Consider the following 56,978-nt stretch of genomic DNA (forward strand, 5'->3'; position numbering starts at 1 on the left):
CAGTAGCTCGGCCTCGTCCTCCGGGTCGAATTCCACGGCATCTTGGCGCAAGCTGCTGACGGCCAGTTTGATCCCTGCCAGCGGCGTGCGCAGGTCGTGCGAGACCGCACGCAGGATCGAGGTGCGCATCTGGTTGCCTTCGGATAGCCGCAGGATGTCGCGGCGGCTGGCCCGGAGCTGGTCCCGTTGAAGGAGGGCCATGAGGTGGGCGCCGAAGGCAGTGAGCAGGTGCCGTTCCTGCTGGCTGAGGGGGCGGCCGGAGAGCGCCAGGGCATGCGATGGGTCAAGTTGCTCGACGTTCTCATTGCCGTTCAGGTCTTCATCGACTCTGCCGGTGCTGGCCACCAGCTGCCATGCCCGGGTTTTGCCTTGGCGTTCATCCCGCGCATACAACGCGGCACCGCTGCTTTGGAAGTGTTCGCGGATCCGGTCCAAAAATTCGCCGATGGTGTAGTGGACGGCAAGGGTGCTGCGGCTCAGCTCCGCCAGAGCCGCAGCTTCGGCCCCGGCTGCGGCTGCCGCCCGGCTGCGTTTTGCCGAGAGCCCAACGACGAGCGAAACCGCGATCGCGACGGCCAGGAAGATCAGCAGGGCCAGAACATTCTCAGGATCGCTGATGCCCATGGTGCCGATGGGGTGCAGAGCGGAAAAATTCACGATCGCACTGCTGAGCACTGCCGCCGCCACGGCCGGCCAGAGCCCGCCGACCAGCGCTACGGCGATGGTCCCGGTCAGCTGCACGAGCATATCGGTGGCGAAGTGGCTGTGCGGCCAGAGACTAAGTCCCGCCTGGAGGATGAACGGCAGCAGCAACGCCATAGCGGCGCCGGCCATCATCCGGCCTCTGCCCAGCGATGACGGGCCCGTCCTGACGGAACTGGCCGCACCTTTGCGTCCGTGACCGACCAGATGAACGTCGACGTCCCCTGCAAGGCGCAGAAGGCGCTGGCCGACGCTGCGGCGCAACCGCAGCTTCCGTCCGGGGGCGCCGACGACGATCTGTGTTGCATCGGTCCTGCGCGCGAAAGCAACGAGCGCCTGGGCAGGATCATCGCCTCCGATCGAGTGGTACGTTCCCCCCAGCCCCAACACAAGAACACGCTGGGCGTCCAGTTCCCCCGGTGATTCCCGGGAGCTTACCGAGGAGCGCACATGCACGGCGTGCAACTCGGCGCCAAGCTTGCCGGCGAGCATTCGGAACGCCCGTCGCACGAGCAACTGCCCTCCCGGCCCGCCGGAAAGGCCGACGACGATCCGCTCCCGAGTGTTCCAGACCGCCTCGATCCCCTTGCGCGCCCGGTAATCACTCAGGCCCTCCTCCACGCGGTCCGCCAGCCACAGCAGGGCCAGCTCCCGCAATGCCGTCAGGTTCCCCAAGCGGAAATATCCCGCCAGGGCCGCATCCACGTTTTCCGCCGGAACCACCTTGCCTGCTGCCACCCGTTCAAGGAGCAGTCCGGGATCCACATCCACAAGTTCAATCTGTCCGGCACCACGGACAAAGGCGTCCGGCACCGTCTCGTCAGGCCGGACGCCGGTAATGGCTTCAACCACGTCACCCAACGACTCCAGTCGCGCAATCTCAAGGGTCGCCATGACATTGATGCCTGCGTCGAGCAGGCCATCGACGTCCTCCCATACCAGCCTGCGCCCACCGTTCACTCCGTGGGCCTGAGCCAGGTCATCCACAAGCACCGTTTCCGGAGCACGGGACAAAACGGCCTGCAGGTCCAGCTCCTGAACGCCCTCCGGGCCGGCATCCGAAACTGCTTCCATGTCCGCGAACAGGGCAGCCGTTTCCGGCCGGCCCCGGTGCAGGGCCGCGCCGATGACCACATCGGCGCCATCTCCGGTCAGCCGCAGCCCTTCGGTCAGCATCGCGTAAGTGGTCCCGGCGCCCGGCGCCGCGCCAAGAAAAATCCGCAGTATTCCTCTGCCCATAAAGACCATTCTCACCGCCTCTGCAAGCCGAGGCCCTCCCCGCCCCGCTCACCTGCCCCGCCCAGCTACCCGGACATTTTGATGATTTCTTAACGCCGTCGGCTGCTGTTTTTCGCTCTCTGGCCGCCTCTGCCGGAGTAGTGTGATCAATCGCGTCAGGAACCGTATAAGAGAGAAGACGACTGTGGGTGCGTCTACCCAGTACTTCATTCCGGAGAGCGTGCCCCGCCCTACCGGCCGTCAAAAGCCGTCCCATGGCGTGGCCCGTTGGCTTACCGCCCACGTTGTTCAACCCGTCGGACCGGCAAGCCCGGGAACCAATGACATTCAGCAGCCCTGGTGGAAGGTCATGTGCCTGACGGGTGTGGACTACTTCTCCACCCTGTCATACCTGCCGGCCATCGCGGCGCTGGCCGCCGGCGCCTTCTCGCCGCTCGCGACACTGCTGATCGTCATTCTGACCTTGGGCGGAATGCTGCCCATGTACCGCCGGGTGGCGCAGACCAGCCCGCATGGCCAGGGGTCGGTGGCCATGCTGGAGCATCTGCTGCCCTTCTGGCGTGGGAAAGTTTTTGTCCTCATCCTTTTGGGCTTCGTGGCAACCTCCTGGATCATCACGATCACGCTCTCCTCGGCGGACGCCACGGTACATCTGCTGGAGAACCCGCACACTCCCGCGTTCCTCCACGGCCACGCCGTACCGGTGACCATCGTGCTGCTGCTCATCCTCGGCGGAGTCTTCCTGCTCGGCTTCACCGAGGCGGTCGCAGTCGCGGTCCCGCTGGTGGCAATCTTCCTCGTCCTCAATGCAGTCGTCATCGGCACCAGTCTGCTCGACATCCTAAGCAGGCCAGGCATCGTCGCGGACTGGACAGATCTCCTCACCACCACGTCGGGGGGCTTAGGCGGGATGGTTCTTCCGGCACTGCTGGCCTTTCCGCTGCTTGTCTTAGGGCTCTCCGGTTTTGAAACCGGCGTCAGCATGATGCCTCTCGTCGCAGCGCAAGGCCGGACTCCCAAGGAGCGGCTCGCGTGCCGGATCCGCAATACCCGCAAGCTGCTCACCGCCGCGGCCGTGATCATGAGCGTGTATTTGCTGGGCAGCAGTTTCGTCACGACCTTGCTGATCCCTGCCGATGCCTTCGCCGAGGGCGGCGAGGCCAACGGTCGTGCGCTGGCCTACCTTGCGCACGAGCGCTTCGGCGAAGGATTCGGCACCGCCTACGACCTGGCCAGCATCCTCATCCTGTGGTTCGCCGGCGCCTCGGCCATGGCCGGGCTGATCAACATCGTGCCCCGCTACCTGCCCTCGTACGGTATGGCTCCGGAATGGAGCCGCGCTGTCCGCCCGGTGGTCCTGGTCTACACCGGCGTAAGTATCATGATCACCATCGCGTTCAGGGCCGATGTCAACGCCCAGGCCGGGGCCTATGCCACCGGCATCCTGGCCATGATGGTCTCTGCCTCGGTGGCCGTCGCAATTGCCACGTACCGGAATCGGCGCCGGTCCGCTGCCGCCGCGTTCACCGGGCTGACGCTGGTGCTGGTCTACGCCCTGACAGCCAACATCCTCGCAAAACCCGAAGGGTTGGCAATTTCGCTCTTGTTCATCGCCGGCATCGTGGTCATCTCCCTGGTTTCCCGGGTCTCCCGAACCACCGAGCTGCGCGCAGACCGCATAGTGTTCGACGACGAAGCCCGCCGCTTCATCCGCGAGTCCCTGGAATTCGATGGACGGCTGGACCTGATTGCGCACAAACCCCCGGCCACCGGTGTCGCGGAATACTCCAGCAAGGAAGTCCTTCAACGCGGCATAAACCCAGTCCCCGGCAGCGCCGACGTCATCTTCCTCGAAGTAGAAATCAAAGCCCCCTCCGGCTTCAGCGACACCCTCCACGTCCACGGAGTTGAGATCGGCGGGTACAGGATTCTGCGCGCTCAGAGCCCCGCCGCGCCCAACGCGCTGGCCGCCGTCCTGCTGGCACTACGCGATGCGACCGGTGTCATGCCGCAGGCCTACTTTGAATGGTCCGAGGGCAATCCGCTGACCCATCTGATGCGCTACCTGCTCCTCGGCCAAGGTGACACTGCCCCCGTGGTCCGGGAAATCATCCGCCAGAACGAACCCGACCCGCAGCGCCGTCCCCGGATTCACGTTGGCTGAACCGCGACGTCCCTTGCCCGAGAAGGCATCCTCCGCCCGTCGCGTCGGCGCAGCCTTCCGCCGGACCAGCGACCTACGAAAGTTTCAGGCTCCCACGGGTGCCGTCCTCCTGCAACGAGTACGCCCGCGGCATCCGTCCCAGGTGATAGTCCTTGGCTTTATCGCAGCGATCTTGGCCGGCACGGCCATTCTGATGCTGCCGATGTCGAAGCAGGGCCCTGGCGGTGCCACCTTCCTGGAGGCGCTGTTCACGGCGACGTCCTCGGTGTGCGTGACCGGGCTGATCATCGTTGATACTTCCGTCTACTGGAGCCCATTCGGGCAAGCGGTGATCATGGTCCTCATCCAGCTCGGCGGGTTCGGCGTAATGTCCTTCGGAGCTCTGCTGGGTGTGCTGATGGCAGGACGGCTTGGACTTCGCTCCCGCATCTCCGCGGCCGCCGAAACCAAAAGCACCGGGTTTGGCGACGTGCGGCGCGTGCTGTTCGGCGTCCTGAGGATCAGCCTCATTACCGAAGCCGTGCTGGCGTTGGTCCTTGCGGCACGCTTCATGACCGGATACGGACACTCTGCCGGGGAAGCCCTCTGGCTGGGAGTCTTCCACTCCGTTTCCTCCTTCAACAACGCCGGCTTCGCCCTGTTCTCAGACAACCTGATGGGCTTCGTCGCGGACCCATGGATCTGCCTGCCGATCGCCAGCGCGGTGATCATCGGCGGGCTTGGCTTCCCGGTGCTGTTCGAGCTCGGCCGGCACTACCGGCGTCCGATCCACTGGTCCATGAACACCAAACTCGTGCTGGCCGGCACGGCCGTGCTGCTGGGGGCAGGTACCGTCTTCATCACCGCGGTGGAGTGGACCAACCGGGCGACGCTCGGCTCGCTGGACCCCGCCGCACGGGTGCTGGCCGGGTTCTTCCAGTCCGTCATCACCCGCACCGCTGGATTCAACAGTATCGAGATTGGCCAGATGAACCCGGTGTCTTGGCTAGGCATGGACATACTGATGTTCATCGGCGGCGGCCCTGCAGGCACCGCCGGTGGCCTGAAGATCACTACTTTCGCAGTGCTCTACTTCATCCTCTACACAGAAATCCGCGGCGGCGCCGCCGTAAACATCTTCGGCAAGCGACTGTCCCGTTCTGTACACCGCCAAGCCATGACCGTTGTGCTGCTGGCCATCGCCTTGGTAGTCACAGCCACCATGGCCCTGATGTTCCTCTCCGACGCGGGCATGGAAAAACTGCTCTTCGAAGCTATCTCCGCCTTCGCCACCGTCGGCCTTTCCACCGGCATCACTGCCTCGCTGCCACCTGCCGGACAGTCGATTTTGATCATCCTCATGTTCGTCGGCCGTCTGGGACCGGTCACGCTGGCCTCCGCGCTGGCGCTTCGCGCGCGACCGATCCTGTACGAGTTCCCGAAAGAAAGGCCGCTCATTGGCTAGAATCCCCTTCCCCTCACGCTCCTTCGACCGGATCGCCGAGGCGGGGTCCGTCGTTGTTATCGGCCTCGGCCGTTTTGGCGGAGCATTGGCGCTGGAGCTCGAGTCCCTGGGCACCCAGGTCCTGGGCATCGACGCCGACGAAGAGACCGTTCAGTCCTTCAACGGGCTGCTGACCCACGTAGTCCGTGCCGACTCCACCAAAGACGAGGTGCTGCGACAGCTCTCTGTACACGAGTTCGACCGCGCTGTGGTGGGCATCGGAACAGACGTGGAAGCTAGCATTCTCACCACCTCGCGGCTCCTCAAGTTCGCCAGGCCCGCGATTTGGGCCAAAGCCATCAGTGAGCCGCACGCCGAGATCCTCGAACAGTTGGGCGTGCACCACGTGATCCGGCCCGAGCACGACATGGGCCGCCGGGTGGCGCACTTGGTCCGCGGGGCAATGCTGGACTACGTCGAATTCGAAGATAACTTCGTCATGATCCGAACCATCCCGCCCGGGCTAGCCCAGGACCGTCCGCTGGGCCTGCTGCAGCTGCGGTCAAAGTTCGACATCACAGTAGTCGCTGTCAAGCGCAAGGGTGGGCAGTGGGAGCACACCACCCAACAAACTGTGCTCTACGACGACGATCAAATAATAGTCCAAGGGACAAAAGACAAGGCTGAGGCCTTCAGCACCTTGGTTTGATCAGCGCTCAGGGCAGTACAGAGCTTCATTCCAGAAGCGGGGATACGAGCGGTTCAGCATTAAAGGGGTGGCCGAGGCCGCCGGCGTTAACAAGACGACGATCTACCGGTGGTGGAAGTCCAAGGCAGAACTCCTGGGCGCCGCCTTCATTGATGCCCCCGATGCTGACGCTCGCCGTCCCTGAAACCGGGACCCTCCGAGTCGACCTGCAGGTTTTGGCCGACCGGATTGCGGCACTGCTGACCGTGCCTCCCGCCTCCAACGTCGTGGTCGCCGTCCTGTCCGCGGCCGTCGTGAACGAGGACCTGGCCGCCCGGATTTAGGGCTTCTTCACGGATCGGCTGGCTAACGAGGCACAGGTCTTCGACAAGGCAAAGGCCCGCGGAGAGCTCAATCCCGAGGCCGATCTCCATGCTGCTCATGGACATGATCGCGGGCGGCCTCTGGACCGGGGCCGTACTGCGCCAGTTTCCGCTGAATGCAGGGATACGCACCAAGTAGTCAACGCCGCACTTCAGGGCGTGCACCCGGCCAATGAACCCCGTCAGGCATGCAGGGACGGAGCGCAAGCAATTCCCGCGAAGTGATCGAAAGAGGCGCTGAGTTCAATCAGCTGGACTACATTCAGCTGTCGGGCCTCCACCCGTTGAGCCGATAACAGCGCTTACGTCTGAGGTTTATCAGGGAAAGGCATCCATGTTCAACGTCCAGCGACGTTCCAAAGGTCGTCAAAGACGGCTAGGAACAGTGCAACGACAAGCCCGGCAGCGCCGATCCAAGACTCCGGCGACCTGCAGTCGGTATGACTTGTTGCGGCGGTCCAAGGACATGAACGTCTCCTCTCGTTGGGGAAGACCAATCCAAGGCTTGCCAAGGCGAGGGGCGCCGCGGATGCTCCCGCACTTCGCCACCCCTCCACAGGGAGTCCACACCGACTGCCTGGTATAGATGCAACGGCACGCCTGAGAGTGAACAACTCGTCCACAGAAAGCGCCCCCGCGAGTCCTACCCTCCGGGAAGTCGTTCTGAAGTCGCTTTACCAATTCCCTGTCTGTAGCGTTAAGAACCATGTTTAGCTTAGGATTCCGCGGCAGCGGCGATCATGGTCAAGACAACGAGGCACGATGAGTGGTGTTGCTCGAAGCGCTGAGCCTTGGTCCTCGATCCCGAGCGGGTTTCACGACGTGCGTCTGGTGGTCTCCGATATGGATGGCACCCTGCTGGACGGGGACGGTAACGTTCCAGCCGGGTTCTGGCCGTTGCTGGAGCGGATGCGTGCCCGTGGCATCACATTTGTACCCGCCAGCGGCAGGCAATACGCCACTTTGGCCCGCATGTTCCCCAGTGCACCAGCAGGTGCCACCTTCATCGCCGAGAACGGCTCCCTTGTTGTCCGTGACGGCGCAGTACTCTCCGCCACCTACATGGACGAGCCCACTGTCACGCACGTCATTCACGCGGTTCGCCACGCAACGGAAACCGCGAACAGCCTCGGCCTGGTCGTATGCGGCCGCCGCAGTGCCTACATCGAGCGACGCGATGCTGGATTCATCCGGGAGGCGGAAACCTACTACGCCGAACTCACCACGGTCGAGGATCTCACCACTGTCACCGATGACATCCTCAAGCTCGCGATCTACGACTCCACGGACGTTGAGTCCAGCGCGAGAAGCATCGTCGCTCCACTGGCATCCAGCCACCAGATGGCCGTCTCCGGTAAGCAGTGGATCGACATCATGGCCCCGGGCACCAATAAAGGACGAGCCGTGCAGGAACTGCAACGGACCTTGGGCGTGAATGCCGCTCAAACCGTCGTGTTCGGCGACTTCCTGAACGACCTCGAAATGTTCGACCGCGCCGACCTGTCGTTCGCCATGGACAACGCCCACCCGATCCTGCGTTCCCGCGCCCGTTACACCGCGCCAACGAATGAGGAACATGGCGTCGTAACCGCCCTATCCCACTTGCTCAGCTAGGGGCCTTGCCGCGCGAAAATCAGTGGAAGCGGCGAAACCGGGTCACCACTGCCTAAGGGCGCGGACACCACCGCGTCCCCTGCGCCGACGTGCGGTTCCATGGAACCGCTCTGGATCACGCTGGTATGCCAGCCGAACAGCGCAGGCAGCAGGCCGATCAGCACCAGGCTCAGGGCGATGCCCAGATACAACCGCGAGAGCGTGGACGCGATGTACAGCAGCCAGCCGTCGCGGGAGAAGAGAGGACGCAAGGCGCTGCCGGGCAGCCGGCGGGTCACGGAACTGACGGAACCGGCTTACGGCTGCGTGGGCGATTCATCCGACTGCAGCTCCCAGACCAGGTCGACATGGACCCGGGCGCCCTGCAGGGCGTTGATCTCGACCTGCGACATGCCGGTGGTATCGAAGCGCCGGGTTCCGCGGTAGGTGCGGTTTTCGCCCGGCTCGCCAGCGGTCTGCCAGGGGGAACCGCCGGTGGTTCGCGCTGGGCGTGAACCGGGCGCAGTTGTTGAACGAGCCGCCGGTGCCCATCTCCAGATCGAACAAACCTTGCGGACTAACTCGGAACCCCAGATAACGGCGCATATGGTCTCGTGGAACAGCGACTTGTGCATCCGATGCGGGTCGCGCCGGTGCGCTCCTCCCCCGGCAGGACGGGGCCTCCTGTCGGGGTACGGATGGAATACGGCGTTCCTTCGTTCGCCGGTTCCAGGTGCCCGTCCGGGTCGATGCGGGGGCACGGAGGGTCGTTAGCGGCGCCGGTTCTCACGCGAGGGACAGCAGGAACGAGAGCACGAACCCGGCCGCGGTGCTCAGGGCGACCGCCGGTCCGCCGTGTTCGTATGCCTCCGGCATCAGGGTGTCGGCCAGTGCGGCGATCACCGCGCCGGCCGCGAAGGCCAGCGGCAGCGAGATCGTCTCTGGGTCGGTACCGGACAGCGGCCCGGCACCGACCACGACGGCGATGACCAGCAGCACTGAGCACACACCCCACAGTCCGATGATGGCGGGCCTGGACATGCCCTGGCTGCGCATCGAGGCTGCCCCGACCAGGGCCTCGGGCAGGTTGGAGACGAAGATCGCGGCCAGGAGCGCCAGCCCGCCGGTCCCCTCCCCCAGGGAGACGCCCAGCGCCAGGTTCTCCGGTATGCCGTCGAGCGTGGCGGCCGCCAGCAGGGCCAGACCGGCCGCACCCCGGGTGGATGCCGGCCCCGGCGCACGCCCGGTGGCGGCGGCGTCGGTATCGAGCTTGGGGCTGCCCCGGTACTCGTCCGCCGCAACCGGGTTCGACCCGGCCTGCGCCCAGCGGTCGAGCAGCGCGCTCAAGGTCGTGAACACCACCGCGCCGACAAACAGGCCGACCGCTGCGCGCCAGATGCCGCCGCGCTGGTAGGCGTCCTCGAAGAGTTCGAAAGTCAGGGCGGTGACCAGGGCGCCCGCTGCGAAGGACAGGATGATCGCCAGGACGCGTTTGGGCAGTTCGAAACGCACACCGATAAATCCACCCAGCATCAGGGCGCTGGAAGTCACGATGCCGAACAGCAGCGACATAGCCACACCGTCATTATGGGTGGTTGCAGGAGTGGGGGACAACCGCAGAATGAAGCCCTGAACCCCTCGCGGTCGTTCCGACGTCAAGGAATCCCAGCAGAACCCTTTGCAGGCTTCAGCGACGCCCGCTGAACGCGTTCGCTTTCCTGAACCGACAAGACTCCACCATCCCTCCACACGCTCATCCGATCCTCCTGTTCCGTCCTAGGACAGACGCCGGACACAGCCAGACCGGATTGCATCCGGCCAGGCTTTGGCAACGGTGGCCAAGTACTGCAGGTTCCTGCGCGAAAACCCTTTCATGAGCTGGCTGAACCAACCCATGGGCCCGGACGTCTACCCTTTGCGAAAGGCACCCATACTGCCCACGGGGAAGGTCAGCGCATGAATCCCGATGCCGGTCCCTCGCGACGCTCGGTCATGGCCGCCTCCGCAACGGCCTGCTCGGCGTGTGTACTGGCTGCCTGTGCGCCGGCGGGGAACGGCGGCGGCGAGGCCGGCGGAAAACCTGCCCCGGCCACCTCCGGAGGCGCTGCTGTACAGGTCCTGAAGCTCGCAGACGTGCCGGTTGGCGGCAGCGCCAATGGCGAAGCGGGCGGGCAGGAAATCCTCATCCACCGCGCCGACGAGACTACCGTCCTGGCCTACAGCGCAGTCTGCACGCACCAAGGGTGCACCGTGGCGCCGGCGGGCGCGGAGTTCCGTTGCCCGTGCCACGGCTCGGTCTTCAGCGCCGCAGACGGCACGGTTCTCGACGGGCCGGCGTTGGAACCGTTGCAGCGCTTTGCGGCGGCCATTGACGGCGAATGGATCACCGTGGTGGTGTGATCGCTGACACGCTGCGCGAGCGATCACCGCTCCGTTTGGAAATTCACCGGCACCGTCCGGGAGAATAGCGGACATGAGTTCGTCCCTGCCTTCGCGCCGCGCCATCCTGACCGCCACGACCGCCGTCGGTTCGATGGGCGCGCTCACCGCATGTTCCCCGCTGCAGGACTACACAGGAGCACAAGGTGCGTCCGCTTCCCCGATTGCCAGCGACGGCACGCCGGTCCGGGTCGGGAAGCTCAGCGACGTGCCGGTTGGCGGCAGCGCCAGCGGCGAGGCAGGCGGGGAGAAGATCCTCATCCACCGCCCCGACGAAACCACCGTCTTGGCCTACAGCGCCGTTTGTACGCACCAGGGATGCGGCGTGACCCCGACGAAGGCCGAATTCGTGTGCCCTTGCCATAACTCGACCTTCGCGCTCGCCGACGGCACAGTGACCGGCGGTCCGGCACCCGCTCCGCTTCCGCGTTTCGCGGCGGCTATCGACGGCGAGTGGATCACCGTCACCGTCTGAAATGGACCGTCTGGAAGCCCTCGGGGCGGGCGTCCAAGTCGGCCCCAGCCGGCCGGCCACCGTATCCGGTGTCCAGGAAGTCAATCAGTGCCCGGTCGAGGCCGGCGATGGCAGTCCCGCGATCCGGAGCGAGGAAGGACTCGGCTCCTCGCCAGTCGCTCTTGACCACACGGCCGCCCGACGCCCAGTGAACGCCGACCAGCTCCGCCCCGGTATCCGGTCGATAGTCCGTCGGGGTGGAAAGGCCGCCGCCAGGTGCCGTCGTTCCGGTGTTTAGGACGACGTCGTAGCGGTCGCACGAGGGCCGGCTGCCGTCCGGCAGCCCCACCGTCTCGGTGCCGGCCAGCGATACCCGCGCCCATGCCCCGCTGTCGGGTTCGGCCGGCGCGGCGTCGTCCAGCCGGAAGTACTCCACGGCCTGGGCGCCGGAGTCGAGCATTTCCGCCAACAGCAGGTACTCCCCGTAGCTGGGCAGGCTCGTGTCGGTCAGCCCGAAGTCTTCCCGGCGGGCGATCGCCTCGGGGCGGCCCGGCCCCTGCCGGTAAGAAGAGGACTCCCACCGCCGCGTCCCGGGCTCGAACCGGATGACGGATTCCGCGCGGTACCCCTCCGGCCCGCTCCCGAAAGCCATCCGCGTGGTGAGGACGTGATCCGCCCACCGGCGGTAGAGGCAGCCTTGCTTGGCGCCCTCAACGTAAAAGCCTTCCCAACGTTCCATCGGCTCCCGCCGCGGCCCCCTCGGAGGTCTCAGAACAGGGCCACTTTCGGCACCGCGGGGAAGATGCCTTCCAGCTCGGCCAGGTCCTCGGCGGTCGGGTGCCAGCCCGCTGACTGGGCGTTCTGCCGGATCTGTTCCGGCTTCGTGGCACCGGCGATGACCGACGCGACTGCGGGACGGGTGGCAAGCCAGGAAAAGGCCACCTCGATTTCCGTTAGTCCGCGGTCGGCGGCGAAGCGGGAGAAGGCGCCCAACTGCTCCCAGTCGGCGTCCTTGAGCAAGTTGGTGCGCGAGTGTGTCAGCCGGCTGCCTTCCGGCGCCTTGCCGTTCTTGTACTTGCCCGTGAGCAGGCCGTTGGCCAGCGGGAAGTACGGCAGCAGGCCCAGCCCGTAGGCCTCGGCAGCAGGGGCGACTTCCAGCTCTGCCCGGCGGTCCAGCAGGTTGTAGTGGTTCTGGCTGGAAATGAACGGGGTGTAGCCGCCCATCCGCGCCGTGAATTCCGCCTCGGCAATCTGCCAGCCGGCCCGGTTGGAGTGGCCGATGTAGCGGACCTTGCCGGCGCGGACCAGGTCGTCCAGCGCGGACAGGGTCTCCTCGACCGGAGTCAACGGGTCGGGCGTGTGGAACTGGTAGAGGTCAATCCAATCGGTGCCCAGCCGCCGCAACGACGCCTCGGCCGCCCTGACAATGTACCGCCGCGAGCCGCGGGCGCCGAAGTCTTCGCCGTTGGCGCCCCGCATGTCCATGCCGAACTTCGTAGCCACCACCACGTCGTCGCGCCGCGATCCCAGCGCCCTGCCCAGGAACTCCTCGCTCAGCCCCGGAGTCTTCCCGTAGCTGTCGGCGACGTCGAAAAAGGTCACGCCGGCGTCGAGTGCGGCCTTGACCACCGCGTCCGTGCCTTCCTGCGTTTCCGTCGGGGTGTTGGACCGGCCAAGATTGTTGCAGCCGAGTCCCACCGTCGAGACGGTGAGGCCGGATTTGCCGAGACGCCGGTATTCCATCGCTACATCCTTGTCACTGGGGGTTTTGCCGTTCGCCTCGCATCCTATCCCGGCTCCGGCCCCCGTCCCGGACGCGCAAGTGAGTTCGGACACGTCACGCAGGGGGCCGCGGCGTTGCCGCTTCTGTCTTTGGGTGCCGCTGCACATATGATCGAAACCATGGCCAAAGTTCTGACTTCCCTTCCCGTCGGCGAACGCGTCGGCATCGCCTTCTCCGGTGGACTCGATACGTCCGTTGCCGTTGCATGGATGCGCGACGGCGGAGCCGTGCCCTGCACCTACACCGCCGACCTCGGCCAGTACGACGAGCCGGACATCGACGCGGTGCCCGGCCGCGCCACCGAGTACGGCGCGGATATCTCCCGCCTGGTGGACTGCAAGCCCGCGCTCGTGGAGGAAGGCCTGGCCGCGCTGGCCTGCGGCGCCTTCCATATCCGCAGCGGCGGCCGTTCCTACTACAACACCACCCCGTTGGGCCGCGCCGTGACCGGCACCTTGCTGGTGCGCGCCATGCGGGAAGACGGCGTGGACATCTGGGGCGACGGTTCCACCTACAAGGGCAACGACATCGAGCGGTTCTACCGCTACGGGCTGCTGGCCCACCCCCGGCTGCGCATCTACAAGCCGTGGCTCGACCCGCGCTTCGTCTCCGAGCTCGGCGGCCGCCAGGAGATGTCCGAATGGCTGACCGCGCACAACTTCCCCTACCGCGACTCCGCGGAGAAGGCGTACAGCACCGACGCCAACATCTGGGGCGCCACGCATGAGGCCAAGACGCTGGAGCATTTGGGCACCAGCCTGGAGGCCGTCGAGCCGATCATGGGCGTGGCCTTCTGGCGCGGGGACGTCGAGATCGCCACTGAAGACGTTTCCATTCGCTTCGAGGCCGGCCGCCCGGTGGCGATCAACGGCACGGAGTTTGCCGACGCCGTCGCTTTGGTGCAGGAGGCCAATGCCATTGGCGGCCGCCACGGGCTGGGCATGTCCGACCAAATCGAGAACCGCATCATCGAGGCCAAGTCGCGCGGGATCTACGAGGCCCCGGGCATGGCCCTGCTGCACATCGCCTACGAGCGGCTGCTCAACGCGATCCATAACGAAGACACCGTGGCCAGCTACCACGCCGAGGGCCGCCGCCTGGGCCGCCTGATGTACGAAGGCCGCTGGTTGGACCCGCAGGCGCTCATGCTGCGCGAATCGCTGCAGAAGTGGGTGGGCTCGGCGGTCACCGGCGAGGTCACCCTGCGGCTGCGCCGCGGCGAGGACTACACCATCCTGGACACCACCGGCCCGTCGCTCAGCTACCACCCGGACAAGTTGTCCATGGAGCGCGTGGGCGATGCTGCCTTCGGTCCGCTGGACCGCATCGGCCAGCTGACCATGCGCAACCTGGACATCGCCGACTCCCGCGCCCGCCTGGAGCAGTACGCGGCCCAGGGCCTGGTGGGCGGTCCCACCGCCGAGCTGGTGGGCGCGCTGGAAGCCGGCGGCGCGAGCGAAATCGCCGACACCGCCCAGCTCGACCCGGCAGACCGCGCGGCCGACGAGGCGCTGGACCGCGCGGCGTTCGACGCCGGTACCGACTGATTCGCCGGCCCGCCTCGGCGGGCCGCTGCACGGGCACGGCGCACCTTCTTGGGCGCCGTGCCTTCGTCTGTCCGGAGCTGGGGCCGTGAGGCTGAGCATGCGGCCGGTTTCGCGGCCGGGACGGCACGCCGTGTGAAAGAGTGGTTTTGTGGCCTTTACCCGTGCTGAACTGCTCGCTTACCGGGACGCGCTGGTCCCCGATCTGCTGGGCCCGGGCCTGCGCCTGCTGTTCGTCGGCATCAATCCCGGCCTCTGGTCGGCTGCCACCGGCTCGCACTTTGCCCGGCCCGGCAACCGGTTCTATCCGGCCCTGGCGGCGGCCGGCATCACCGACCATCAGATCTACGCCGGGAAAGGCATGGCGCCTGCCGACCGCAACCACCTGATCGACCGCGGCGTGGGCATCACCAACATTGTCCCGCGGGCTACAGCCAGGGCGGACGAGCTGGATGCCGAGGAACTGCGGACCGGGGCCCGGCGCCTGGCGGCCCGAGTCGAAACCCTGGGGGCCCGGGTGGTGGCGGTCGCGGGAGTGACCGCCTACCGGGTGGGTTTTGAGCGGCCGAAGGCGCAGCTGGGCCGGCAACCGGAAACGCTCGGCGGCGCCGAGGTCTGGGTGGTGCCGAATCCCAGCGGCCTCAACGCCCACCACAGCGTGGCTACGCTGGCGGCCGCCTACCGGGAGGCGGCGCGCGCCGCGGGCCTGGACGTGCCCGAGGGCGGCTAGCGCCGTCCCCGACGGCGGCCGGGCGGACCAGGTTGCCGCGCCTACAGGCTGAACGCCGTCTTGGCCGGCAGCGGATGCTTTTGCTTGACCGCGGCGAGGTCCCCGTGCGGCGCGACGCCGATGCTCAGCTTGGTGAAGTCCAGTTTGGCTTCGCGGAGGCAGACCTTCAGGCCGGCCACCGCCCTGGCCGCATCCGGCGCCAGAACATAGATGTTGAGCTTGTGCGGGACGAATTCGGTCTTCTCCACGGTTCCGAGACCGCGCCAGGCGAAGTACTCGGTGATGGTTCGTTTGGCCTTGTCCTCAAGGTAACGGTCCCGGTCGCTGCCGCCCGCCGTCTTCAGCGCATACTGGGCAATCACCCAGTGCTGCTCCCCCGGCGCGAGCTCCGCGTAGCCGTCTTCGGCGCACTGGGCGGCGAACGCGTCCATCAGCGACTCGGCCGCCTCGGCATCGACGTCCCGGCTCTCCTGCGTGGTGCTCTGGTGGCCCACCGTTCCGTGGTTGACCACGAACTGGCCGTAGTCTTCGTCGAACCACGCCTCGCGGAACACCAGCCCGCCGTCGTCGTTCTTCTTGTACACCCGAAGGAAACTCATGTCCGTCCTTTGTTCAACCATGTCAGGGCCGTTCCGTCGAACGGCGCGGCCTCTGCAGCCACCTGCCCGTAGAGCGCCAGGCAGCTGGCCTGGATCCGTTCGACCAGCGCCGGCGGATAGTCCATGGTGACCCGGTGTTCGGCGAATTCGTCCTCGTCGTCGATGTACACGCCGCCGCTGACGGAGCGGACCACGTCCAGGTCCATGTCCGTGAGCTGGACTTCCCAGCCGGCCGGAAGCAGCGGGTCCACCCGGATGCCGGTGGCCAGGTCGATGTAGATGCGAAAGTCGCCCGGGTAGGTGTCGTCGTAGAACGTCGCCACGTAGTCGCCTTCCCGTGGCAGTAACTGCACGGCGTCGGAGGCCGCGAAGAAGGCAATGCCAGGCCGGGCAACCAGCGAGCCGGCCGGCTGGAAGATCCAGTCGCCGAAACCATCGGAGCCGAGGTAGGTGCCGGGCACCAGCCAGTGGGCAGCGCCGTCGTACTTCCAGTTGCGGAACACGACCATCTCGCCGGGCCGGGCCTCGGCGGGGATGCGGCGGGTCACTGGATCTTGGGAATCTGGCCGGTCGGCAGTTCCTGGCCGGGCAGCGGGCGCGCGAACGGGACCTTGGTGCCCAGCACCTGCGCGACGGTGTCCTGGGTCACCTGCTGCGCGGTGAGGCCTACGCGCTCCAGGACCTCGGCGCGGGTGCCGTGGACCAGGAACTCGACCGGGAGGCCGACCTCGTTCAGCGCCGTGTCCACACCGGCGGCACGCATCTCCTGGCGGATCCGGGATCCGACGCCGCCGGCGCGCACGCCGTCTTCGATCACGACGACGATCCGGTGCCGGGCCGCAAGGCCGATGATCGAGCGGGGCACCGGCAGCACCCAGCGCGGGTCGACAACGGTGGAGCTGATGCCCTGGGCGCCGAGCCGGTTCGAGACATCCAGCGCCAGTTCGCTCATGGCGCCGATGCTGACGATCAGCACGTCGTTTTCGGTGGAGCCGGACGGCCGGCGCGCCAGCACGTCGACGCCGTCCTTGAGCCGTTCCAGGGCCTCAACCTCTGGCCCCACCGAGCCCTTGGAGAAACGGACCACGGTAGGGGCATCGTCGACGGACACCGCCTCGCGCAGCTCTTCCTTCAACCGGGTGGCGTCGCGGGGGGCGGCCAGGTGCAGCCCCGGCACGATCTGCAGCAGCGACATGTCCCACATGCCGTGGTGGCTGGGCCCGTCCGGGCCGGTCACCCCCGCCCGGTCGAGTACAACGGTGACGCCGGCCTTGTGCAGCGCGACGTCCATCAGGAGCTGGTCGAACGCGCGGTTCAGGAACGTTGCGTAGAGGGCCACCACCGGGTGGAGTCCGCCGTAGGCCATGCCGGCGGCGCTGGCCAGCGCGTGCTGCTCCGCAATGCCGACGTCGAAGACACGGTCCGGATGCTTACTGGCGAATTTTTGCAGGCCCACCGGGATCAGCATGGCGCCGGTGATGCCGACGATGTCCTGGCGCTCGTCGGCGATCTCGGCGATCTCGTCGGCGAACACGGAGGTCCAGGACTGCCGGCCGCCGGACTCTACGGGTTCGCCGGTCTCCGGGTCGATGACGCCCACGGCGTGGAACTGGTCCGCCTCGTGGGCGCGGGCGGGCGCGTAGCCGCGGCCCTTTTCGGTCATCGTGTGGACAATGACCGGGCCCCGGTAGTTCTTGGCCTGCGTCAGCGCGGCCTCGACGGCCTCCAGGTCGTGCCCGTCGATCGGGCCGATATACTTCATGCCCAGGTCCTCGAACAGGCCCTGCGGCGCCCACCAGTCCTTGATGCCCTTCTTGGTCGCGTGCAGACTCCGGTAGGCGAACTGGCCCAGCGACCCGCCCGACTGCAGCTTCCTTTTCCACCAGTCCAAGGTGCCTTCGTAGGCCTGGTGGGTGCGGACCTTGTCGATGGTGGTCCGGCGCAGCGCGGCCAGCTGGTCGGCCAGCCCGCCGATCGTCGGGGCGTAGGAGCGCCCGTTGTCGTTGACCACGATCACCACGCGCCGCGCTCGGTCCGCGGCGATGTTGTTCACGGCTTCCCATGCCATGCCGCCGGTGAGGGCGCCGTCGCCCACCACCGCGACGACGTAGCGGTCGCCTTCGCCGGTCAGCCGGCGGGCGCGGGAGATGCCGTCGGCCCAGGACAACGACGACGACGCGTGCGAGCTTTCGACGATGTCGTGCACCGATTCGGCGCGGTCCGGATAGCCGGCCAGCCCGCCCTGCTGCCGCAGCGTGCCGAAGTCCTGCCGCCCGGTGACCAGTTTGTGCACGTAGGACTGGTGGCCGGTGTCAAAGACGATGCTGTCGTGCGGGGAGTCGAACACGCGGTGGATGCCGAGGGTCAGCTCGACGACTCCAAGGTTCGGGCCGAGATGTCCGCCGGTCTGTGCGACGTTCGTGATCAGGAACTGGCGGATTTCCCGGGCCAGGTCCTGCAACTGGACCATGTCGATCCGGCGCAGGTCGCGCGGCTCGCGGATGGTCTCGAGCAATCCCACAGAGCAGGTCCTTTCCTTCACAAAGCGTCGATTAATCCTACCGCCATCCCTCCGCCACTCTGCGTTCCCCTGGTGCGAGGGTGCACACAACGCGGCCGACGCGTGGCCGGGGACCGAGCCCTACAGCACGCTGGTGCTCTGGCCAGACGCCGCAGGGCGGACGTCCATCGGACGCCCGCCCTGCGTTGGGCCGCTGTGCGGTGTGTGCCGGACCGGGGGCTAGTTCGCCGAGATCTGGCGCAGCACGTACTGCAGGATGCCGCCGTTGCGGTAGTAGTCGGCTTCACCCGGGGTGTCGATCCGCACCACCGCGTCGAAGCTCTTGGTGCCGCCGACCTCGCCGGTGGCGGTGACCTTCAGCGTCTTCGGGGTGGTGCCCTCGTTCAGCGCGGTCACGCCCTCGATGGAGAAGGTCTCTGTGCCGGACAGGCCCAGCGACGCAGCGGACTCGCCAGCCGGGAACTGCAGCGGCAGCACACCCATGCCGATCAGGTTCGAACGGTGGATCCGCTCGAAGCTTTCGGCGATGACGGCCTTGACACCCAGCAGCGCGGTGCCCTTGGCGGCCCAGTCGCGGGACGAGCCGGAGCCGTACTCCTTGCCGGCCAGCACCACCAGCGGGGTGCCGGCGGCCTGGTAGTTCATGGCGGCGTCGTAGATGTAGGCCTGCGGACCGCCGGGCTGGGTGAAGTCGCGGGTGAAGCCGCCCTCCACGTTGTCCAGCAGCTGGTTGCGCAGCCGGATGTTGGCGAAGGTGCCGCGGATCATCACCTCATGGTTGCCGCGGCGGGAACCGTAGGAGTTGAAGTCCTTGCGCTCCACGCCGTTTTCCAGCAGGTAACGGCCGGCGGGGCTGTCGGACTTGAACGAACCGGCCGGGGAGATGTGGTCGGTGGTGACCGAGTCGCCCAGCTTGGCGAGCACCCGCGCGCCGCTGATGTCCTGCACCGGCTCCGGCGTGGCGCTCATGCCTTCGAAGTACGGTGGCTTCCGCACGTACGTGGAGTTCGGATCCCAGGCGAAGGTATCGCCTGCCGGGGTCTCGAGCGCCTTCCAACGGTCGTCGCCCTCGAACACGCCCTCGTAGCCCTTGGCGAACATCTCCTTGTTGATCGAGGAGTCGATCACCTGCTGGACTTCGACCGGGTTCGGCCAGATGTCCTTCAGGAACACGTCGTTGCCCTCCGGGTCCTGGCCCAGCGGCTGCTTCTCGAAGTCGAAGTCCATGGTGCCGGCCAGGGCGTAGGCGACGACCAGCGGCGGGGACGCCAGGTAGTTCATCTTGACGTCCGGGTTGATGCGGCCTTCGAAGTTGCGGTTACCCGACAGCACCGACGTGATCGACAGGTCGTTGTCCTGGACCGCCTGCGAGATTTCGGGCTCCAGCGGGCCGGAGTTTCCGATGCAGGTGGCGCAGCCATAACCGACCACGAAGAAGCCGAGCTTCTCCAGGTACGGGATCAGGCCGGACTCTTCGTAGTAATCGGTGACGACCTTGGAGCCCGGGGCGATGGAGGTCTTGACCCACGGCTTGGACGCCAGGCCCTTCTCCACCGCGTTGCGGGCCAGCACGGCCGCGGCCAGCATGACCGACGGGTTCGACGTGTTGGTGCAGGAGGTGATCGAGGCGATGGACACCGCGCCGTGGTCCAGTTCGAACTCGCGCCCGTCTTCCATGGTGACGTGGACGCGCTTGGAGGCGCGGCCGTCGCCGGGCAGGGCGACGTGGCGTCCCTGGGCGGCCGAACCGCCGGAGGGACGGTCGTCGGCCTGCGCGGTGCCGGACTTCACGCCGCCGGCCTGCGCAGCGGCAGCGTGACGGACCGTGGAGGTCATGGCCGGGGCGTCCGACGCCGGGAAGGACTCTTCCAGGGCCTCGTCCAGGGCGTCCTCGTTGCCGGTGCCGACGTAGCTCTGCAGGTCCTTGCGGAACTGGTTCTTGGCGGACGTCAGGGCGATGCGGTCCTGCGGCCGCTTGGGGCCGGCGATGGACGGAACAACGGTGGACAGGTCCAGCTCAAGGTATTCGGAGAACTTCAGTTCGTGCGACGGATCGTGCCAGAGGCCTTGTTCCTTGGTGTACGCCTCGACCAGGGCGATGTTCTCCTCGGAGCGGCCGGTCAGGCGCAGGTAGTCCAGGGTGACGTCGTCGATCGGGAACATGGCGGCGGTCGAGCCGAACTCCGGGCTCATGTTGCCGATGGTGGCGCGGTTGGCCAGCGGCACCGCTGCCACGCCTTCGCCGTAGAACTCCACGAACTTGCCCACCACGCCGTGCTTGCGCAGCATCTCGGTGATGGTCAGCACGACGTCGGTGGCGGTGGCGCCGGCGGGGATGGAGCCGGTGAGCTTGAAGCCGACAACGCGCGGAATCAGCATGGAGACGGGCTGGCCGAGCATGGCGGCCTCGGCCTCGATGCCGCCGACGCCCCAGCCGAGCACGCCCAGGCCGTTGACCATGGTGGTGTGCGAGTCGGTGCCGACCAGGGTGTCCGGGTAGGCGCGCAGCTTGCCGTCGACCTCGCGGGTCATCACGGTGCGGGCCAGGTATTCGATGTTGACCTGGTGCACGATGCCGGTTCCCGGGGGGACCACCTTGAAGTCTTCGAAGGCGGTCTGTCCCCAGCGCAGGAACTGGTAGCGTTCGCCGTTGCGCTGGTACTCGATCTCCATGTTGCGCTCGAGCGCGCCGGCGTTGCCGAAGACATCGATCTGGACCGAGTGGTCGATCACCAGTTCGGCCGGGGCCAGCGGGTTCACGCGCTTCGGGTCGCCGCCGAGCTCCTTGACGGCCTCGCGCATGGTGGCCAGGTCGACGACACACGGAACACCGGTGAAGTCCTGCATGATGACGCGGGCGGGGGTGAACTGGATCTCTGTGTCCGGCTGCGCGTCGGGGTTCCAGCCGGCCAGGGCGCGGACGTGGTCCGCCGTGATGTTCGCACCATCTTCGGTGCGAAGCAGGTTCTCCAGCAGGACCTTGAGGCTGAACGGAAGGCTCTCGGCACCTTCAACGGCACTCAGCCGGAATATTTCGTACTCGGTCCCGGCGACGTTCAAGACGCCTTTGGAACCGAAGCTGTCCACATTACTCATGACAGGACTCCTCTCGCCACACTTTATCTTTGTCCGGGCGGCAACCACCCGCTAGTTAGGCATCCCTAAGTGTGAAGGGACAGCTGTGGGCTCGGCCTCTGGCCTTTTTGACGCGCCGCAGCCCGCAGAATTTAGAAGCCAGAGACAATATGCTTCGTCCGGAACCGCTGCCCCCATCCTATCGGGTAGCCGGTTGGCAGGAACCGGAGCGCCGCCTGTGGCCTGCCTCACAGCCGGGATTTGCGCACTCCCGCTCAGCGGCGCCCCGGGGTGAGCACGGCGAAGGACTCCATGTGGTGGGTATGCGGGTACAGGTCGAACACGCGCAGCGAGTCGAGGTTCCAGCCCAGCTGCAGGAAGTAGCCCAGGTCCCGGGCGAAGGACGCCGGGTCACAGGACACATAGCCGACCGCCCGCGGGTTTCGGGCGGCCACCGCCTGCACCACGGCTTTTCCGGCGCCCGCGCGGGGCGGGTCAAGGACGACGGCGTCCATCTCTTCGGGCTGCGAGCGCAGCACCCGCTCGACCTTGCCCTGGACGATCTCGACCTGCCCGAAACCGTGCAGGTTCTTGCGGGCGTCTTTGCTGGCCGCCGGCGAGCCCTCGACGGAGAGAACGTTGCCGGTCACCCCGACGGCATCCGCCAAGGGCGCCGTGAAAAGTCCGGCACCCGCATAGAGGTCGGCCACCCTCTCCCCCGCCCGGGGCGCAACACCGTCGAGGACGGCGGCAGTCAACGTGGCCGGCGCCAGCCGGTGAATCTGCCAGAAGCCGTCTCCCGTCACGCGGTACTCGTGCCGCCCGTTGGTTTCGGATACCCACGTGCGTCCCCGCACCCGGGTGAGCCGCCCGGGCACGGGCTCCCACGCGGCAACCGAAACGCCGGGTTCGATCCGGTCGGCGATCTTCGCCAACCGTTTGGGCGTTGTCCCCGCGCCCGGCACCAACAGCACCAGCGGCGTACTCCCATCGGCGGGCGCTGCCACCTCCACCCGCTCCAGCCCGGAGAGATCCAACTCCCACAACCGCAGGTCGTTGACCCCGTCCGCGGCCAGCGGCATCGCCTCGACGGGTATCAGCTCGTCGGACCGGTGCGCGTGCATGGCGAGGCGCCCGTCGGACCCCACGCCGAACGCGGCGCGCGTGCGCCAGCCGAGCCCGTCGTCGTACTCCCCCGCGGGGGCTTCCACGGTGACCTGCCGTTCCAGCTTGGCCAGCCGTTGCAGCTGTTCGGCGAAGATCAGGCCCTTCAGCCGGCGCTGGGCGTTTAGCCCGATGTGGCCGAACTCGGCGCCGCCCACGGCCGGCCGGCCGGCTTCGGCCGCGGCCAACGCGTCCGCGGGCGCCCAGGGATGCTCCACCCGGTCCGGGGATGCTTCCAGCACCTGGACGGTGTCCGCCCGCCAGAATCCCGCGTCCGGTCCGCCCTCGGTGACGCGTGCCAGGACCCGCTCCCCGGGCAGAGCGTGCCGTACGAACACCACCCGGCCGTCGTGCCGCGCGACGAAGTGGCCTCCGTGCGCCGGAGCGCCGACGGTCAGCTCGATCAGTTGCGGTGCGGGGTCGGTCATGAAAGCTCCTGGTAGCGGCGGACGGAATCGGAGGAGGCCAGTTGCCACGGCACGCTGGCCACCATGACGCCGGGCTCGAAGTGCAGGCGGGTCTTGATGCGCAGCGCGGTCTGGTTGTGCACCAGCTGCTCCCACCAGCGTCCCACCACGTATTCGGGGATGTAGACCACCACCAGTTCGCGGGGCGAGTCCCGGCGGATGCTCTTGATGTAGTCGATGATCGGCGTGGTGGTCTCGCGGTACGGGGAAGCGAGCACCGTGATCGGAACCGGGATGTTGAGCTTCTCCCAGTCGCGCAGGGTCTGCTCGGTCTGTTCCCGGTCCAGGTCCACCACCACGGCGTCGAGCCGGGACGGCCGCGAGGCCCGGGCGAAGGCAAGCGCCCGGAGCGTCGGTTTGCGTACGTGCGAGACCAGGATGACTGCGTGTACCCGGGACGGCAGCGCGGTGGTCGGTTGGTCCGGGTCGATCGCGAGCTCGCGGGCGACCTGGACGTAATGGCGGTTGATGCTGTGCATGACCAGCCCGAGCAGGATGATGCCGAGCACGGCCAGCCAGGCTCCGAAAACGAACTTGCTGACCAATACCACCACCAGCACGGTCACGGTCAGGATGAAACCGACCATGTTAATGAACCGCGAGCGCAGCATCCGGCGCCGCACCGGGCGGTGCGGCGTGGCCCGTATTTCGCGGGACCAGTGCCGGATCATGCCCAGCTGGCTGCAGGTGAAGGAAACGATCACGCCGATGACGTAGAGCGGGATCAGCCGGGTGACGTCCGCGTTGAACATCAGCACCAGCACCACGGCCGCGGCCGCCAGTGCGAGCACACCGTTGCTGTAGCTGAGCCGGTCCCCGCGGGTTCGCAGCTGGCGGGGCAGGAAGCCGTCGGTGGCGAGGATCGATGCCAGCTGCGGGAAGGCGTTGAACGCCGAATGGCTGGCCAGCACCAGGATTGCTGCGGTGGCCGCGACCGTCAGGTAGAAGAGCGGGGCGCCGCCGCCGAAAACCGTCTCCGCCAGCTGGCTGAGCACCGGGGACTGGAAATAGCCCGCCGGCAGCGGCCCTCCGTCCAGCCGCAGCTGGTCGGCCGGGACCTGCACCACCCGCACCTCCGTGGCCCGGGCCAGGTACATCACCGCCATGGTGATCCCGGTTGCGGAGATGCCCAGCATCAGCAGCGCAAAGCCGGCGTTCCTGGCGCGCGGCTTCTCGAAGGCCGGCACATTGCTGGCCGGTGTCTCCAAGCCGGTGAGTGCCGCGGCGCCCGTGGAGAAGGCCCGCAGTACCAGCAGTGCGCCGGCCAGCCCGGTCAGGCCCGCCTCCAGGCCGGGTTCCGGCACGACGTCGAACGCAGCGCTGGGTGCCTCGCCCAGGTTTCCGGTGAGGTCAAGGACAAATCCGGCCAGGCACATCAGCAGCACGGTGCCCACAAAGACATAGGTGGCGATCGCCACGGTCAGGCGCCCGCGTCCCAGCCCGCGCAGATGGAGCAGGGCGAGGATCGCGATGCCGGCGACGGCCGCTCCGGGCTGCCAGCCCTTGAGCGCCGGAACGGCGGACACGAGGTAGTGGGCCGCCGAAGACATGGACACCGCGACGGTGAGCACGTAGTCCAGCATCAGCGCGGAGCCCACCGTGATGCCCGCCGGCTTGCCCAGGTTCCTGGTGGCGATCGCATAGTCGCCGCCGGACGGATACGCGTGGATGCTTTGCCGGTAGGAAGCCACCAGGACCAGCAGCACCACCATGACCGCCAGTCCGACCCAGGGCGACAGGGCGATCGCCGCGACGCCCGCCAGTGCCAGCGTGAGCAGGATCTCGTCCGGGGCGTAGGCCACCGAGGAGAGCGCGTTGGCTGAGAAGACCGGAACCGCCAGGCGCCGCGGCAGCGCATCCTGCTTCAGCCGCTCGCTGCGGAACGGCTTGCCCACCAGGACCCGCTTGAGGGCATCGAGGAATGTCAGCACGTTTCCCTCGGTGGCACATGCAGCCAGTGGGTCCGGATCTTCACGGCTTAGAGTCTAGACTGCCGGCCGGAATTTACGGGGCCAGGGGGCCTCCGACCCGCACTTTCATAGCGGCGGCACGTCCGCCGGGGTTAGCATATGCGTATGAATGTGCGTTGTATCACATTCAGGGGTCCGGGGCCGTTTGACCCAGTGACTGCTCGCTAAGGAGTCTTAGATGGGCAATGCCGCCGCCGTGATGACCGGCCTGAGCAGCATCGAGATGCAGGAGCGCCCGATGCCCGAGCCGGGCCGGGGCCAGGCCGTGATCCGGGTGGAAGCCGTGGGGGTCTGCGGCTCCGACGTCGCCTATTACCGCTACGGGAAGATCGGCCCCTTCGTCGTTGACGGCCCGTTCATCCTGGGCCACGAGGTCTCCGGCGAGGTGGTCGCCGTCGGCGAAGGCGTCGGCAACGTGCGCGTCGGAGACCGGGTGGCCGTCGAGCCGGGGACGCCGGACCGCAGCTGCGAAGAGTGCCGGGCGGGGCGCTACCACCTCTGCCCGAACCTCGAATTTTTGGCCACCCCGCCCTACGACGGCGCACTGCTGCAGTACCTGGCCATGGACGCCCGCTGCTACTTCCCGATCCCGGATTCGATGAGCTACGAAGACGGCGCGCTGCTCGAGCCGCTGTCCGTGGGGTTGTGGGGCTGCCGGCGGGCGAACCTCCAGGCCGGCGACGACGTGCTGATCACCGGCGCCGGACCGGTGGGCCTGCTTGCCGCCGAGGCGGCGCGGGCCCTCGGCGCGGGAAGCGTCACGGTCACGGACATCTCCGAGTACCGGCTCGGCGTGGCCCGCGACCACGGCTTCGCGGTGGAGAAGAGCGACGCGCCCGCGGCGCAAACCTTTGACGTGCTGCTGGAATGCTCGGGCGCCGGCGGCGTCCTCGCCTCCGGGCTCGGCCGGTTGCGCGAGGCCGGGCGGGCAGCCGTCATCGGCCTGGCCAAGGCCGACGAGGTGCCGCTGCCCCTGTCCACGCTCAATTGGAAGGAGATCACCATCTCGATGGTGAACCGGTACAACAACACCTGGCCGCTGGGCATTGACCTGGTGTCCTCCGGCCGGATCAACCTGGAGGGACTGGTAACGCACAGCTTTGCCCTGCCGCAGACCGCGGCCGCCCTGGAAAACACCTCCACCGAACCCGAATCGCTCAAGGCGATGATCTACCCCCAGCGGCTCTGACCGCGGACGCCGGAACGCACGAACGGCAACGCGGCACGCCCCCAGTAAGAGGAGTTCCGATGAACAAGAAGAACACACGGGGAATCATGGGCCTCACCACGGCCCTCGTTCTTGCAGCCGGCATGACTGCTTGCGGTGGCGGCGGCGGCGGTGAAGGCGGCGGTGCCGGAGGCGGCGGCGGCGGGACAGCAGGCGGTGGCGGCGGCCAGGCCGAGGGCAAGATCGCGTTCCTGATGCCGGACCGTGCTTCGACCCGCTACGAGCAGCAGGACAGCCCGCTGTTCAAGGCCAAGGTCGAAGAACTGTGCGGCGGCTGCGAGGTGCTGTACCAGAACGCCGACGGCGACGCGAACAAGCAGCAGCAGCAGGCCAACGCGATGATCACCCAGGGCGTCGAGGTCCTGGTCCTGGACCCGGTGGACAGCACCGCTGCCGCCTCGCTGGTCAACACCGCGAAGGGCCAGGGCATCAAGGTTGTCACCTACGACCGGCCGGTCCCGGACACGCCGGCGGACTTCTACGTCTCCTTCGACAACAAGAAGATCGGCAGCCTCATCGCCGAGGACCTGGTCAAGAAGCTGGACGCCGACGGCGAAGAGACCGGAGGGGTGCTGATGGTCAACGGCTCCCCCACGGACCGGGCCGCGCAGCTGATCAAGGAGGGCGCGACGGAAGCGGTCGAGGCCAGCGAGCATAAAATCCTGGCCTCGTATGACACCCCGGAGTGGCAGCCGTCGAAGGCCCAGGACTGGGTGGCCGGCCAGATCACCCAGTTCGGTGAAGACATCACCGGCATCGTGGCCGCCAACGACGGCACGGCCGGCGGCTCCATCGCCGCCCTGAAGGCCGCCGGTGTCTCGCCGTTCCCGCCGGTTACCGGCAACGACGCGGAGGTCGCCGCGATCCAGCGGATCATCAAGGGCGACCAGTACAACACGATCTCCAAGCCCATCAAGATAGTCGCCGAAAAGTCGGCAGAGGTGGCGGTCCAGCTGCTCAACGGCGAGACCCCCGAACCCGACGCGACGCTCTTTAACACCCCGTCAGCGCTGTTCGTGCCGACGGTGGTCACCAAGGAGAACGTCAAGGAAGTGATTTTCGACGGCGGCATCTACAAGCCTGAAGAAATCTGCACCGGCGAGTACAAGGCGGGCTGCGACGAACTCGGCATCAAGTAGCGCAGCCGCGGACGGCTGTGCCGCGCCCACCGCGGCACTGCCGTCGTAAGGGAAGGGGAAGCAGTGTCCACTGTGTCAGCGGAACGGCCGGAGGCTACCGCCCCGGTCCTGTCCATGCGGGGCGTGAGCAAGCACTTCGGTGCCGTGGCCGCCTTGACCGACATCGACCTGGACGTCCACGCCGGCGAAGTGGTCGCCCTCGTCGGCGACAACGGCGCCGGGAAGTCGACGCTGGTCAAGATCCTCGCGGGCGTGCATCCCCAGGACGCCGGTACCGTGAACTTCGACGGCCAGGACGTGACGATCCACACGCCGGTGGATTCCATTCAGCTGGGCATCGCCACGGTATTCCAGGACCTCGCCCTCTGCGACAACCTCAGCGTGGTAGACAACCTCTTCCTCGGCCGGGAGCTGGGCGCCTGGCGGCTGAACGAAGTGGAGATGGAGGTCCAGTCGTGGAAGCTGCTGCGCCAACTCTCGGCGAAGATCCCCTCGGTCCGCATCGCGGTTGCCTCCCTCTCCGGCGGCCAGCGCCAGACCGTCGCCATCGCCCGGTCGCTGCTCGGCAGCCCCAAGCTCATCATCCTCGACGAGCCCACCGCAGCCCTCGGCGTGGCGCAGACGGCCGAGGTGCTGAACCTGGTGGAGCGGCTGCGCGAAAACGGCCTCGCGGTGATCATGATCAGCCACAGCATGCAAGACGTCAAAGCCGTCTCCGACCGTGTCGCGGTGCTGCGGCTGGGGAAGAACAACGGCACGTTCCGGATGAAGGACGTCTCGACCGACGACCTGATCGCCGCCATCACCGGAGCCACGGACAACGTCGTGACCCAGCGCGCCGCCCAGACCGGGGCAGCGGCGGCGGGCGGCGCGGCAGGAACGAACGGCGGGGCCGAGGGGGCCGGGCTGGGCGGACCGGGCGGAGGCTCGCTCCCGCCCGGCCAGGCCGCCGGAAGCGCGGGCCGACAGGGGTCGGGGGCAGGAGCACCGGAAGAAGGGACCGCACCATGACAACGAATCCAGCCGCCCCGGTCATCCCGGTGGCCACCGACCTGCAGGACGAACGGCTGATCCGGACCGAGGGCTTCAAGGGCGCCGTCAAGGTCGGGATCAACCGGGTCCGCGGCGGCGACCTGGGCGTGCTGCCCATCGTCGTCGGGCTGCTGGTCATCTGGTCCATCTTCCAGGTGCTCAACCCGTTCTTCCTCTCCAGCGCCAACCTGGTCAACCTGCTGCTGGAAAGCGCCGCCGTCGGGGTCATCGCGTTGGGCATCGTCTGCGTCCTGCTGGTCGGCGAAATCGATTTGTCCGTCGGCTCCGTCAGCGGCCTGTCCGCCGCGATCGTCGGCGTCACCTTCATCAAGCAGGACTGGCCGATTGGGCTGGCGATCCTGACCGCGATGGCGGCCGGCGCCGTGATCGGGCTGGTCTATTCGCTGGTCTACACCAGGTTCGGGGTCCCGTCCTTCGTGATCACGCTGGCCGGCCTGCTCGGTTTCCTCGGACTGCAACTGTTCGTGCTCGGGGTCGAGGGCACCATCAACCTGCCGTTCGATTCCTTCCTCGTCTGGTTCGGCCAGCAGGCGTTCGTGCCGGGCTGGCTGTCGTACGTACTGGCGGTCGTCGGCGTGGCCGGCTTCTTCCTCAGCCAGCTCACGCTCTCCCGCCAGCGGGTCAAGGCGGGCCTGTCCGGGCGCCCGATGCGGCTGGTCGTGATGCAGACCATCCTGCTGGCCGTGATCCTGCTGTTCGCGGTCTGGTACCTGAACCAGGCCCGCGGCGTCGGCTGGATGTTCGTCTTCTTCGCCGCCCTGGTGCTGGTGATGCACTACGCCTTCACCCGGACCCAGTGGGGCCGCTCCGTCTACGCCGTCGGCGGCAACCGGGAAGCGGCGCGGCGGGCCGGCATCGCCGTCAACCGCGTCTACGTGTCCATCTTCGTCCTGTGCTCGACGTTCGCCGCCGTCGGCGGCATGCTGGCCGCCGGCCGGCTGGCCGCCTCGGCGCAGAGCAGCGGCACCGGGGACGTGAACCTGAACGCCATCGCCGCCGCGGTGATCGGCGGGACCAGCCTGTTCGGCGGCCGCGGCTCGGCCTTCTCGGCCCTCCTGGGCATCCTGGTCATCCAGTCCATCTCCAGCGGCCTCACCCTGCTGAACCTTGAGTCCTCGTTCCGGTACATGATCACCGGCCTGGTGCTGCTGCTGGCCGTGATCCTCGACGCCGTCTCCCGCAAGTCCCGCACCTCGCACGGCCGCGCCTAGTGGCCGGCCGCCGGAGCGACATGTTCCTGGGCATCGACATCGGCACGGGCAGCAGCAAGGCCGTGCTGGCGGACGCCGGGGGCGGGGTGCTGGACAGCGCCGCGGTCGCGCACGAGGTCAGCTACCCGCGGCCCGGCTGGGCCGAGTTTGACGCCGAGGGCGGGGCGTGGGCGGAAGTGGTCCGGCTGTGCCGGGAGCTCATGTCCCGGAACGACGCCGGGGCCGTCGCCGGCGTGTGTGTCAGCGCGATGGGTCCGTCCCTGGTGGTCACGGACGCAAACCTGGTCCCGTTGCGGCCGGCGATCCTGTACGGAATCGACGCGCGCGCCGTCGTCGAAATCCGCGAATTAACGGAGGAGTTCGGTGCCGAGGAAATCTTTCGCGAGGCGGGCAAGGTCCTGTCCTCCCAGGCCGTGGGACCGAAGCTCCGCTGGCTGCGCAACCGGGAGCCGGAGGTCTTCGCCCGCGCCCGGAACTGGCACAGCCTGAACTCCTTCATCCTGGCCAAGCTGACCGGCGAGCTGGTGTTGGACCACCACACCGCCAGCCAGTGCGATCCGCTCTACGACCTTCGCGGCAACCGGTGGCATCCGGACCGGTACGGCGCCGTCGCCGGCCACCTGCCGGAGCCCCGGCTGGCGTGGCCGTCGGACGTCGGCGGCCGGGTCCACCGCCGGGCGGCCGATGCCACGGGGCTCCCGGAGGGCGTGCCGGTCTGCGCGGGCACCGTCGACGCCTGGGCCGAGGCTTTCAGCGCGGGCGTGCGGCAGCCGGGCGACCTCATGCTGATGTACGGCTCCACGATGTTCTTCGTCCAGGTCCTCGGGGAGTTCCGGTCCGAACCCAAGCTCTGGACCACGGCCGGCGTGGAGCCGGGGTCGCTGACCTTGGCCGCGGGGATGTCCACGTCCGGGAGCCTGACCACGTGGTTGCAGCGGCTGTTCGGCGACGTCCCGTTCGAGCAGCTCGTCACCGAGGCCGCCACAGTGCCGCCGGGATCCGACGGTCTGCTGCTGCTGCCCTACTTCGCCGGCGAACGGACCCCTGTCTTCGACCCGGACGCCCGCGGGCTGATCACCGGCCTGTCGCTGCGCCACGGGCGCGGCCATCTGTTCCGTGCCGCCTACGAGGGCATCGGCTTCGGCATCCGGCAGATCCTGGAGTACCTCGAGCACGCGGGCGAACCGATCCGGCGCGTCGTGGCCGTCGGCGGCGGCACCAAGGCCAGGCTCTGGACGGAAATCGTCAGCAACATCAGCGGGCGCGAACAGCTGGTCCCGGAACAGGCCATCGGCGCCAGCTACGGGGACGCACTGCTCGCCGCCATCGGCACCGGGGCCGTGCCCGCCGGGACGAACTGGGCGCGCACGGCGGCGACCGTGAGTCCCGATCCGTCGACGGCCCCGCTGTATGAAAAGCTCTACGCCACCTACAGCCACCTTTACCCGTCCAACCGGGAGCACATGCACGTGCTCGCCGCCCTGCAGGAGCCCGCGGCCGGGTAGGCGGTCCCGACCGGCGCGCGGGCGCCGGCGCCGTTTCGAACCCCGGCTCATGGCATCGATGGACCGGTTCAGCGTTATGGTTGCAGTACATTTGATTCCCGCGTTGCAGCGGGTGCCGGAAGGACGTGGATGGCGCACTTTGTGATCATGGGCTGCGGGCGCGTAGGCGTGACGCTGGCCCACACCCTGGAGGACTCGGGGCACAGCGTGGCCATTATCGACCAGGACGACCGGGCATTCCGCCGGCTGCGCTCGGGGTTCACCGGCCGCAAGGTCACCGGCGTCGGATTCGACCGCGACACCCTGCGGCACGCAGACATCGAGAACGCCTACGCCTTCGCTGCCGTTTCCAGCGGCGATAACTCCAACATCCTCGCCACCCGGGTGGCCCGCGAAACCTTCCACGTGCCGCATGTGGTGGCCCGCATCTACGATCCCGGCCGCGCCGAGATCTACCAGCGGCTCGGTATCCCCACGGTGGCCGCGGTGCGCTGGAGCGCCGATCAGGTGCTGCGGCGGATCCTGCCCGAACAGGGCATCAAGGGCGACTTCCGTGAGGCCTCCGGCCGCCTGATCCTGGGTGAGGTGCAACTGGACGACGGCTGGGTGGGCCGGGAACTGGCCGAGATCGAAGCCGCCTCCGGCGCCCGGGTGGCCTACCTGACCCGTTTCGGCGAGGGAATCCTGCCCGCCCGCGGCACCCGCTACCAAAAGGGCGACATCGTCCACGCCATGATGGCGGTGGATTCGACCTTCGAAATCGACAGGATCCTGTCCAAGCCCCCCGTGGAGGAGTCCGAATGAGGGTGGTCATTGCCGGCGCCGGCAGCGTCGGATCGTCGATTGCTCGGGAGTTGCTCTCGAACAACCACGACATCCTGCTGATCGATCCGAAGCCCGAGGTGATCGGCCGCAGCGGGCTGAAGGGCGCGCGCTGGCTGATCGGCGACGCCTGCGAGATCACCACCCTGCGTGAAGCCCGGCTGGAAGAAGCCGACGTGGTGGTCTCGGCCACCGGCGACGACAAGGTCAACCTGGTGGTCTCGCTGCTGGCCAAGAGCGAGTTCGGCGTCGGCCGCACGGTGGGACGCGTGAACAACCCCAAGAACGACTGGATGTTCGACGACTCCTGGGGCGTGGATGTTGCCGTGAACACCCCGCGCCTGATGACCGCCCTGGTGGAGGAAGCCGTGGAGATCGGAGACCTGGTCCGGCTGCTGACCTTGCAGAGCGGCGTCGCGTCCATGGTCGAGTTCACGGTTCCCGCGGACTCGGCGCTGATCGGTCAGCGGCTCGGCTCCATCGCCTGGCCGCAGGATGCCACGGTGGTGGCCATCCTGCGCGACGACGCGCCGATCACGCCGAGCCCTGACGACGTGGTGGAAGGCAGCGACGAGCTCTTCTTCATCACGACCATCGCCGCCGAGGACGAACTGCGTGCGGTCCTGACCGGCCGGCCCGCCGCCGCGGCGGCGGCCGACTAGGTCACGGGGCCCGGCCGGCCGCGGCGGCGGCGGGCCAGATCACTCGGCCCGGGCGGCCTCGACGGACGCCGGGCGGGAGACCAGCCACGCCAGCCACAGCCCCAGCGCGTACAGCGGCACGCCCATGAGCAAGCGGGTGGTGCCCAGCGCCACCAGGCCGTCCTCGCCCATCAGGTAGAGGGGAAGCTGCACCACAAGCCGCAGCAGGAGCACCGCCATCACGATCCAGGTGGCCATGGTGTACGCCTTCAGCCGTTGCGGCTGCTGCCGCCATGCCGTTCCCTCGCTGCGGATCAGCCCGAAGATCAGGCCCAGCACCGGCCACTTGACGGCCACCGAAACCAGCATGACCAGAATGTAGGCGGCATTCGTGATGAAGCCCCAGACATAGAAGTCCTCGGCCCGGCCCGTGCTGTTGGCGACGAAGGCGCAGATGGCGACCCCCACCAGGCCGGAGAAGGCCTGCGTCACGGTGCCCCGCTGCACCAGGCGCAGCACGGTGAAGACGGCGGCGGCCGCCAGCGCTCCGATCAGCGCCGGGCCGAGCTCCCGGCCGATGGTGAACACCACCAGGAAGATCACGCCCGGCAGGATGCTCTCGGCCAGCCCGCGGACGCCGCCCACGGTCTTCAGCACGTCGATCTGTCCGTCGTCGGTGCGGTGGACCGCGGCGCTCGCCGCGTAGGCGCCGGCAAGCGCCTCGGCCGCGTCCGGGCGCCTGTTGCCCGGTTCTCCCGCGGGTTCCGGACGGGCGCCGGAGGGCTGCCCGTCCCCGGCCGGCGGCACGCTGTGCGGACCGGAGTCCGGCTGCTGATCTGTCATGGGTTAATTCTCCAACGGGCTGAGGATCTCGTAGCGCGGGTTGTAGATGGTGGCAGTTCCTTCCACCCTGAACAGCATGCCCTCGAAGGCCAACCGGATGCCCGCCGCGATGCCGGGCACGCGGCGCTGCCCCAGCCAGACCAGCCGGACCCGCGGGTGCCCGCCGTCACGGGACTTGCCCGGCTCCTGCTGGCCCGCGTCGGTGACGACGGCGGCAAACCGCGGCGGCTGCCCCGGCGGCGCGATGGTGATCGCCTCAACCAACCCGGTTCCGGCGACGTGGCCGCGCTCTGGCAGCCGGGCGATGGGGCTGTCCGCAGGGCCGCGATGGACGCGGGAGCGGTCAGCCAATCTCGGTGATCTCCGGGCCCCGCTCGGGCGCGGTCAGTCCGGGGTTGCGCGGCGCCTCGGGTTGCGGCGGGCCCGGGACGCCCTTAGGCATCTTGAGCTGCAGCAGATCCTTGGGCGGCAGCGGCTGCGAGCCCCGGACCACCACGGTGGAACGGAAGAGTTCCTCGAGGTCCGCGGCCTTGGCCCGGTCCAGCGCGGCGGGTCCCCCGATCACGCCGCGCAGGAACCAGCGCGGCCCGTCGACGCCGAGGAAGCGGGCCACCCGGAAGCCCTGCTTCCCGTCGGCGGTCTGTGCCGGCAGCTTGGCCACCACCTCGGTGCCCATCGGTCCGTCGATCTCTTGGACCGTGCCGCCCTGTGACCCCACGGAACTCGCGATCTGGGTGCGGATTTCCTTCCACAGCCCCTCGGATTTCGGCGCGGCAAATGCCTGGAGCTGCAAGTTGGAACCGGCCAGGTCCAGGGTCACCGCAACCACCCGCTTGGACTTTTCCTCGACCTCAAGCCGCAGCTGCAGGCCCTCCCGGGGACGGACCTTCAGCGCGCCCAGGTCCAGGTAGCCGTTGCCGGTGTCCTGCTCGGAGTCGTCGTAGGGGCCGTTCCGGCGGGGACCGCTGTCCGGCGCCGGCCGCGTGGCATCCTCGCCAGGTGCGGCCGCGGCGGCTTCCGGCCCTTCGCCGTCGTTCTGGTTCCTCTTCTTGGAACGCCCAAATGCCATAACGTGAGATTCCTCTTCCTCCGGTCCTGCACCGGGTTGCTCAATGTCTGCGCCGAGGGGATGCCGCCTGCGGCGGGCAGGCGTCCAGGTGCGTGCCCGCCGCACCGCGCGTGCGGAACTAACCGGCGCCGAACCCTCCGGTGGATCCGAATCCGCCGGCCCCCCGCGTCGAATCCGGGAGCTCGGCGACGCGTTCGAACGCGGCCGTCTCCACCTTCTGGATGACCAGCTGCGCGATCCGGTCCCCCCGCTTGAATGTGAGCGTTTCACTGGCATCGGTATTCAGCAAGGTGACCGCTATCTCGCCCCGGTAACCGGCGTCCACCGTGCCGGGGGCGTTGACGATGGTCAGTCCGTGCTTGGCGGCCAGCCCGGAGCGTGGGTGGACCAGGGCAACATACCCGTGCGGCAGCGCCAGCGCCACGCCCGTCGGCACCAGGACACGCTCCCCCGGGGCGATCCGGAAATCGATTCGGCTCCGCAGGTCGGCCCCGGCGTCCCCCGGGTGGGCGTAGGCGGGCGGTTCCAGTCCGTCGTCGAGCATTTTCAGCTGGACCGTCAGCGTTTCAGTTGTCTGCTGCACTCGTGATCGTTTGTCCTTGCGATTGCGGATGTGGCGGCGGGAAGACTGCGGCCGCCAAGGGCCGGGCCCGCTGAGATATTCCGCACATCACTCTAGCGCGTTTTCAACCGTGGCGCCCGCGGGCGGGCGGGCTTCCGGGGGCCCGCCGGGAGCAAGGTGAAATGCCTGTCAAAAGGTGAAAAGCTGAGTCCATGACACAACCCGCGACCCCTGCAGGCGGCTCCGGTCCCGCCGGCGGTCCTTCCTCCGTGACCCACTTCGATGAGCGGCTGTGGCCCAATTTCTGGGTCTGGCTCATCGCCGCCGGCACCGCCGCGGCGGTCATCGTCATGCTGGCACCCATCAGCATGACCGCGGGCATCATCGGCGCCGTCGTCGCCGCCATCCTGCTGGCCGTCCTGCTGATCGCTTCCACGCCGCGGATCCTGGTCACCGACACCATGCTGCAGGTGGGCCGCGCCCAGATCGAGCGCCGCTACGTGGGGCGGGTGGAAGCGTTCACCGGCGAGGCTGCCACCGAGCAGCGCGGCCCCAAGCTGAACGGCACCGCGTACATGTGCATGCGCGGCTGGATCGATCCGGTGGTCACCATCGAAATCACCGACGAGACGGACCTGACCCCTTACTGGATCGCCTCCACGCGCCGGCCGCAGCAGCTCGCCGCGGCCCTGAACCGCCCCGCCGCGGACGCGTCCTAGCGGCCCCGCGGGGCGGGCCCCCGGCGGGGCCGGTCCCGTGGTTGCCGGCGGCTACCCCTCGCAGTCCCGGCAGTAGAGCAGCCCGTCTTTCTCCTTGGCCACCTGCGACCGGTGGCGGACCAGGAAGCAGGAAGCACAGGTGAACTCGTCCTGCTGGGCCGGGAGTACGCGGACCAGCAGTTCCTCGCCGGAGAGGTCGGCGCCGGGCAACTCGAACCCCTCGGCCGCCTCGGCCTCGTCCTCGTCGACGACGGCCGACTGCGTGTCGGTCCGCCGGTGCGACTTCAGCTCTTCAATGGACTCCTCGTGGGTCTCTTCGTCAGGCTTCCGCGGGGCGTCGTAGTCAGTGGCCATTGTTGTTTTGCTCCCACTCCGGTGGTCCGGTCCAGTTTCACGTCAGGCCCCCGGTTCCGGGACACGTGCCCGTGCCTGACGATCTGTGCACAGGCTCAACGCGTTCGCCGTCGATTTTGTGCCCGTGACGCGAAGATTCTTGCCGATTTCGGTGCGCCTGCCAAACCCGGGGGCCGCAGGGCGTTCACGGCCGCCTTCGGACGCGGCGCCCGGCCGGGGCGACCTTGGCCACAAACTCCGCGCCACACCCGCGAAAACAATAGGAAAAGCCCGGTATGGGTGGCAGAGTTTCAGGCATAAAGTGTCGTCTGGTGGAGGGTTTTCATGCAGGATCTACGGCTGGTGGGTGTCCATGAGGATGGCGAACATCTGCTGTTGAGCGCAGGTGGGGACGACTACCGTCTGGCCATAGACGAAGCCCTGCGCACAGCGGTCTTCCGACCGACAACAACGCGCGCTCCCGGGGCCGGCGAACCGTCGGACGCCGGTATGTCCCCCCGCGAAATCCAGGCGCGCATCCGAGCGGGCGCCACGGCCGAGGAGGTCGCGGCCGAATCCGGCCTCGACCTGCAGCGGATCCGGCGCTATGAAAGCCCGGTGCTCGCCGAGCGCCACTACATCGTCGAGCAGGCCCGCAAGGTGGAAGTCGCCGGCCCGCTGCCCGGCCACGACGGCTACCGGTCGGCCTTCGGCGACGAGCCCGCCACCCTGGGAGAAATGGTGGACCACCGGATCCACGCCTTCGGCATCGACCCGGAGTCGATGAACTGGGATTCCTGGCGGCGCAGCGACGGCACGTGGGAAGTTGTGGCGTCCTTCACCGCGCCGGCGGCTCCCGCCACCGACTCCATCGGGGAAGAACCGCCCGCCCGCTGGGTCTTCCATGCGGCCCGCCGCACCATCCAGAACGCCAACCGGTGGGCGCAGCAGCTGAGCGAGCTCGAAACCGTGGACGGCCCGGTCCCCGGACGCCGGCTGAAGGCCGTCACCGACCATGTCTTCGACTTCGAAGCCGATACCGGCGCGGACCCGGACCTCGGGCCGGCAGGGCACGAGGACGGCGGGCAGGACGACGGGCAGTCCGCCGAGTCGGAAGAGCTGCTGGACGTGCTGCGCTCCCGGCGGGGGCAGCGGCTGGGCGTGGACGAAGATGCCGACGACGCGCTGGCCTTGATGCTCACCCACGGTCCGATTCCGGCGGCCCATCCGCGCGACTCGTTCGAGGACGCGGATGATTCCGGCGACGACCCCGGCGCGCGGCCGCGCGCCGGCTTCCCGCTGACGCTGGCCCCGGCCTACGACGACGGCGCGGTCTCTTCGCTGGAATTGGGGCACGGGATCAGCACCCACACGCACGAAATCACGCTCTCCGGCGCGCCCGGTTTCCTGCGGGACGAGCCGGCCGCGGCAACCGGCGGCGGCGTCCGCGACCAGGACGGCGTCCGCGACCAGGACGGCGTCCGCGACCAGGACGGCGACCTCACCGGGGAAGAGGCCGACGCAGAGCCGGCGACCGGCGGCGGCGCGCAGGAAACGGGCGCCCCGTCGGACGAGCGGATTGAGTTTGTCAGTCCTTCCACGGCACCGCTGAAAACCGTGGAAAACAGCAGCGGAGCGGCCGCGGAAAAGGCCCGGACGGCGCAGGCCGGCGCGGAGACCGCCGCCGATCCCGAACCCGGGGCCAAAGACACGGTGCGGGAGGATCCGGCCCCGGAACCGCCCAAGCGCTCCATCAAGCCGAAGCGCTCCAGCGTGCCCAGTTGGGACGAGATCGTCTTCGGCACCAAGCACGACTGATCTGCCGCCGGCTGCAGAGAAGACCCGGGCTGGGCGCCCGGCCTGCCAGGCTGCCTGGCCCGGCAACCTCTCGTTGCCTGCGGGCGCGGACTAGCGCCGTTTGCCCGGAGCCACCAGGGTCAGCAGGGGCACTTCCCGCTCCGCCTTCGTCAGCGAGCCGTGCTGGCCGACCACGGACATCGCGGTCTCCGGCACGCGCCGGGTGTCGTAGAACGCCACGGGTTCCCGGGCAGCCACCATCAGGTCTCCGATGCGCGGCAACACCCGCGGGTCCACCCGACCGAAGAACCCGCGGCTGACCGCCTCTTCCCGGGTGAACACCCAGGCCTGCTTCCCATACCGCTCCAGCCAGGCACGGGCCACCTGCTCGCGCTGCCCGGCCGTGGCGTCCGGTTCGAAATAGAGGTGGACCAGCCGCGGTTCGCCGCCGGTGTGCCGCACCCCGGCCACCAGGGCCGGGTCCGCCGAGTAGTCGAAACGGAACTCCTCGGCCACGTCCAGCATGCCGTGGTCCGCGGTCAGCAGCAGCAGCGTATCGGCCGGAAGCTGTCGGGCCAGGCGGCGCATGTCCGAGTCAAGTTCCTCCAGCGCATGCCCCCACTGGGCCGACGCCGCGCCGAACCGGTGGCCCGCCTTGTCCAGTTCGTTGAAATAGAGGTAGACCAACGCCCGGTCCGTAGCCGCCAAGGCTTCCGCGGTGGCCTGGGTCCGGGCATGGCCGGTGGCGCCGGGCACGAACCTGCTGCCGCGCAGTGCCGCCCGGGTCATGCCCGACTCCGCGAACCGGGGCAGGCTGACGGTGGTCACCGGCAGCTGCCCGGCTACCCGTTCGAACACCGTGGCATGCGGCTGCCACACCTGCGGGTCCACCCCGGGGTCCCAGCCTCCGAGCTGGTTGACCACCTTGTCCTGCCCCGGGTCCAGGACGTCATAGCCGACCATGCCGTGCAGGCCGGGCGCCAGCCCGGTCCCCAGGCTGGCAAGGGACGCCGCCGTCGTCGAGGGAAGGGCGCTGCCGAGGGTCCGCGAGTTGTCCATCGCCTGGCGCAGGAAGGGGGCATGTCCGCCGCGCTGCTTCAGCAGCGCCTTGCCCAGTCCGTCCACCATGACCACGCACACACGCCGCGCCTGCGGCAACTGCAGCTCATTGTCGAAGCCCTCGGCGCCCAGCGCGGCCGCGGCACTGGTCATGACCTCCGCGAGCGAGTTGCGGCCGTAGCCGGGGGCAGCCGGAAGCGGGTCCTGTATCAGCGTCACGCAGCGTCGATCCCGCAGATCAGCGGCCGTGGTGGCCGCGGACCAGGCGGTTGCCGATGCGCGGGCGCTGCTGCACCGGGCCCGGCGCGGCGGCGGGCTCCGGGTGGCTGGTGCTGACCTTGCGCAGGGCGCGGGCAAAGTCCTTGGCGTTCTGGACCGCCTGCAGCCCGTCGGCCTCCGCGCTGACCCGCAGCACGATGTCTTCCTGGACGATATTGCCCGTGTAGCCGTGGTCGGCGTCGCACTGCGGATCGCCGCAACCGGCCGGGCCCATGTCCAGCCGCTGGCCGCCGGACCAGGCGATGGCCAGAGTCAGTTCGCGGGCCTGGTCGGCGGAGGTGTAGTTCTGCGGCTGGGCGTAGACGTAGCTGAGCACCACGGAGCGGATCTGGCTGACCGGGACCGACTCTGTGGAAATCTGCGCCACCATCTGCTCGCCCTCGTCGTCCAGCTGCTGGTCGTCCACGTGCGTGATGACCAGCATGTCCTCGGTGAGCACCAGCACGGTGATGTGCCGGTGCACCTCGTTGCGGTCGAAGTGTGTCTCCAGGTGCACCAGGTGGGACAGCGGCTCGCGCTCGTCCAAGGCGTCGTGGACCACGTCGGAAACCAGCAGCGGATAAAAGCCGGCCCGGTTGAGGGCGTCGTCGAGACTGCGGCGTTCGGCCGTCGATAGGGGGCTCATGGTTCCATAATCCCCTACCCTGCCGCCGGATGGCTAACCCGGCAGGTTCAGTCCCGCATGGCGCGCCGCGCGCTGTCCGTGCGGTGCGCGTGGTTTCCGAGCCGGACTTCGGCGTTCAGCACGGCCAGGCCGCGGTCGGAGAGCTGGACGGGGTTGAGCTCCAGCAGGGCCACTTCGGGATGCTCGTCCTTGAGCTGCGCCACGCGGGCGATCAGGTCTTCGAGCGCCGGAACGTCCACTGCGGGCAGGCCCTGGTAGCCGAAGAGCTTCTCCGCCGCGCGGGGCCCGCGGACCAGGTCCGCCACATCCACGGTGCTCAGCGGGGGGATCCGGTGGGACCAGTCCCCCAGCAGGTTGACGGCGTCGCCGGCCAGCCCGAAGGAGACCACCGGGCCCAGCAGCGGATCCTCGATGGAGCGGATGGTGCAGGCCTGGCCGGCGGGCACCATCGACTGGACTTCCAACGGGATATCGCCGAACGGGGCCAGGCTGGCCCGCATGTGCGCGATGTTGGCGCGCAGGGTCGCCTCGTCTGTGATGTTCAGCCGGACCCCGCCCAGGTCCAGCCGTTGCCGCAGCCGCGCGTCGGTGGTTTTGACGGCCACGGGCCAGCCGAGCCGTTCGGCGGCGGCCACGGCCTCGTCGTCGTGCGTGAAGCCGGCCGACTCCTGAACCGTGATGCCGTAGCAGCCCAGCAGCCGGGCGGTCTGCGCAGGGGTCGGCGTCAGCAGCTCGGTCCCGGTGACCCCGCCGAGCAGGGCGTCGATCTGCCGTTGCGCCTCGGCGGGATCCGTTCCCGCCGGCTCGGGGAACTCGCCCTGGTCGCGGGCCTTCCATTCGGCGTAGCGGACCGCGGCCGCCAGCGCGTTCACGGCGCTGGCGGGGCTGGTAAAAGCGGGCAGGCCGCGCTGCAGGCCGCCGCCGGAATCCGGGCCTCCGGCGGCCAGCAGGCCGTCGGTCCGTTCGGCCAGGTCGAGCACGCCGGTGAAGGAGGCGACCACCGGCTTGCCCGCCTCTTCGGCGCAGTCCCGCAGCACTTCCGCCAGCCGGGAGGTCGGGATGCCGGTGGCGGGAAGGAGGGTGACGACGGCGGCGTGTACCTCGGGTGCGGACAGTGCCTGCCGCACCTGCCGGCGAAGCATCGGGAGCGCGGTGGACTGCCCGGTATCCAGGTCCAGCGCCACCTCCCGCCGGACCACGTCCAGCTGGTGGGCCCTGGCGGCGTCGGCCACCACGTTGCCCAGCGCCAGGGAGTTGCTGAACACGGCCAGGTTGGCGCCGGCCGGAAGCGGCTGGCTGACCAGGACCTGCGCCACGTCCATCAGCTCTTCGTTGGTCTCCACGCGGATCACCCCGGACTGGCGGAACATGGCGTCGAGGGCGCCCGGCGGCGCCTGGGTGGTGCGTACCGCATGGCCGGGCGGCAGCTGCAGCCCCATCACATCGGACTTGGCGACGATCACCGGCTTGCTACGCGAGAGCCGGCGCGCGATGCGGGAAAATTTCCGGGGGTTGCCGATGGATTCCAGGTAGAGCCCTACCGCCAGGGTGGCCGGGTCGTCTTCCCAGTACTGCATGACATCGTTGCCGGAGACGTCGGCCCGGTTCCCCGCCGACACCGTGGAGGACAGGCCCAGCCCGCGCCGGCTGGCGGCGGTGTAGAGCAGGACGCCGATGGCCGCAGACTGGCTGAACAGCCCGAGCGCTCCGCGCGGGGGCATGGCAGGCGCCATGGAGGCGTTCAGCGACACCGCCGGGTCGGTGTTCAGGAGCCCGAGGGAGCCCGGGCCGATCACCCGCATCCCGTGGGCGCGGGCCTGGCGCACCAGCTCGCGCTGCCGCTGCAAGCCTTCGGTCCCGGCCTGGGAGAAACCGTCGCTGGCCACCAGGATGCCCTTGACGCCGGCGGCGGCGCATTCGCGGGCCACCTTGGGCACTTCCCCGTAAGGGACGGCGACGACGGCGAGTTCCACGGGGTCCGGGACGTCGGCGATGGCGGCATGGGAGATCATGCCGTTCAGTTCGAAGGCCTGCGGGTTGATGGCGTAGACGGGACCGGTAAAGCCGGCTTCGATGATGTTCTCCAGCAGCGAGTAGCCCACGCTGCCCCAATCCCGGCTGGCGCCGATCACGGCCACGGATCCGGGGGCCAGCAGGGCGGCCACGCTCTTGGCCTCGGCCCGGTGTTCCCGGGAGGCCATGACGGCGCGGGAGCGCTCGGTCGGGTCGATGTCGAACTCGAGGGCGACCACCCCGTCGTCGAAATGGCGCCGCACCTCGTACCCCGCGTCGTTGAAGACGGTGATCATTTTCCGGTTCTCCGGCAGCACCTCGGCGGAGAACTTGCTGATGCCGTTCTCCCGGGCGGCCGCCGCCAGATGCTCCAGCAGGATGGAACCCAGCCCCCGGCCCTGATGGGCATCGGCGATATTAAAGGCGACCTCGGCTTCGGCGGGATCGTCCAGCCGGTCGTAGCGGCCGATCCCGATGATTTCATCGCCGACGGTGATGACGAAGGCAACCCGGCTGACGTAGTCGACCTTGGTGAAGCGGGCCAGTTCGCGCGGGCTGAGCTTGGACTTGAAGGTGAAGAAGCGAAGGTAGATGGAGCTTTCCGATTGCCCCACGTGGAAGGCCTGCAGGGCCTCGGCATCGGCCGGGACGATGGGGCGCAGGTGCGCCGTCCCGCCGTCGCGCAGCACGACATCCGCCTCCCAATAATCCGGATAATCCGGGGAATCAGCCTCTTGCGCCATAAACTCACTGTATCCGCAACTTTTAGCTAAGGACCGAAGCTCTACCCATGCCCCGCCGCCAGACTCCCGCCCCCGAAGAGGACTACACGGAGAACATCGTCGATATCGACGTGACCTCCGAGATGGAAGGCTCCTTCCTCGAATACGCCTATTCGGTCATCTACTCGCGCGCACTGCCCGATGCCCGCGACGGGTTGAAGCCGGTACAGCGCCGCATCCTCTACATGATGTCCCAGATGGGGCTGCGGCCGGACAAGGGGCACGTGAAGTCCGCCCGCGTGGTCGGCGAGGTGATGGGCAAGCTGCACCCGCACGGCGACGCCGCCATCTACGACGCGATGGTGCGGATGGCGCAGTCCTTCTCGCTGCGCATGCCCCTGATTGACGGCCACGGCAACTTCGGATCGCTCGACGACGGTCCCGCGGCACCGCGCTACACCGAGGCCCGCCTCGCGCCGCCGGCCCTGGCGCTGACCGACCACCTGGACGAAGACGTTGTGGACTTCGTGCCCAACTACGACAACCAGCTGATGCAGCCGGCGGTACTCCCGGCCGCTTTCCCCAACCTGCTGGTCAACGGGTCTTCCGGCATCGCGGTGGGCATGGCCACGAACATGGCGCCGCACAACCTCGGCGAGGTGATCGCCGCGGCCCAGCACCTGATCGCCAACCCGGACGCCACGCTCGAGGACATCATGCGGTTCGTCCCCGGACCGGACCTGCCGTCCGGCGGCAAGATCGTGGGCCTGGACGGAATCCGCGACGCGTACGCCACCGGCCGCGGCTCCTTCAAGACCCGCGCCAAGGTGGAGGTGGAGAAGCTCACCGCCCGCCGCACCGGACTGGTGGTCACCGAGCTGCCCTACGGCGTGGGCCCGGAGAAGGTGATCGAGAAGATCAAGGACGCGGTGACGTCCAAGAAGCTGCAGGGCATCAGCGACATCGTGGACCTGACCGACCGGCAGCACGGCCTGCGCCTGGTCATCGAGCTGAAGAACGGCTTCAATCCGAACGCCGTGCTGGCGCAGCTGTACCGCTATTCGCCGATGGAGGATTCCTTCGGCATCAACAACGTGACGCTGGTCGACGGGCAGCCGCGCACGCTGGGCCTGATGGAACTGCTGCAGGTCTACATCAGCCACCGCATCGGCGTCGTCCGGCGGCGCACCGCGTTCCGGTTGGGCAAGAAGAAGGACCGGCTGCATCTGGTCGAAGGCCTGCTGATCGCCATCGTGGACATCGACGAGGTCATCCAGATCATCCGTTCCTCGGACGAGGCCGCGGCCGCCCGCGAGCGGCTGATGGCCATCTACGACCTGTCCGAAATCCAGGCCAACCACATCCTCGAACTGCGGCTGCGCCAGCTGACCAAATACTCGCGGATCGAGCTCGAGAAGGAACAGGACGAGCTGCGCCGCGAGATCGCCGCACTGGAGGAAATCCTGGCCAACGAGGCCATGCTGCGCCAGCTGGTGTCCGACGAGCTGGGCGAGGTTTCCGCGCTCTACGCCACGCCGCGGCGGACCGTGCTGCTCGAATCGGAGGCCGCCGCCCCGCTCCGCGGCACCGCCCTGCCGGCTCCCGCCGCCGGCAAGAACGCCAAGGCCGCCCTGCCGCTGCAGATCGCGGACGACCCGTGCTGGGTCCTGCTCTCGGCCTCCGGCCAGCTCGCCCGCACGGTGGACCAGGAGCCCCTGTCGGACGGCCAGCGGATCCGGCACGACGTCCTGGCGTCAGTCGTCAGGACCACTGCACGGGCCGAAATCGGAGCGGTGACCTCGCTGGGCCGGATGCTGCGGCTCCCGGTCCTGGACATGCCGGTGCTCGCCGCCGCTGCCGGGTCGCCCAACCTGGCCGGGGGCGTCCCGGTCAAGGAGTTCGTGACCCTGGCGAAGGGCGAATCGCTGGTGGCCTTGGCGCCGCTGGACAAGGTCCTCGCCCTCGGCACGGCGCAGGGCATCGTCAAGCGCGTGACCCCGGACTACCCGCTCAACCGGGAGGACTGGGAGATCATCGCGCTCAAGCCCAAGGACTACATCGTGGGCCTGAGCGTCCCGGCCGACGACGATGAACTGGTCTTCATCACCCGCCAGGCGCAACTGCTTCACTACCCGGCCTCGACGGTGCGCGCCCAGGGCCGCACGGCCGGCGGCGTCACGGGCATCAAACTGGGCGCGGAAGACACCGTGACGTTCTTCGGTGCGGTCGCCGCCGGGGATGCGGACGCCGTCGTCGTCACCGTCGCCTCCTCGCAGGAGGCCCTGCCGGGCACCTCCCCCGGCTCGGTCAAGGTCACCCCGTTCACGGAGTACCCGGCCAAGGGCCGGGCCACCGGCGGCGTGCGCGCGCACCGCTTCCTGAAGGGCGAGGACATGCTCTCGCTGGCGTGGGCCGGGCACGGCCCGGCGAAGGCCAGCTCGGCCAACGGCGCCTCCCGGGCGCTGCCTACCGAACACGGCCGCCGCGATGGTTCCGGCATACCGTTGTCCCAGCCCGTGGACGCCGTCGGCCCCGCCCTATCGCAGCAGGGGTCACAAGACTCCTAAGCTGGCTGCATGGCGATCATCCCCGATACCAAGGACTGGACGTGGGTCACCGGGCGGCCCTGCCCCGAATGCGGCTTCGACCCGGCCGGCGTCACGCCGGACCGGATCGGCCCTGAGGTGCTGGCCACGGTGCCCCGCTGGCAGGCGGCCCTGGCGGAGCCCGGCGCCCACGTCCGCCCCGACGACTCGACGTGGTCGGTGCTGGAGTACGCCGCCCACGTCCGAGACGTCTGCCGCGTGTTCGATGCCCGGCTGCAGCTGATGCTCGGCCAGGACAACCCGGAGTTTGCCGACTGGGACCAGAACGCCGCGGCCGTTGAGGGACGTTACGCCGGCCAGGACCCGCGCGCCGTCGCCGAGGAGCTGGCGGCAGCAGCCGCGGAGGTCGCGGCCGGCTTCAATGCGGTGACCCCGGCCGAGTGGGACCGGCGCGGCAGGCGCAGCAACGGTTCGGCTTTCACCGTCGTCACGCTCGGCAGCTACTTCCTGCACGACGTCACGCATCACCTGCACGACGTCGGGGCGTAGCCGCCGCCCGGCCGCGGTGCACAACGTCGTAGGTGCACGACGTCGGGGCCCAGCCGCCGGCGGTCCCCCTGCCTGCGTCAGGTCAGGGGCAGTTCATAGTCCAGGTAGCGCTTGGTCGGCACGTAGCCCATCCGGGTGTAGAGGGCCAGCGCCCCGCTGGGGTTCTCGGTGTCAACGCCCAGCCCGGCGTGTGCCATCCCGCCGGCCCGGAACCGGCGCATCGCTTCGGCCAGCAGCGACTGGGCAAGCCCGCGGCCGCGCCACGGCCTGCGGACGCCGAGGAGGTTCGTGAACCCTTCGTCATACCCTGACTGCAGCTTGTACTGAGGATCAAAGCTGGCCACCTGGTACGCCACCGTCTCGCCGGAGGCGGCCTCCACCACCGACATGCTCCACTCCGGCCTGGTCTCAGGGTGCTGCACCAGGTTCTTCCACCGGCGCTCGTCCCTCGGCTCGCTGCCCCAGTGGTCCGCGAACGCCTCGTTGTGGGCGAGCCGCACGGCGTCGCTGTCGCCCGGATCCAGGTCCACAAAGACGAAGCCCTGCGGCAGCGGCGCGTCCGGAATCTCCACCAGCGGCCGGGTCATTTCGGTAAAGTAGCGGACCACCCTGGCGCCCACCGCTTCCATCAGCGCGTTGTGCGCCGGATCTTGTTCCTCGGTGCTGCTCCGCAGGACGCCGCCCCTGATGCCGGCCGCGCGGAACCGGCGCCGCTGGCGGTCGGCCTGCCACTCGTAGAGCGCCCTGCCGATGCCGCGGCGGCGCCAGTCCGGATCCACCCCGCCCCAGGTGTGGGCGACCGGTGAGCCGGCGTTCGCGTAGACCCGGCCCACGGCACGCACCGTCCCGCCGGCATCCAGCCCGAGGGCGGTGCACTCAGCGGGGTCGTTGGCAGGGTCGTCGAACGCCTCCGCCAGATCCGCCGTCGTCTCGGTCCAGACCGGTTTGTCCACCGCGGCCATCCGCTGGATCAACCGGCGCCAGCCCTCGATGTCCGAGGCGGACATGGGACGCCAGCGCAGGGCTCCGCCGGGAACGACCGGCAGGTCGGAATTGGTCATTGCCTCAGCTTAGGGCAGCGGCATACGTGCCGGTAGGCAGCTGCAGCCGAAGCCCGCACCATGCGGCTTGCCGTTCGTCGTGCGTCACCATGACCACCGCCTTGCCGGCGAGCCCGCGGCGCAGGTCGGCCAGCAACGCGTCCCCGGCGTCGCGGTCCAGGTGCGCGGCCGGTTCGTCGAGCAGCACCACATCGGAGTCGGCCAGCAGCGCCCGGGCCACGGCGAGCCGCTGCCGCTGGCCGCCGGAGAGGAAGTGCCCGCCCGGGCCGATCCGGGTGCCCAGCCCGTGCGGCAGTCCGGCCAGGAATCCGCCCAACCCCACGGCGGCGAGCGCCGAGCGCATCTCCTCTGCGGCCGGCGGGTCCGTGGCAGGCCGGGCCAGCAGCAGATTGGCGCGGAGCGTCGAGTTGAACAGGTGCGCTTCCTGGGGCATCCACGCGATGGCCGACCGCGGAGCCCCGCCGGACCTCCCGTTGACCAGGTAGCGGCCGGAGGCCAGTGGCAGGAACCCCAGCAGTACGCCGAGCAGCGTGGACTTCCCGCTCCCCGACGGGCCGGTGACCGCCAGCCATTGACCGCGCTCCACCCGCAGGTCCACGCCGGTGAAGGCGTCGTGGTCCGCGCCCGGGTACCGGTAGGACGCGTTGCGCAGTTCCAGCGCCTCGACCGGAGCTTCCCGCCGTGCTTGGCGGGCCGGGGCCGCGCCGCCGCTGCCCAGCTCCGGAATGACGCGTGCCCCGGCGGCGCGCCAGGCGCCCCATTGCTGCACCGCGGTGTTCACCGCCATGAAAGGTTCGGCCAGCGCCAACTGCATCAGGACGACGACGGCCACCACCCCCGGCACCGTGCCTCCCGCCGAGCCGAGCATCACGACGGCTGAGAGGGAACAGGCCAGCACCGTCAGCGCGTGTCCCAGGCCCTGCGCCCAGGCGCTGCGCTGCACGGCGGCGGTCGCTTCCCGGTCAAGGCGGCGGGCACGCAGCAGCAGCGGCCCGGCAGCCGTGTTTGCGGCCAGGTCCCGCGCGGCCGCCAGCAGCCGCGTGAACGCGTTCAGCGACCTGCCCTTGAGCCGCACGGTGGTTGCCTGGGCGTGGCGGTCCGCCCAGCGCGTCACCGCGGGGGCTCCCACTATGCAGATCCCGGAGAGCAGCAGCTGCCAGCCAAGGGCCGCGGGCATCAGCAGCGCGGTGGCCACGCAGGACGCGGCGGCCACCAGCAGGCCGACCAGCGGGGCGAAGACCGCCCGAGGGGCGATGTCCCGCAGTTCGTCCACGTCTCCGACCAGCCGCTCCAGGGCGCCGCCGCCGCGTGCCAGCCGCCGCCACGCTGCCGGCCGCTGCAGCAGCCCGTTCCACAACCTGATCCGCAGCCGGTCGGTGCTTTCGAAGACGGCGTCGTGCAGCTTCAGCCGCTCCTGGTAACGCAGGACCGAACGCCCGATCCCGAAGAACCGGACACCGACGATGGAGGTCATCAGGTACAGGATCGGCGGCTGTTCGCTGGCATAGACGATCAGCCAGCCCGACAGGCCCGCCAGCGCGACGGCGAAGAGCGCCGCGCCGAGGCCAAAGCACAGTGCGGCCAGGAACCTCCCGCTCCACGGCCGTAGCAGCGCCGCCTGCCGCCACAGGCCGGGTCCGGCGCCGGCGGCGTCCATCCCCGCCGCTTCGGTTCCGCCGTCCTCCCCCGCCGCTTCCGTGCCGGAGCCCGCCCTTGCTCCGGGCGCCTGCCCGCCGCGTTCGGTGCCCGGTGCCGGGGACCGCACACCATCCGTATCCGACGGGGCGGCAGCAACGGGTTCCCCGGACGCCGGCACCACCGGCACCACGTGGTCGGCGAGCGCCGCGGTGTCCGGGTCGTGGGCCACCAGCACGGTGGTCACCCTGCCGCGGAGACCGTCCAGCGCGGCCTCGATGGCCCGGGCACTGCGCTCATCCACGTGCGCGGTAGGTTCATCGGCCAGCAGCACGTCCACCCCGGGGACATGGTCAACCCGGGCCAAAGCCCGTGCCACGGCCACGCGGCGCAGCTCTCCCGGGCTGAGGTCGCCGGTGTCCGCGTCCGCCAGGCCGGCGGCATTGACCTGCGCCAGCGCTTCCTCCGCCGCTGCGCGCCCGGCCGGCCCGGCCAGCCCGGCATACAGCGCCACCTCCTCGGCCGCGGTGGACTCGGAGGGAACCGGATGCTGCGGGATCCACGCGATCCGGCCGCGGTCGAGGCCGGACACCCGGCCGGCCAGCCGGATGCCGGCCCCGTCCCGGCGCAGGCCCGCCAGGATCTCCAGCACCGTGGTCTTGCCGCCGCCGCTCGGCCCGGACAAGGCGGTGATGCGGCCGGCCGGAGCCGTGAAGTCCAGCCCTTCCAGCACCTGCCCACGGCCCGGGTAAGCGGCGGCCAGCCCGGCAACCCGCAGCTCCGGCGCTTCCCCGCGGCGCTCCCCGGGCCGGTGCCCGGCGTCCGGAGCGGCGACCAGCGGCCGGCCCGCCGGCGCGTCCAACACAGCCTTGCTGCGCTCGAGGGCTTCCAGTCCGTCTTCGCTCGCGTGGTGCGCCGAGCCGAGGTCGCGCAGCGGTTGGAAACACTCCGGAGCCAGGATCAGGGCCAGCAGCCCGGCTTCCAGTTCCATTCCGCCGTAAACCAGCCGGATGCCCACGAACACCGCCACCACGGCCACGGAAATGGTGGCGATCAGTTCCAGTGCCAGCGAGGACAGGAAGGCGACCCGCAGCGTGGCCAGGGTCCGTTCCCGGTAGGCGCGGGCGACATCGCCCAAGGCCCGGGTCTGCGCGGCGGCCCGGCCCAGGCCGACCAGGACCGGCAGTCCCCGGGCCAGTTCCAGCAGGTGGTCGGACAGGCGGTCCAAGGCCGCGGCCGCCTGTTTCGTCCGGTCTTCGGTGTGCTTGCCGATCAGGATCATGAAGACCGGCACCAGCGGCAGCGTGAGCACCACGATCAGCGCGCTCACCCAGTCCGCGGCCAGGATCCGCAGCCCCACCAGCAGGGGTACGGTGGCGCAGGTCACCAGGGCCGGCAGGTACTTGGCGTAGTAGTCATCCAGGTTGTCCAGTCCCCGGGTGGCCAGCACACTCAGGGCGCCCTCGCCCGGGGCGGAGCCGTCGCGCCCGGCCGGGGAGGCACCGCCGTCGTGCAGGATCCGGGCGGCGAGGCGGGCCCGCAGGTCCTCCTTGATGCCGGCCGCCGCCCGCTGCGCGGCCACGTCCTGGCCCCAGGCCGCGGCCGCGCGCAGGACGGCGCCGAGGGCGCCGGGCAGCAGGACCGCCTCCCAGCTGAACGTCCCGGCCGCCACGCCTGCCACCCCGGCGGCCACCGCCGAAGCGAGCAAGACCAAGCCGCCGGCCTTGACGGCCGCGGCCAGTCCCAGCAGGTAGAGCGCCCGTTTGCCGGCGGCGCCCACCGGAAGCACCGGCTTCACTGTGCGGTGACGGCGTGTGCTGCGGGGATGGCGGAGGCGCTCACGCGCTTGCGGAACACCCAGTACGTGTAGCCCTGATAGACCAGCACGGCCGGGATGCCGAACAGCGCCACTACGCTCATCACGCCCAGCGTGTAGTCCGACGACGACGCCGAGTCCACCGTCAGGCTGAAGGACTCGTCGATGGTCGAGGGCAGTACCGTGGGGAACACCGCGGTGAAGATGGTTGCCGACCCGGCGACCACGAAGGTGCCGAGCCCGGCGAAGGAGAGTCCGTCCCGTCCGGCCCTGGCCAGCAGCCAGGCCGCCGCCGCGCCGAGGGCGGCCAGCAACAGCGTCGCCACCGTGACGGCCTTGCCGTGGCGCAGCACCAACACGGCGGCCCACGCGGCCATCGGCAGCAGCGCCACCGGCAGCCAGCGCAGGACCAGCGCCTTGGCCCGCAACCGGACCTCGCCGTCGGTCTTCAGCGCCAGGAACGCCGCCGCGTGGACCAGGCTGAAGCCGACCACCGCCAGCCCGCCGAGCACGGCGTAGCCGTTGAACCAGGCGAACGGTCCGCCCACCCGGTCGCCGTTGGCGTTGAGCGGCAGGCCGGTGGTGGTCAGGGCGAGCATGGCCCCGACGCCGAAGGCCGCGACCAACGAGCCCAGCGCGATCGCCCAGTCCCAGCGCGCCCGCCACCGGTCCGTGTCCACCTTGCCGCGGTATTCGATCCCGACGGCGCGGAAGATCAAAGCCAGCAGCACGAGCACCAGCGGGAGGTACAGGCCGGAGAACAGGGCGGCGTACCACTCGGGGAAGGCCGCGAACGTGGCGGCCCCCGCGGTGACCAGCCAGACTTCGTTGCCGTCCCAGACCGGGCCGATGGTGTTGAGCAGCACGCGGCGTTCCGTGTTGTTCCGGGCGAAGCCGCGCATCATCATGCCGACGCCGAGGTCGAATCCTTCCAGGAACAGGTACCCGGTCCAGAAGAAGGCGATGACAATGAACCAGATGGTGGGCAGGGTTTCCATGAGTCGTCCTTATCGATCCGTAGGAGCCGGTTCAGTACGCGAACGCGAGCACGTCATCAGGGTCTTTTCCGTTCCCGTCCGTTCCATCTCCGTCCTTGCCGCGGCCGCCGGTGCCGCCGTCGTCGTCCGTGCCCGTGCCATCCGCGGACGCCGCGGGCAGCAGCTCGGGCATTGCCGCCGGCACACCGCCGCGGCAGTAGGCGGCGAGCAGCTTCACTTCCACCACCAGCAGCGAGCCGTAGACCAAGGTGAAGGCGCTGAGCGAGAAAATCAGCTCCCCCAGCGAGACGCCCGGCGACACGGCCGCGGCCGTGAACATAAAGACGTTGTCGATGCCGTCGGGATCCGGGTTGGGTGCCACGACGAACGGCTGGCGGCCCATTTCGGTGAAGATCCAGCCCGCCGAGTTGGCACCGAACGGGGCCAGGATTCCGAACACGGCCAGCCGCATCAGCCACTTCGATTCGGGCACCGTGCCCTTGCGCACCACCCACAGGGCGACGGCGGCGGCCGCGGCGGCCAGCATGCCGAAGGTGATCATCATCCGGAAGCCCCAGTAGGTGACTTCCATGACCGGCACGTAGTCGATTTCGCTGCCGGCGCGCTCGCCGTAGATCGGGTTGTCGGGCAGGTGCGTTCCGAAGCGCTCCTGGTACTCCGGCAGCAGGCTGTTGATGCCCCGGATCTCGGTGTCGAAGTCGCCGTTGGCCATGAAGGAGAGCAGTCCGGGCAGCTCGACCACGGCGACCATGTCGTCGCAGTCGTTGGAGCCGAGGTCGCCGACCGTCAGGATGGAGAAGCCCGTGCCGTCGTGGCAGGCGGCCTCCGCGGCGGCCATCTTCATGGGTTGTTGCTGGAACATCAGTTTGGCCTGCAGGTCCCCGGTGAGGGACACCCCGGCGAAGGAGACGACCGCGACGACGGCGCCGATCCGCAGCGAGCGGAGCCAGACCTTGTGGTCGGCCGCATCCCTGCCGCGCGCCGGGTCGGATCCGACGACTACCGTGCCGTCCGGGCCCACGGTGTCGATGCCGTCGCGGCGGCGCTTCCACAGGTGGTACCAGCTGATGCCCAGCAGGAAACCGCCGGCCACCGAGGTGGCGCCGAAGATGGTGTGCGGGAAGGCCACCAGCAGCGTGTTGTTGGTCAGCACGGCCCAGACGTCCACCATGACCGGCCGACCGTCGATCATTTCGACGCCGACCGGGTGCTGCATCCAGGAGTTGGCGGCCAGGATGAAGTAGGCCGAAGCGACGGTGGCCAGCGAGGCACCCCAGATGCTGAGCAGGTGCACCGCTTTGGGCAGTCGGCCCCAGCCGAAAATCCACAGGCCCAGGAAGATGGACTCGACGAAGAACGCGAGCAGGGCTTCCATGGCCAGCGGCGCACCGAAGACGTCGCCGACGAAGCGGCTGTATTCGCTCCAGGCCATGCCGAACTGGAATTCCTGGACCAGGCCGGTGGCCACGCCCATGATGAAGTTGATCAGGAACAGCTTGCCCCAGAACTTGGTCATCCGCAGGTACTGGTCCTTGCCGGTGCGGTACCAGGCCGTGTGCATGATCGCGACGAGCAGTCCCAGGCCGATGGTCAGCGGCACCATGAGGAAGTGGTAGACGGTGGTGATACCGAACTGCCACCGCGCGATTTCAAGTGCTTCCATTGCCGCTGCCTCCCGGACTGACCTGGGTTCCGGACTACTCCGGAACTCATTTCTACACGCCGTAGAACTTAATCTTCTACGAACTGTAGAACATTTGCACGAAAGACGGTAAATTAGAGACCAAGAGCACGGTCGTAGAAAGGTTCTGCGCGCCGGTGATGCGACGTTAAGAGACGAAAAGGAACCAGATGGCTACTCTCGGAGATTTGGAACGGGCGGTCATGGACGTGCTGTGGTCCCAGAACGCCGCCGATCCGGCCGAGGCCGGACTGACCGCCAATGAGCTGCGCGACACGTTGGCGCAGGTCTCCGCGGACGGGGCGGACGGCAAGGAGCTGGCCGTCACAACGGTGCTGACCGTTCTGTCCCGGCTCGAGAAGAAGGGCCTGGTCCAGCGCGGCCGCGACATCCGCCCGCACCGCTACCGGGCGGTGACAAGCCGTGAAGAGCACACCGTGGAGCTGATGCACGAGGTCCTGGGCTCGGCCCCGGACCGCGAGGCCGTCTTGGCCCGCTTTATCGGGACGGTCAGCGACGAGGAAGCGGAAACCCTGCGCAAGATCCTCTCTTCCAACTGAGCTGAATGTTCCTGGCCTCCTACCTGCTGGCCGCCATGGCGGTCATTTTGGCGTGGCCTGCTCCCATCCTGCTCTCGCGGGCACGTTGGACGGCCCGCAGTCCCGGGACGGCGCTGGTGCTTTGGCAGGCCATCGCCCTGGCCGGCGGCCTGTCCATGATCGGCGCCATGCTGACGTGGGGCTTGGAACCGCTGGGAGACCACCTGCTGGCCGGCCTCCGGGGCCTGACCGGCCTTCTGCTGGACGACAGTGCGGATACCGGCCTGGACCTGGTGCACGTGTTCGCGCTCAGCGCCGCCCTGCTGCTGACCGTGCACCTGGTCTTCACGCTGCTGCTGACCTACTACAAGATCCGCAAACAGCGCGGCCGGCACCGCGACCTGCTGAATCTGCTGAGCTCCCCGTCCGAAGACTCCCCGCGCACCCTGGTGATCAACCACCCGGCGCCGGTGGCCTACTGCCTGCCCGGCGGCGGCGGCTCCGTCACGGTGCTCTCGAACGGCCTGCTCGAGTTGCTCTCGCCGGACGAACTGCACGCGGTCATGACGCACGAAAAGGCGCACCTGGAACAGCGCCACGACCTGCTGCTGTGGGCCTTCGCCGCCTGGCGGGCGGCCCTGCCCTGGCTCCCCACCTCGAAGCTGGCCCGGACGGCGGTGAACGAGCTGATCGAGATGCTCGCGGACGACCATTCCCTGAAGACGTCGGCCCGCGAGACGCTGGTGCGTGCGATCGCCGTCGTCGCTGCCGGTGAGCGGCCGCCGGCGGCAGGCCCGGCCGCAAGCCTGGGCGACCCGGCGAAGGGATTGCTCGGCGCCGCCGAGGCGGAGTCCTTTGTCACCGCACACCGGCTGCGGCGGCTGCTCTCCCCTGTTCCGGCCCTTGGCGGCGCGGCCCGGTCCGCGGTACTGCTGGCCGCGGCTTTGCTGCTGGCGGTGCCGACCGTCCTGTTGGTGGCACCCGGGCTGGCGGCCTAGGCGTCGATCCGTTCCCGGTCGAGCATCGAGGCGCCTGCCACGATGAACTCCTTGCGCGGCGCCACGTCGGAGCCCATCAGCAGGTCGAAGGAACGCTCGGCGGCTTCGGCATCCTCGATCCGCACCCGGCGCAGCGTTCGGTGGCGGGGCTCCATGGTGGTTTCGGCCAACTGGTCGGCGTCCATCTCGCCCAGGCCCTTGTAGCGCTGGATCGGCTCCTTGTACTTCCGGCCGTCCTTCTCCAGGGTGGCGAGCAGTTTGTGCAGCTCGTTCTCCGAGTAGGTGTACACCACCTCGTTGGCCTTGGCACCCGGGTTGATGATCTCCACCCGGTGCAGCGGGGGCACGGCGGCGTACACGCGACCGGCGTCAACCAGGGGGCGCATGTAGCGGAAGAAGAGCGTGAGCAGCAGCGTGCGGATGTGCGCGCCGTCGACGTCGGCGTCCGTCATCAGGACGACCTTGCCGTAGCGGGCCGCGTCCAGCTGGAAGCTGCGCCCGGACCCGGCCCCCACCACCTGGATGATGGCCGCGCATTCGGCGTTGGAGAGCATGTCGCCCACCGATGCCTTCTGCACGTTGAGGATCTTGCCGCGGATCGGCAGCAGCGCCTGGTGGTCGGACGAGCGGGCCAGCCGTGCCGTGCCCAAAGCGCTGTCGCCCTCGACGATGAACAGCTCGGAGCGTTCGACGTCGCTGGTGCGGCAGTCGATCAGCTTTGCCGGCATGGAGGACGTCTCCAACGCGTTCTTGCGCCGCTGCGTCTCCTTGTGGACGCGGGCCGAGATGCGGGACTTCATCTCGCTGACGACCTTTTCGAGCAGCAGCGCGGATTGGGCCTTGTCCCCGCGGTTCGAGGACCCCAGCTTGGCGGCCAGCTCCTTCTCCACCACCCGGGACACGATGGCGCGGACGGCGGAGGTGCCCAGGATTTCCTTGGTCTGGCCTTCGAACTGCGGCTCGGCCAGGCGGACGGTGAGCACCGCGGTGAGTCCCGCGAAGACGTCGTCCTTTTCAATCTTGTCGCTGCCGGCCTTCAGCTTGCGGGCGTTCGCCTCGATCACCTTGCGGAAGGTTTTCAACAGCGCCTGTTCGAAGCCGGCCTGGTGCGTGCCGCCCTTGGGGGTGGCGATGATGTTCACATAGGAACGGACCGTGGTGTCGTAGCCAATGCCCCAGCGCAGGGCGACGTCAACGTGGCAGTCGCGGTCGACCTCGGCGATCTTGCTGTGCCCGTTTTCATCGAGTACCGGAACGGTTTCCTTGAACTTGCCGGAGCCGTGGAAGCGCCAGACATCCGTGACGGCGCTGTCGTTGGCCAGGTACTCGACGAACTCGGCGATGCCGCCGTCGTGGTGGAACACTTCCTCGATCGGGCCGTTCTCGCCGGCGGTGCCGGCCAACCTGCGCTCGTCGCGCAGCGTGATCTTCAGCCCCGGAACCAGGAACGAGGTCTGCCGCGCCCGGTTCTGCAGCTCTTCGTAGGAGAACTTGGCGTCCGGGGTGAAAATCTGCCGGTCGCCCCAGTATCTGATGCGCGTTCCGGTCACGCCGCGCTTGGCGGTTCCGACCACTTCCAGTTTGGAGCCCGTGACGAACGGCTCGAACGCGGACTCCGGGCCCGGCCCCCTGCCCGTGTCGATGAACTTGCCCGGCTCGCCGCGGCGGAAGGACATTTGGTACGTCTTGCCGCCGCGGTCCACCTGGACATCCAGGCGGGAGGACAGGGCGTTGACCACGCTGGCGCCGACGCCGTGCAGGCCGCCGGAGGCCGTGTAGGAGCCGCCGCCGAACTTTCCGCCGGCGTGCAGCTTGGTGAACACTACTTCGACGCCGCTCAAGCCGGTCTTTGGCTCGATGTCCACCGGGATGCCGCGGCCGTCGTCGTGGATCTCCACCGAGCCGTCCGGGTGCAGCGTGATCTTGATGCTCTGCCCGTACCCGGCCAGCGCCTCGTCGACGGAGTTGTCGATGATTTCCCAAAGGCAGTGCATCAACCCGCGGGAATCAGTGGATCCGATGTACATGCCCGGCCTCTTGCGGACGGCTTCCAGCCCTTCCAGGACGGAAAGATGGCGTGCTGTGTACTCAGACTTCGTTGGCGCCACGTGTACGAGTGCTCCTTGGCAGACAGAACTGCGGTCCTTGGCCGCGGTCCGCCGCGAATAACGGACCGTTACTAGGCTAATCCCCTTTGCGGGCGGGCTTGTGCACCGCGCCGGAGCGCAGACCGGCATGTGACGCAGCTCCCGGCTGTTACCCACACGTGATACGCGGTGAGCGAAAGTGACCCCATCTTGCGAAGATTTCCGCGCTTCGGATGGTTCTATGGATAGACGCACTCGTAAGGAGGTCATCATGACGACAGCAGTAGCCCCCCGTGAACTGACCGCATTGGACCGATGCGACCGGTGTGGTGCCCAAGCCTATGTACGGGTTGTCCTGGCCTCCTCCGGCGGCGAACTCCTCTTCTGCGGGCACCATGCCCGGCAGCATGAGCCGCAGCTTCGCTCCAAGGCCTCGGAATGGCAGGACGAAACCAGCCGGTTGACCGAAAAGGCCGGCGCCGCCGCCGAATAGGTTCTTTGGGAACGGGC

Annotated in this window: 48 protein-coding genes (1 of these 48 running past the window's edge); 24 read left to right on the forward strand and 24 right to left on the reverse strand. The window is 68.6% G+C overall.

Features of this window, described 5'->3' with window-relative positions:
- Positions 1 to 1,941, reverse strand: partial view of an ATP-binding protein gene (locus AC5RTY_RS07475; RefSeq protein ID WP_494013849.1) — the 5' portion only. 558 nt of this gene lie to the left of the window's left edge; 1,941 of the gene's 2,499 nt are visible here — the first part of the coding sequence; its start codon is at positions 1,939 to 1,941; the stop codon falls past the left edge of the window.
- A 349-nt stretch (positions 1,942 to 2,290) separates the two neighbouring features.
- On the opposite strand from AC5RTY_RS07475, the gene AC5RTY_RS07480 reads away from it, so the two are divergent.
- The 6 genes from AC5RTY_RS07480 (at position 2,291) to AC5RTY_RS07505 (ending at position 8,213) form a co-directional block, all read left to right on the forward strand.
- Complete coding sequence (locus AC5RTY_RS07480; RefSeq protein WP_494139301.1) at positions 2,291 to 4,105, forward strand: APC family permease; 1,815 nt, start codon at positions 2,291 to 2,293, stop codon at positions 4,103 to 4,105.
- Between the two features lie 109 nt (positions 4,106 to 4,214).
- On the forward strand, positions 4,215 to 5,549 hold the full coding sequence (locus AC5RTY_RS07485; protein ID WP_494014123.1) for a TrkH family potassium uptake protein: 1,335 nt from the start codon (positions 4,215 to 4,217) through the stop codon (positions 5,547 to 5,549).
- Positions 5,542 to 6,237 (forward strand): potassium channel family protein, encoded by a 696-nt coding sequence (locus tag AC5RTY_RS07490; RefSeq protein ID WP_493999541.1) that lies wholly within the window; start codon positions 5,542 to 5,544, stop codon positions 6,235 to 6,237. Before AC5RTY_RS07485 ends, AC5RTY_RS07490 begins: the two co-directional genes overlap by 8 nt.
- On the forward strand, positions 6,212 to 6,421 hold the full coding sequence (locus AC5RTY_RS07495; protein ID WP_494014122.1) for a helix-turn-helix domain-containing protein: 210 nt from the start codon (positions 6,212 to 6,214) through the stop codon (positions 6,419 to 6,421). The genes AC5RTY_RS07490 and AC5RTY_RS07495 overlap by 26 nt, the downstream gene beginning before the upstream one ends.
- A complete protein-coding gene (locus AC5RTY_RS07500) occupies positions 6,390 to 6,560 on the forward strand; it encodes a hypothetical protein (protein WP_493999540.1) in 171 nt (56 codons plus the stop codon). The genes AC5RTY_RS07495 and AC5RTY_RS07500 overlap by 32 nt, the downstream gene beginning before the upstream one ends.
- An 801-nt stretch (positions 6,561 to 7,361) precedes the next feature.
- Positions 7,362 to 8,213: an HAD family hydrolase gene (locus AC5RTY_RS07505; RefSeq protein WP_494013847.1), complete on the forward strand. Its 852-nt coding sequence runs from the start codon at positions 7,362 to 7,364 to the stop codon at positions 8,211 to 8,213.
- Here the strand turns inward: AC5RTY_RS07505 and AC5RTY_RS07510 are convergent.
- Positions 8,210 to 8,491, reverse strand: coding sequence for a hypothetical protein (locus tag AC5RTY_RS07510; protein WP_493999538.1), 282 nt, complete (start codon positions 8,489 to 8,491; stop codon positions 8,210 to 8,212). The two genes, AC5RTY_RS07505 and AC5RTY_RS07510, sit on opposite strands and share 4 nt — an antisense overlap.
- A 487-nt stretch (positions 8,492 to 8,978) precedes the next feature.
- Entirely contained in the window at positions 8,979 to 9,770 is a 792-nt protein-coding gene (locus AC5RTY_RS07515; protein ID WP_494013846.1) for a ZIP family metal transporter, read from the reverse strand.
- Between the two features lie 378 nt (positions 9,771 to 10,148).
- Between AC5RTY_RS07515 and AC5RTY_RS07520 the strand changes: the two genes are divergently transcribed.
- Positions 10,149 to 10,592, forward strand: coding sequence for a QcrA and Rieske domain-containing protein (locus AC5RTY_RS07520; protein WP_494139302.1), 444 nt, complete (start codon positions 10,149 to 10,151; stop codon positions 10,590 to 10,592).
- A 73-nt stretch (positions 10,593 to 10,665) separates the two neighbouring features.
- Complete coding sequence (locus AC5RTY_RS07525; RefSeq protein ID WP_493999534.1) at positions 10,666 to 11,106, forward strand: Rieske (2Fe-2S) protein; 441 nt, start codon at positions 10,666 to 10,668, stop codon at positions 11,104 to 11,106.
- Here the strand turns inward: AC5RTY_RS07525 and AC5RTY_RS07530 are convergent.
- Both AC5RTY_RS07530 and AC5RTY_RS07535 read right to left on the reverse strand, forming a co-directional pair.
- The gene (locus tag AC5RTY_RS07530; protein WP_494139303.1) at positions 11,096 to 11,824 is read right to left on the reverse strand and encodes a hypothetical protein; all 729 of its coding nucleotides are present in this window, start codon (positions 11,822 to 11,824) and stop codon (positions 11,096 to 11,098) included. The genes AC5RTY_RS07525 and AC5RTY_RS07530 overlap by 11 nt on opposite strands.
- 29 nt (positions 11,825 to 11,853) lie before the next feature.
- Positions 11,854 to 12,828 (reverse strand): aldo/keto reductase, encoded by a 975-nt coding sequence (locus tag AC5RTY_RS07535; protein WP_493999531.1) that lies wholly within the window; start codon positions 12,826 to 12,828, stop codon positions 11,854 to 11,856.
- Between the two features lie 159 nt (positions 12,829 to 12,987).
- On the opposite strand from AC5RTY_RS07535, the gene argG reads away from it, so the two are divergent.
- Together argG and mug are read left to right on the forward strand one after the other, a co-directional pair.
- Positions 12,988 to 14,415 carry an argininosuccinate synthase gene (argG, locus tag AC5RTY_RS07540; protein ID WP_494139304.1) on the forward strand — a complete coding sequence of 476 codons (1,428 nt, stop codon included), beginning with the start codon at positions 12,988 to 12,990 and terminating at the stop codon, positions 14,413 to 14,415.
- Positions 14,416 to 14,563: 148 nt separating this feature from the next.
- Positions 14,564 to 15,142: a G/U mismatch-specific DNA glycosylase gene (gene mug, locus AC5RTY_RS07545; RefSeq protein ID WP_494139305.1), complete on the forward strand. Its 579-nt coding sequence runs from the start codon at positions 14,564 to 14,566 to the stop codon at positions 15,140 to 15,142.
- Between the two features lie 41 nt (positions 15,143 to 15,183).
- Here the strand turns inward: mug and AC5RTY_RS07550 are convergent, their stop codons facing one another.
- The 6 genes from AC5RTY_RS07550 to AC5RTY_RS07575 all read right to left on the reverse strand — a co-directional run bounded on the left by AC5RTY_RS07550 (position 15,184) and on the right by AC5RTY_RS07575 (position 24,899).
- Positions 15,184 to 15,741 carry a hypothetical protein gene (locus tag AC5RTY_RS07550; RefSeq protein ID WP_494050032.1) on the reverse strand — a complete coding sequence of 186 codons (558 nt, stop codon included), beginning with the start codon at positions 15,739 to 15,741 and terminating at the stop codon, positions 15,184 to 15,186.
- Positions 15,738 to 16,289, reverse strand: a complete 552-nt coding sequence (locus AC5RTY_RS07555) for a DUF402 domain-containing protein (RefSeq protein ID WP_494139306.1) — start codon at positions 16,287 to 16,289, stop codon at positions 15,738 to 15,740. Before AC5RTY_RS07555 ends, AC5RTY_RS07550 begins: the two co-directional genes overlap by 4 nt.
- On the reverse strand, positions 16,286 to 18,262 hold the full coding sequence (dxs, locus tag AC5RTY_RS07560) for a 1-deoxy-D-xylulose-5-phosphate synthase (protein ID WP_494050034.1): 1,977 nt from the start codon (positions 18,260 to 18,262) through the stop codon (positions 16,286 to 16,288). Before dxs ends, AC5RTY_RS07555 begins: the two co-directional genes overlap by 4 nt.
- Positions 18,263 to 18,481: 219 nt before the next feature.
- Complete coding sequence (locus tag AC5RTY_RS07565; protein ID WP_494139307.1) at positions 18,482 to 21,358, reverse strand: aconitate hydratase; 2,877 nt, start codon at positions 21,356 to 21,358, stop codon at positions 18,482 to 18,484.
- Between the two features lie 254 nt (positions 21,359 to 21,612).
- A complete protein-coding gene (locus AC5RTY_RS07570; protein WP_494139308.1) occupies positions 21,613 to 22,929 on the reverse strand; it encodes a class I SAM-dependent RNA methyltransferase in 1,317 nt (438 codons plus the stop codon).
- Positions 22,926 to 24,899: an APC family permease gene (locus tag AC5RTY_RS07575; protein ID WP_494139309.1), complete on the reverse strand. Its 1,974-nt coding sequence runs from the start codon at positions 24,897 to 24,899 to the stop codon at positions 22,926 to 22,928. The genes AC5RTY_RS07570 and AC5RTY_RS07575 overlap by 4 nt, the downstream gene beginning before the upstream one ends.
- Positions 24,900 to 25,116: 217 nt before the next feature.
- On the opposite strand from AC5RTY_RS07575, the gene AC5RTY_RS07580 reads away from it, so the two are divergent.
- The 7 genes from AC5RTY_RS07580 to AC5RTY_RS07610 all read left to right on the forward strand — a co-directional run bounded on the left by AC5RTY_RS07580 (position 25,117) and on the right by AC5RTY_RS07610 (position 32,558).
- Positions 25,117 to 26,127, forward strand: a complete 1,011-nt coding sequence (locus AC5RTY_RS07580; RefSeq protein WP_493999522.1) for an NAD(P)-dependent alcohol dehydrogenase — start codon at positions 25,117 to 25,119, stop codon at positions 26,125 to 26,127.
- 59 nt (positions 26,128 to 26,186) lie between these two features.
- On the forward strand, positions 26,187 to 27,305 hold the full coding sequence (locus AC5RTY_RS07585) for an ABC transporter substrate-binding protein (RefSeq protein ID WP_493999521.1): 1,119 nt from the start codon (positions 26,187 to 26,189) through the stop codon (positions 27,303 to 27,305).
- Positions 27,306 to 27,419: 114 nt separating this feature from the next.
- Entirely contained in the window at positions 27,420 to 28,316 is an 897-nt protein-coding gene (locus AC5RTY_RS07590; RefSeq protein ID WP_494139350.1) for an ATP-binding cassette domain-containing protein, read from the forward strand.
- Positions 28,313 to 29,569: a sugar ABC transporter permease gene (locus AC5RTY_RS07595; RefSeq protein WP_493999520.1), complete on the forward strand. Its 1,257-nt coding sequence runs from the start codon at positions 28,313 to 28,315 to the stop codon at positions 29,567 to 29,569. The genes AC5RTY_RS07590 and AC5RTY_RS07595 overlap by 4 nt, the downstream gene beginning before the upstream one ends.
- Positions 29,569 to 31,074, forward strand: a complete 1,506-nt coding sequence (locus AC5RTY_RS07600) for an FGGY-family carbohydrate kinase (protein WP_494139310.1) — start codon at positions 29,569 to 29,571, stop codon at positions 31,072 to 31,074. Before AC5RTY_RS07595 ends, AC5RTY_RS07600 begins: the two co-directional genes overlap by 1 nt.
- A gap of 129 nt (positions 31,075 to 31,203) precedes the next feature.
- Positions 31,204 to 31,878 (forward strand): potassium channel family protein, encoded by a 675-nt coding sequence (locus AC5RTY_RS07605; protein WP_493977903.1) that lies wholly within the window; start codon positions 31,204 to 31,206, stop codon positions 31,876 to 31,878.
- Complete coding sequence (locus AC5RTY_RS07610) at positions 31,875 to 32,558, forward strand: potassium channel family protein (protein WP_493999518.1); 684 nt, start codon at positions 31,875 to 31,877, stop codon at positions 32,556 to 32,558. The genes AC5RTY_RS07605 and AC5RTY_RS07610 overlap by 4 nt, the downstream gene beginning before the upstream one ends.
- A gap of 39 nt (positions 32,559 to 32,597) precedes the next feature.
- Here AC5RTY_RS07610 and AC5RTY_RS07615 read toward each other — a convergent pair whose 3' ends face one another.
- The 4 genes from AC5RTY_RS07615 to dut all read right to left on the reverse strand — a co-directional run bounded on the left by AC5RTY_RS07615 (position 32,598) and on the right by dut (position 35,032).
- A complete protein-coding gene (locus tag AC5RTY_RS07615; RefSeq protein ID WP_493999517.1) occupies positions 32,598 to 33,380 on the reverse strand; it encodes a DUF3159 domain-containing protein in 783 nt (260 codons plus the stop codon).
- A 3-nt stretch (positions 33,381 to 33,383) separates the two neighbouring features.
- A complete protein-coding gene (locus tag AC5RTY_RS07620; RefSeq protein ID WP_493999516.1) occupies positions 33,384 to 33,731 on the reverse strand; it encodes a hypothetical protein in 348 nt (115 codons plus the stop codon).
- Entirely contained in the window at positions 33,724 to 34,449 is a 726-nt protein-coding gene (locus AC5RTY_RS07625; RefSeq protein ID WP_493999515.1) for a DUF3710 domain-containing protein, read from the reverse strand. Before AC5RTY_RS07625 ends, AC5RTY_RS07620 begins: the two co-directional genes overlap by 8 nt.
- Positions 34,450 to 34,567: 118 nt before the next feature.
- The gene (gene dut, locus AC5RTY_RS07630; protein WP_493999514.1) at positions 34,568 to 35,032 is read right to left on the reverse strand and encodes a dUTP diphosphatase; all 465 of its coding nucleotides are present in this window, start codon (positions 35,030 to 35,032) and stop codon (positions 34,568 to 34,570) included.
- A gap of 191 nt (positions 35,033 to 35,223) precedes the next feature.
- Between dut and AC5RTY_RS07635 the strand changes: the two genes are divergently transcribed.
- On the forward strand, positions 35,224 to 35,730 hold the full coding sequence (locus tag AC5RTY_RS07635; RefSeq protein ID WP_493999513.1) for a DUF3093 domain-containing protein: 507 nt from the start codon (positions 35,224 to 35,226) through the stop codon (positions 35,728 to 35,730).
- Between the two features lie 51 nt (positions 35,731 to 35,781).
- Here AC5RTY_RS07635 and AC5RTY_RS07640 read toward each other — a convergent pair whose 3' ends face one another.
- The gene (locus AC5RTY_RS07640) at positions 35,782 to 36,084 is read right to left on the reverse strand and encodes a DUF4193 domain-containing protein (protein WP_493987423.1); all 303 of its coding nucleotides are present in this window, start codon (positions 36,082 to 36,084) and stop codon (positions 35,782 to 35,784) included.
- Positions 36,085 to 36,408: 324 nt separating this feature from the next.
- Here AC5RTY_RS07640 and sepH point away from each other — a divergent pair, with 324 nt between their 5' ends.
- Positions 36,409 to 37,881 (forward strand): septation protein SepH, encoded by a 1,473-nt coding sequence (gene sepH, locus AC5RTY_RS07645; protein ID WP_494139311.1) that lies wholly within the window; start codon positions 36,409 to 36,411, stop codon positions 37,879 to 37,881.
- 90 nt (positions 37,882 to 37,971) lie between these two features.
- On the opposite strand, the gene AC5RTY_RS07650 is transcribed toward sepH, so the two are convergent.
- From AC5RTY_RS07650 to AC5RTY_RS07660, 3 genes are all read right to left on the reverse strand, one after another.
- Positions 37,972 to 39,072, reverse strand: a complete 1,101-nt coding sequence (locus AC5RTY_RS07650; protein ID WP_494001243.1) for an alkaline phosphatase family protein — start codon at positions 39,070 to 39,072, stop codon at positions 37,972 to 37,974.
- An 85-nt stretch (positions 39,073 to 39,157) separates the two neighbouring features.
- Entirely contained in the window at positions 39,158 to 39,823 is a 666-nt protein-coding gene (locus AC5RTY_RS07655) for a DUF5998 family protein (RefSeq protein WP_493977911.1), read from the reverse strand.
- Between the two features lie 47 nt (positions 39,824 to 39,870).
- Positions 39,871 to 42,579 carry a bifunctional acetate--CoA ligase family protein/GNAT family N-acetyltransferase gene (locus AC5RTY_RS07660; protein ID WP_494139312.1) on the reverse strand — a complete coding sequence of 903 codons (2,709 nt, stop codon included), beginning with the start codon at positions 42,577 to 42,579 and terminating at the stop codon, positions 39,871 to 39,873.
- Between the two features lie 47 nt (positions 42,580 to 42,626).
- Here AC5RTY_RS07660 and AC5RTY_RS07665 point away from each other — a divergent pair, with 47 nt between their 5' ends.
- Together AC5RTY_RS07665 and AC5RTY_RS07670 are read left to right on the forward strand one after the other, a co-directional pair.
- On the forward strand, positions 42,627 to 45,125 hold the full coding sequence (locus tag AC5RTY_RS07665) for a DNA gyrase/topoisomerase IV subunit A (RefSeq protein WP_494139313.1): 2,499 nt from the start codon (positions 42,627 to 42,629) through the stop codon (positions 45,123 to 45,125).
- Positions 45,126 to 45,134: 9 nt separating this feature from the next.
- A complete protein-coding gene (locus tag AC5RTY_RS07670; RefSeq protein ID WP_493999509.1) occupies positions 45,135 to 45,653 on the forward strand; it encodes a DinB family protein in 519 nt (172 codons plus the stop codon).
- A gap of 77 nt (positions 45,654 to 45,730) precedes the next feature.
- On the opposite strand, the gene AC5RTY_RS07675 is transcribed toward AC5RTY_RS07670, so the two are convergent.
- From AC5RTY_RS07675 to AC5RTY_RS07690, 4 genes are read right to left on the reverse strand one after another with little or no spacing between them, the layout of a single operon-like run.
- Positions 45,731 to 46,714 (reverse strand): GNAT family N-acetyltransferase, encoded by a 984-nt coding sequence (locus AC5RTY_RS07675; RefSeq protein WP_494139314.1) that lies wholly within the window; start codon positions 46,712 to 46,714, stop codon positions 45,731 to 45,733.
- Positions 46,715 to 46,718: 4 nt separating this feature from the next.
- On the reverse strand, positions 46,719 to 50,138 hold the full coding sequence (cydD, locus tag AC5RTY_RS07680) for a thiol reductant ABC exporter subunit CydD (protein WP_494139315.1): 3,420 nt from the start codon (positions 50,136 to 50,138) through the stop codon (positions 46,719 to 46,721).
- Between the two features lie 5 nt (positions 50,139 to 50,143).
- Positions 50,144 to 51,163 carry a cytochrome d ubiquinol oxidase subunit II gene (cydB, locus tag AC5RTY_RS07685; protein WP_494139316.1) on the reverse strand — a complete coding sequence of 340 codons (1,020 nt, stop codon included), beginning with the start codon at positions 51,161 to 51,163 and terminating at the stop codon, positions 50,144 to 50,146.
- A 31-nt stretch (positions 51,164 to 51,194) separates the two neighbouring features.
- Complete coding sequence (locus AC5RTY_RS07690; protein WP_494128732.1) at positions 51,195 to 52,826, reverse strand: cytochrome ubiquinol oxidase subunit I; 1,632 nt, start codon at positions 52,824 to 52,826, stop codon at positions 51,195 to 51,197.
- A gap of 188 nt (positions 52,827 to 53,014) precedes the next feature.
- On the opposite strand from AC5RTY_RS07690, the gene AC5RTY_RS07695 reads away from it, so the two are divergent.
- Positions 53,015 to 53,404: a BlaI/MecI/CopY family transcriptional regulator gene (locus tag AC5RTY_RS07695; RefSeq protein WP_493977919.1), complete on the forward strand. Its 390-nt coding sequence runs from the start codon at positions 53,015 to 53,017 to the stop codon at positions 53,402 to 53,404.
- Positions 53,405 to 53,409: 5 nt separating this feature from the next.
- Positions 53,410 to 54,381 (forward strand): M56 family metallopeptidase, encoded by a 972-nt coding sequence (locus tag AC5RTY_RS07700; protein WP_494139317.1) that lies wholly within the window; start codon positions 53,410 to 53,412, stop codon positions 54,379 to 54,381.
- Here the strand turns inward: AC5RTY_RS07700 and AC5RTY_RS07705 are convergent.
- Positions 54,378 to 56,489, reverse strand: coding sequence for a DNA gyrase/topoisomerase IV subunit B (locus tag AC5RTY_RS07705; RefSeq protein ID WP_494013833.1), 2,112 nt, complete (start codon positions 56,487 to 56,489; stop codon positions 54,378 to 54,380). The two genes, AC5RTY_RS07700 and AC5RTY_RS07705, sit on opposite strands and share 4 nt — an antisense overlap.
- A gap of 250 nt (positions 56,490 to 56,739) precedes the next feature.
- Between AC5RTY_RS07705 and AC5RTY_RS07710 the strand changes: the two genes are divergently transcribed.
- Positions 56,740 to 56,961 carry a DUF7455 domain-containing protein gene (locus AC5RTY_RS07710; protein WP_493999501.1) on the forward strand — a complete coding sequence of 74 codons (222 nt, stop codon included), beginning with the start codon at positions 56,740 to 56,742 and terminating at the stop codon, positions 56,959 to 56,961.
- The last annotated feature ends 17 nt before the right edge of the window (positions 56,962 to 56,978 follow it).

This window comes from Arthrobacter sp. Y3224055 (assembly GCF_059090825.1).

Coding starts and splice junctions, on each gene's coding strand:
- AC5RTY_RS07480 (WP_494139301.1), top strand. CDS start 2,291: ATGTGCCTGACGGGTGTGGACTACTTCTCCACCCTGTCATACCTGCCG.
- cydB (WP_494139316.1), bottom strand. CDS start 51,163: ATGGAAACCCTGCCCACCATCTGGTTCATTGTCATCGCCTTCTTCTGG.
- AC5RTY_RS07690 (WP_494128732.1), bottom strand. CDS start 52,826: ATGGAAGCACTTGAAATCGCGCGGTGGCAGTTCGGTATCACCACCGTC.
- AC5RTY_RS07595 (WP_493999520.1), top strand. CDS start 28,313: ATGACAACGAATCCAGCCGCCCCGGTCATCCCGGTGGCCACCGACCTG.
- AC5RTY_RS07525 (WP_493999534.1), top strand. CDS start 10,666: ATGAGTTCGTCCCTGCCTTCGCGCCGCGCCATCCTGACCGCCACGACC.
- AC5RTY_RS07500 (WP_493999540.1), top strand. CDS start 6,390: ATGCCCCCGATGCTGACGCTCGCCGTCCCTGAAACCGGGACCCTCCGA.
- AC5RTY_RS07580 (WP_493999522.1), top strand. CDS start 25,117: ATGGGCAATGCCGCCGCCGTGATGACCGGCCTGAGCAGCATCGAGATG.
- AC5RTY_RS07605 (WP_493977903.1), top strand. CDS start 31,204: ATGGCGCACTTTGTGATCATGGGCTGCGGGCGCGTAGGCGTGACGCTG.
- AC5RTY_RS07635 (WP_493999513.1), top strand. CDS start 35,224: ATGACACAACCCGCGACCCCTGCAGGCGGCTCCGGTCCCGCCGGCGGT.
- AC5RTY_RS07660 (WP_494139312.1), bottom strand. CDS start 42,579: ATGGCGCAAGAGGCTGATTCCCCGGATTATCCGGATTATTGGGAGGCG.
- AC5RTY_RS07650 (WP_494001243.1), bottom strand. CDS start 39,072: ATGACCAGTGCCGCGGCCGCGCTGGGCGCCGAGGGCTTCGACAATGAG.
- AC5RTY_RS07505 (WP_494013847.1), top strand. CDS start 7,362: ATGAGTGGTGTTGCTCGAAGCGCTGAGCCTTGGTCCTCGATCCCGAGC.
- sepH (WP_494139311.1), top strand. CDS start 36,409: ATGCAGGATCTACGGCTGGTGGGTGTCCATGAGGATGGCGAACATCTG.
- AC5RTY_RS07550 (WP_494050032.1), bottom strand. CDS start 15,741: ATGAGTTTCCTTCGGGTGTACAAGAAGAACGACGACGGCGGGCTGGTG.
- AC5RTY_RS07530 (WP_494139303.1), bottom strand. CDS start 11,824: ATGGAACGTTGGGAAGGCTTTTACGTTGAGGGCGCCAAGCAAGGCTGC.
- AC5RTY_RS07670 (WP_493999509.1), top strand. CDS start 45,135: ATGGCGATCATCCCCGATACCAAGGACTGGACGTGGGTCACCGGGCGG.
- AC5RTY_RS07700 (WP_494139317.1), top strand. CDS start 53,410: ATGTTCCTGGCCTCCTACCTGCTGGCCGCCATGGCGGTCATTTTGGCG.
- AC5RTY_RS07565 (WP_494139307.1), bottom strand. CDS start 21,358: ATGAGTAATGTGGACAGCTTCGGTTCCAAAGGCGTCTTGAACGTCGCC.
- AC5RTY_RS07590 (WP_494139350.1), top strand. CDS start 27,420: ATGCGGGGCGTGAGCAAGCACTTCGGTGCCGTGGCCGCCTTGACCGAC.
- AC5RTY_RS07710 (WP_493999501.1), top strand. CDS start 56,740: ATGACGACAGCAGTAGCCCCCCGTGAACTGACCGCATTGGACCGATGC.
- AC5RTY_RS07585 (WP_493999521.1), top strand. CDS start 26,187: ATGAACAAGAAGAACACACGGGGAATCATGGGCCTCACCACGGCCCTC.
- AC5RTY_RS07520 (WP_494139302.1), top strand. CDS start 10,149: ATGAATCCCGATGCCGGTCCCTCGCGACGCTCGGTCATGGCCGCCTCC.
- AC5RTY_RS07570 (WP_494139308.1), bottom strand. CDS start 22,929: ATGACCGACCCCGCACCGCAACTGATCGAGCTGACCGTCGGCGCTCCG.
- argG (WP_494139304.1), top strand. CDS start 12,988: ATGGCCAAAGTTCTGACTTCCCTTCCCGTCGGCGAACGCGTCGGCATC.
- AC5RTY_RS07615 (WP_493999517.1), bottom strand. CDS start 33,380: ATGACAGATCAGCAGCCGGACTCCGGTCCGCACAGCGTGCCGCCGGCC.
- AC5RTY_RS07695 (WP_493977919.1), top strand. CDS start 53,015: ATGGCTACTCTCGGAGATTTGGAACGGGCGGTCATGGACGTGCTGTGG.
- AC5RTY_RS07535 (WP_493999531.1), bottom strand. CDS start 12,828: ATGGAATACCGGCGTCTCGGCAAATCCGGCCTCACCGTCTCGACGGTG.
- AC5RTY_RS07655 (WP_493977911.1), bottom strand. CDS start 39,823: ATGAGCCCCCTATCGACGGCCGAACGCCGCAGTCTCGACGACGCCCTC.
- AC5RTY_RS07665 (WP_494139313.1), top strand. CDS start 42,627: ATGCCCCGCCGCCAGACTCCCGCCCCCGAAGAGGACTACACGGAGAAC.
- AC5RTY_RS07625 (WP_493999515.1), bottom strand. CDS start 34,449: ATGGCATTTGGGCGTTCCAAGAAGAGGAACCAGAACGACGGCGAAGGG.
- AC5RTY_RS07675 (WP_494139314.1), bottom strand. CDS start 46,714: ATGACCAATTCCGACCTGCCGGTCGTTCCCGGCGGAGCCCTGCGCTGG.
- AC5RTY_RS07640 (WP_493987423.1), bottom strand. CDS start 36,084: ATGGCCACTGACTACGACGCCCCGCGGAAGCCTGACGAAGAGACCCAC.
- AC5RTY_RS07610 (WP_493999518.1), top strand. CDS start 31,875: ATGAGGGTGGTCATTGCCGGCGCCGGCAGCGTCGGATCGTCGATTGCT.